The organism is Allobosea massiliensis, assembly GCF_042655245.1.
Taxonomy (GTDB): Bacteria; Pseudomonadota; Alphaproteobacteria; order Rhizobiales; family Beijerinckiaceae; genus Allobosea; species Allobosea massiliensis.
This window is the reverse complement of the sequence record NZ_JBHSLU010000051.1, coordinates 56,502-111,342: the sequence shown is the minus strand read 5'-3', so window position 1 is coordinate 111,342 and position 54,841 is coordinate 56,502. Positions and strand designations below refer to the sequence as shown.

54 protein-coding genes (2 of these 54 only partly in view) are annotated in these 54,841 nt (G+C 68.4%); 21 read left to right on the top strand and 33 right to left on the bottom strand.

Going from position 1 to position 54,841, the window contains the following annotated elements:
• A protein-coding gene (locus tag ACFPN9_RS16810) for a hypothetical protein (protein ID WP_197426548.1) crosses the window boundary here: on the bottom strand, positions 1–423 show its 5' portion. It extends 153 nt beyond the left edge of the window; the window shows 423 of its 576 coding nt (coding positions 1–423); the start codon lies at positions 421–423; its stop codon lies off the left edge, out of view.
• Between the two features lie 29 nt (positions 424–452).
• Complete coding sequence (locus ACFPN9_RS16805; RefSeq protein ID WP_377817263.1) at positions 453–2,207, bottom strand: ABC transporter ATP-binding protein/permease; 1,755 nt, start codon at positions 2,205–2,207, stop codon at positions 453–455.
• Between the two features lie 183 nt (positions 2,208–2,390).
• Between ACFPN9_RS16805 and ACFPN9_RS16800 the strand changes: the two genes are divergently transcribed.
• A complete protein-coding gene (locus ACFPN9_RS16800) occupies positions 2,391–2,699 on the top strand; it encodes a plasmid stabilization protein (RefSeq protein WP_377817262.1) in 309 nt (102 codons plus the stop codon).
• Positions 2,700–2,708: 9 nt separating this feature from the next.
• On the opposite strand, the gene ACFPN9_RS16795 is transcribed toward ACFPN9_RS16800, so the two are convergent.
• The 3 genes from ACFPN9_RS16795 to ACFPN9_RS16785 all read right to left on the bottom strand — a co-directional run bounded on the left by ACFPN9_RS16795 (position 2,709) and on the right by ACFPN9_RS16785 (position 8,877).
• On the bottom strand, positions 2,709–4,994 hold the full coding sequence (locus ACFPN9_RS16795; RefSeq protein ID WP_067993050.1) for an NADP-dependent malic enzyme: 2,286 nt from the start codon (positions 4,992–4,994) through the stop codon (positions 2,709–2,711).
• Positions 4,995–5,133: 139 nt separating this feature from the next.
• Positions 5,134–6,966, bottom strand: a complete 1,833-nt coding sequence (locus ACFPN9_RS16790) for a methyl-accepting chemotaxis protein (protein ID WP_377817261.1) — start codon at positions 6,964–6,966, stop codon at positions 5,134–5,136.
• A gap of 75 nt (positions 6,967–7,041) precedes the next feature.
• Entirely contained in the window at positions 7,042–8,877 is a 1,836-nt protein-coding gene (locus ACFPN9_RS16785; RefSeq protein WP_066718179.1) for a methyl-accepting chemotaxis protein, read from the bottom strand.
• 184 nt (positions 8,878–9,061) lie between these two features.
• Between ACFPN9_RS16785 and mutS the strand changes: the two genes are divergently transcribed.
• A complete protein-coding gene (mutS, locus tag ACFPN9_RS16780) occupies positions 9,062–11,815 on the top strand; it encodes a DNA mismatch repair protein MutS (protein WP_066718176.1) in 2,754 nt (917 codons plus the stop codon).
• Here mutS and ACFPN9_RS16775 read toward each other — a convergent pair.
• From ACFPN9_RS16775 to ACFPN9_RS16765, 3 genes are all read right to left on the bottom strand, one after another.
• Complete coding sequence (locus ACFPN9_RS16775; RefSeq protein ID WP_066718173.1) at positions 11,812–12,684, bottom strand: C40 family peptidase; 873 nt, start codon at positions 12,682–12,684, stop codon at positions 11,812–11,814. The genes mutS and ACFPN9_RS16775 overlap by 4 nt on opposite strands.
• Before the next feature lie 38 nt (positions 12,685–12,722).
• A complete protein-coding gene (locus ACFPN9_RS16770; protein ID WP_066734874.1) occupies positions 12,723–13,076 on the bottom strand; it encodes a MarR family transcriptional regulator in 354 nt (117 codons plus the stop codon).
• Between the two features lie 81 nt (positions 13,077–13,157).
• Positions 13,158–14,543, bottom strand: a complete 1,386-nt coding sequence (locus ACFPN9_RS16765) for a leucyl aminopeptidase family protein (RefSeq protein WP_066719361.1) — start codon at positions 14,541–14,543, stop codon at positions 13,158–13,160.
• 107 nt (positions 14,544–14,650) lie between these two features.
• Between ACFPN9_RS16765 and ACFPN9_RS16760 the strand changes: the two genes are divergently transcribed.
• Positions 14,651–15,553 carry a tetratricopeptide repeat protein gene (locus ACFPN9_RS16760; RefSeq protein WP_156446493.1) on the top strand — a complete coding sequence of 301 codons (903 nt, stop codon included), beginning with the start codon at positions 14,651–14,653 and terminating at the stop codon, positions 15,551–15,553.
• A gap of 146 nt (positions 15,554–15,699) precedes the next feature.
• Here the strand turns inward: ACFPN9_RS16760 and ACFPN9_RS16755 are convergent, their stop codons facing one another.
• From ACFPN9_RS16755 to ACFPN9_RS16710, 10 genes are all read right to left on the bottom strand, one after another.
• Positions 15,700–16,677 (bottom strand): type II secretion system F family protein, encoded by a 978-nt coding sequence (locus tag ACFPN9_RS16755; protein ID WP_066734872.1) that lies wholly within the window; start codon positions 16,675–16,677, stop codon positions 15,700–15,702.
• Between the two features lie 10 nt (positions 16,678–16,687).
• The gene (locus ACFPN9_RS16750) at positions 16,688–17,665 is read right to left on the bottom strand and encodes a type II secretion system F family protein (RefSeq protein ID WP_066719358.1); all 978 of its coding nucleotides are present in this window, start codon (positions 17,663–17,665) and stop codon (positions 16,688–16,690) included.
• A gap of 27 nt (positions 17,666–17,692) precedes the next feature.
• On the bottom strand, positions 17,693–19,141 hold the full coding sequence (locus ACFPN9_RS16745) for a CpaF family protein (RefSeq protein WP_066719357.1): 1,449 nt from the start codon (positions 19,139–19,141) through the stop codon (positions 17,693–17,695).
• Positions 19,142–19,193: 52 nt separating this feature from the next.
• The gene (locus tag ACFPN9_RS16740) at positions 19,194–20,453 is read right to left on the bottom strand and encodes a CpaE/TadZ family protein (RefSeq protein WP_066719355.1); all 1,260 of its coding nucleotides are present in this window, start codon (positions 20,451–20,453) and stop codon (positions 19,194–19,196) included.
• Positions 20,453–21,229: a CpaD family pilus assembly protein gene (locus tag ACFPN9_RS16735; RefSeq protein ID WP_082733070.1), complete on the bottom strand. Its 777-nt coding sequence runs from the start codon at positions 21,227–21,229 to the stop codon at positions 20,453–20,455. The genes ACFPN9_RS16740 and ACFPN9_RS16735 overlap by 1 nt, the downstream gene beginning before the upstream one ends.
• 12 nt (positions 21,230–21,241) lie before the next feature.
• Positions 21,242–22,684, bottom strand: a complete 1,443-nt coding sequence (locus ACFPN9_RS16730) for a type II and III secretion system protein family protein (protein ID WP_066719350.1) — start codon at positions 22,682–22,684, stop codon at positions 21,242–21,244.
• The gene (cpaB, locus tag ACFPN9_RS16725; protein WP_066719347.1) at positions 22,681–23,460 is read right to left on the bottom strand and encodes a Flp pilus assembly protein CpaB; all 780 of its coding nucleotides are present in this window, start codon (positions 23,458–23,460) and stop codon (positions 22,681–22,683) included. Before cpaB ends, ACFPN9_RS16730 begins: the two co-directional genes overlap by 4 nt.
• Positions 23,461–23,588: 128 nt before the next feature.
• Positions 23,589–24,101 (bottom strand): A24 family peptidase, encoded by a 513-nt coding sequence (locus ACFPN9_RS16720; protein WP_066719344.1) that lies wholly within the window; start codon positions 24,099–24,101, stop codon positions 23,589–23,591.
• Between the two features lie 148 nt (positions 24,102–24,249).
• Positions 24,250–24,423 (bottom strand): Flp family type IVb pilin, encoded by a 174-nt coding sequence (locus tag ACFPN9_RS16715; RefSeq protein ID WP_082753366.1) that lies wholly within the window; start codon positions 24,421–24,423, stop codon positions 24,250–24,252.
• A gap of 90 nt (positions 24,424–24,513) precedes the next feature.
• Positions 24,514–24,687, bottom strand: a complete 174-nt coding sequence (locus ACFPN9_RS16710) for a Flp family type IVb pilin (RefSeq protein WP_082733071.1) — start codon at positions 24,685–24,687, stop codon at positions 24,514–24,516.
• Between the two features lie 414 nt (positions 24,688–25,101).
• Between ACFPN9_RS16710 and ACFPN9_RS16705 the strand changes: the two genes are divergently transcribed.
• The 3 genes from ACFPN9_RS16705 to ACFPN9_RS16695 all read left to right on the top strand — a co-directional run bounded on the left by ACFPN9_RS16705 (position 25,102) and on the right by ACFPN9_RS16695 (position 27,079).
• Entirely contained in the window at positions 25,102–25,626 is a 525-nt protein-coding gene (locus tag ACFPN9_RS16705; protein ID WP_082734941.1) for a pilus assembly protein N-terminal domain-containing protein, read from the top strand.
• 197 nt (positions 25,627–25,823) lie between these two features.
• Complete coding sequence (locus ACFPN9_RS16700; protein ID WP_066734087.1) at positions 25,824–26,447, top strand: TadE/TadG family type IV pilus assembly protein; 624 nt, start codon at positions 25,824–25,826, stop codon at positions 26,445–26,447.
• Between the two features lie 8 nt (positions 26,448–26,455).
• Positions 26,456–27,079, top strand: coding sequence for a TadE/TadG family type IV pilus assembly protein (locus ACFPN9_RS16695; protein WP_066734091.1), 624 nt, complete (start codon positions 26,456–26,458; stop codon positions 27,077–27,079).
• 90 nt (positions 27,080–27,169) lie between these two features.
• Here ACFPN9_RS16695 and ACFPN9_RS16690 read toward each other — a convergent pair whose 3' ends face one another.
• The 7 genes from ACFPN9_RS16690 to ACFPN9_RS16660 all read right to left on the bottom strand — a co-directional run bounded on the left by ACFPN9_RS16690 (position 27,170) and on the right by ACFPN9_RS16660 (position 32,805).
• The gene (locus ACFPN9_RS16690; protein ID WP_067254526.1) at positions 27,170–27,730 is read right to left on the bottom strand and encodes a retropepsin-like aspartic protease family protein; all 561 of its coding nucleotides are present in this window, start codon (positions 27,728–27,730) and stop codon (positions 27,170–27,172) included.
• Positions 27,731–27,905: 175 nt separating this feature from the next.
• Positions 27,906–28,814, bottom strand: coding sequence for a ribokinase (locus tag ACFPN9_RS16685; protein WP_066734101.1), 909 nt, complete (start codon positions 28,812–28,814; stop codon positions 27,906–27,908).
• On the bottom strand, positions 28,811–29,707 hold the full coding sequence (locus tag ACFPN9_RS16680) for a 2-dehydro-3-deoxygalactonokinase (RefSeq protein WP_066734107.1): 897 nt from the start codon (positions 29,705–29,707) through the stop codon (positions 28,811–28,813). Before ACFPN9_RS16680 ends, ACFPN9_RS16685 begins: the two co-directional genes overlap by 4 nt.
• 183 nt (positions 29,708–29,890) lie before the next feature.
• Positions 29,891–30,481, bottom strand: a complete 591-nt coding sequence (gene pcaG / locus ACFPN9_RS16675) for a protocatechuate 3,4-dioxygenase subunit alpha (protein ID WP_066717786.1) — start codon at positions 30,479–30,481, stop codon at positions 29,891–29,893.
• Positions 30,471–31,181: a protocatechuate 3,4-dioxygenase subunit beta gene (gene pcaH / locus ACFPN9_RS16670; RefSeq protein ID WP_066717784.1), complete on the bottom strand. Its 711-nt coding sequence runs from the start codon at positions 31,179–31,181 to the stop codon at positions 30,471–30,473. The genes pcaG and pcaH overlap by 11 nt, the downstream gene beginning before the upstream one ends.
• Positions 31,178–31,951 carry a CoA-transferase subunit beta gene (locus ACFPN9_RS16665; protein ID WP_197426533.1) on the bottom strand — a complete coding sequence of 258 codons (774 nt, stop codon included), beginning with the start codon at positions 31,949–31,951 and terminating at the stop codon, positions 31,178–31,180. The genes pcaH and ACFPN9_RS16665 overlap by 4 nt, the downstream gene beginning before the upstream one ends.
• Positions 31,948–32,805, bottom strand: coding sequence for a CoA transferase subunit A (locus ACFPN9_RS16660; RefSeq protein WP_377817260.1), 858 nt, complete (start codon positions 32,803–32,805; stop codon positions 31,948–31,950). The genes ACFPN9_RS16665 and ACFPN9_RS16660 overlap by 4 nt, the downstream gene beginning before the upstream one ends.
• 112 nt (positions 32,806–32,917) lie before the next feature.
• On the opposite strand from ACFPN9_RS16660, the gene ACFPN9_RS16655 reads away from it, so the two are divergent.
• Complete coding sequence (locus ACFPN9_RS16655; protein ID WP_197426532.1) at positions 32,918–33,655, top strand: IclR family transcriptional regulator domain-containing protein; 738 nt, start codon at positions 32,918–32,920, stop codon at positions 33,653–33,655.
• Between the two features lie 11 nt (positions 33,656–33,666).
• Positions 33,667–34,560 carry an aldose epimerase family protein gene (locus ACFPN9_RS16650; protein WP_066717772.1) on the top strand — a complete coding sequence of 298 codons (894 nt, stop codon included), beginning with the start codon at positions 33,667–33,669 and terminating at the stop codon, positions 34,558–34,560.
• A gap of 7 nt (positions 34,561–34,567) precedes the next feature.
• On the opposite strand, the gene ACFPN9_RS16645 is transcribed toward ACFPN9_RS16650, so the two are convergent.
• Positions 34,568–35,218 (bottom strand): L,D-transpeptidase, encoded by a 651-nt coding sequence (locus ACFPN9_RS16645; protein WP_082737663.1) that lies wholly within the window; start codon positions 35,216–35,218, stop codon positions 34,568–34,570.
• 235 nt (positions 35,219–35,453) lie between these two features.
• On the opposite strand from ACFPN9_RS16645, the gene ACFPN9_RS16640 reads away from it, so the two are divergent.
• A complete protein-coding gene (locus ACFPN9_RS16640) occupies positions 35,454–36,206 on the top strand; it encodes a sulfite exporter TauE/SafE family protein (RefSeq protein WP_066717769.1) in 753 nt (250 codons plus the stop codon).
• Between the two features lie 23 nt (positions 36,207–36,229).
• Here the strand turns inward: ACFPN9_RS16640 and ACFPN9_RS16635 are convergent, their stop codons facing one another.
• On the bottom strand, positions 36,230–36,952 hold the full coding sequence (locus tag ACFPN9_RS16635) for a carbonic anhydrase (RefSeq protein WP_066717766.1): 723 nt from the start codon (positions 36,950–36,952) through the stop codon (positions 36,230–36,232).
• 278 nt (positions 36,953–37,230) lie between these two features.
• Between ACFPN9_RS16635 and ACFPN9_RS16630 the strand changes: the two genes are divergently transcribed.
• The 7 genes from ACFPN9_RS16630 to ACFPN9_RS16600 all read left to right on the top strand — a co-directional run bounded on the left by ACFPN9_RS16630 (position 37,231) and on the right by ACFPN9_RS16600 (position 42,565).
• Positions 37,231–38,001, top strand: a complete 771-nt coding sequence (locus ACFPN9_RS16630) for a helix-turn-helix domain-containing protein (protein ID WP_066717763.1) — start codon at positions 37,231–37,233, stop codon at positions 37,999–38,001.
• A 58-nt stretch (positions 38,002–38,059) separates the two neighbouring features.
• A complete protein-coding gene (gene hisF, locus ACFPN9_RS16625; RefSeq protein WP_066717760.1) occupies positions 38,060–38,821 on the top strand; it encodes an imidazole glycerol phosphate synthase subunit HisF in 762 nt (253 codons plus the stop codon).
• Between the two features lie 4 nt (positions 38,822–38,825).
• Positions 38,826–39,143, top strand: a complete 318-nt coding sequence (locus ACFPN9_RS16620) for a phosphoribosyl-ATP diphosphatase (protein WP_066717757.1) — start codon at positions 38,826–38,828, stop codon at positions 39,141–39,143.
• A 54-nt stretch (positions 39,144–39,197) separates the two neighbouring features.
• Positions 39,198–40,172 carry a type I pantothenate kinase gene (gene coaA / locus ACFPN9_RS16615; protein ID WP_066717753.1) on the top strand — a complete coding sequence of 325 codons (975 nt, stop codon included), beginning with the start codon at positions 39,198–39,200 and terminating at the stop codon, positions 40,170–40,172.
• Between the two features lie 51 nt (positions 40,173–40,223).
• Positions 40,224–40,670 (top strand): YqaA family protein, encoded by a 447-nt coding sequence (locus ACFPN9_RS16610; protein WP_066717750.1) that lies wholly within the window; start codon positions 40,224–40,226, stop codon positions 40,668–40,670.
• Between the two features lie 81 nt (positions 40,671–40,751).
• Positions 40,752–41,102, top strand: a complete 351-nt coding sequence (locus ACFPN9_RS16605; RefSeq protein ID WP_066717747.1) for a RidA family protein — start codon at positions 40,752–40,754, stop codon at positions 41,100–41,102.
• 71 nt (positions 41,103–41,173) lie between these two features.
• Positions 41,174–42,565: a hypothetical protein gene (locus ACFPN9_RS16600; protein ID WP_156446430.1), complete on the top strand. Its 1,392-nt coding sequence runs from the start codon at positions 41,174–41,176 to the stop codon at positions 42,563–42,565.
• 6 nt (positions 42,566–42,571) lie between these two features.
• Here the strand turns inward: ACFPN9_RS16600 and ACFPN9_RS16595 are convergent, their stop codons facing one another.
• The gene (locus ACFPN9_RS16595; protein WP_066717742.1) at positions 42,572–43,732 is read right to left on the bottom strand and encodes an aminotransferase; all 1,161 of its coding nucleotides are present in this window, start codon (positions 43,730–43,732) and stop codon (positions 42,572–42,574) included.
• Positions 43,733–44,004: 272 nt separating this feature from the next.
• Here ACFPN9_RS16595 and ACFPN9_RS16590 point away from each other — a divergent pair, with 272 nt between their 5' ends.
• The 3 genes from ACFPN9_RS16590 (at position 44,005) to ACFPN9_RS16580 (ending at position 48,359) form a co-directional block, all read left to right on the top strand.
• Positions 44,005–45,489, top strand: a complete 1,485-nt coding sequence (locus ACFPN9_RS16590) for a cobyric acid synthase (protein ID WP_066717740.1) — start codon at positions 44,005–44,007, stop codon at positions 45,487–45,489.
• 236 nt (positions 45,490–45,725) lie between these two features.
• The gene (locus tag ACFPN9_RS16585) at positions 45,726–46,322 is read left to right on the top strand and encodes a TetR/AcrR family transcriptional regulator (protein ID WP_067995330.1); all 597 of its coding nucleotides are present in this window, start codon (positions 45,726–45,728) and stop codon (positions 46,320–46,322) included.
• 72 nt (positions 46,323–46,394) lie between these two features.
• On the top strand, positions 46,395–48,359 hold the full coding sequence (locus ACFPN9_RS16580; protein ID WP_066717734.1) for a nucleoside-diphosphate sugar epimerase/dehydratase: 1,965 nt from the start codon (positions 46,395–46,397) through the stop codon (positions 48,357–48,359).
• On the opposite strand, the gene ACFPN9_RS16575 is transcribed toward ACFPN9_RS16580, so the two are convergent.
• Both ACFPN9_RS16575 and ACFPN9_RS16570 read right to left on the bottom strand, forming a co-directional pair.
• Positions 48,283–49,212, bottom strand: a complete 930-nt coding sequence (locus ACFPN9_RS16575; RefSeq protein ID WP_066717730.1) for an NAD-dependent epimerase/dehydratase family protein — start codon at positions 49,210–49,212, stop codon at positions 48,283–48,285. The two genes, ACFPN9_RS16580 and ACFPN9_RS16575, sit on opposite strands and share 77 nt — an antisense overlap.
• Positions 49,209–50,225: an MraY family glycosyltransferase gene (locus tag ACFPN9_RS16570; protein WP_066717726.1), complete on the bottom strand. Its 1,017-nt coding sequence runs from the start codon at positions 50,223–50,225 to the stop codon at positions 49,209–49,211. Before ACFPN9_RS16570 ends, ACFPN9_RS16575 begins: the two co-directional genes overlap by 4 nt.
• A 135-nt stretch (positions 50,226–50,360) precedes the next feature.
• Here ACFPN9_RS16570 and mmcB point away from each other — a divergent pair, with 135 nt between their 5' ends.
• Entirely contained in the window at positions 50,361–50,825 is a 465-nt protein-coding gene (mmcB, locus tag ACFPN9_RS16565) for a DNA repair putative endonuclease MmcB (RefSeq protein ID WP_066717717.1), read from the top strand.
• A gap of 26 nt (positions 50,826–50,851) precedes the next feature.
• Here the strand turns inward: mmcB and ACFPN9_RS16560 are convergent, their stop codons facing one another.
• Positions 50,852–51,418, bottom strand: a complete 567-nt coding sequence (locus ACFPN9_RS16560; RefSeq protein WP_066717714.1) for an ActR/PrrA/RegA family redox response regulator transcription factor — start codon at positions 51,416–51,418, stop codon at positions 50,852–50,854.
• Positions 51,419–51,494: 76 nt separating this feature from the next.
• Positions 51,495–52,850: an ActS/PrrB/RegB family redox-sensitive histidine kinase gene (locus tag ACFPN9_RS16555; RefSeq protein WP_066717711.1), complete on the bottom strand. Its 1,356-nt coding sequence runs from the start codon at positions 52,848–52,850 to the stop codon at positions 51,495–51,497.
• A gap of 199 nt (positions 52,851–53,049) precedes the next feature.
• Here ACFPN9_RS16555 and ACFPN9_RS16550 point away from each other — a divergent pair, with 199 nt between their 5' ends.
• Positions 53,050–54,351 carry a polyhydroxyalkanoate depolymerase gene (locus ACFPN9_RS16550; protein WP_082737664.1) on the top strand — a complete coding sequence of 434 codons (1,302 nt, stop codon included), beginning with the start codon at positions 53,050–53,052 and terminating at the stop codon, positions 54,349–54,351.
• A gap of 84 nt (positions 54,352–54,435) precedes the next feature.
• Here the strand turns inward: ACFPN9_RS16550 and ACFPN9_RS16545 are convergent, their stop codons facing one another.
• Positions 54,436–54,841, bottom strand: partial view of a sodium:proton antiporter gene (locus tag ACFPN9_RS16545; protein WP_066717708.1) — the final stretch only. 1,019 nt of this gene lie beyond the right edge of the window; the window shows 406 of its 1,425 coding nt (coding positions 1,020–1,425); the start codon falls outside the window, past its right edge — the gene reads right to left on this strand; the stop codon is at positions 54,436–54,438.

The following is a 54,841-nucleotide window of genomic DNA, read 5'->3' as shown; positions in this document are numbered from 1 at the left end:
CGTGAACAGGTCGATCACCTCGCGGTCGGTCAGCGCTCCATAGGCATCGTTCGCTTCCGTCCTGAACTCGCAGGCATGGAAAAGGGTGACGATGTCGAAGCGCGGCAGCAGCTTCGCATTGCTGGTGTAGATGTCGCCGAAATAGGCGCTGTAGGTCTTGGTGATGGTCGGGTTGCCGGTCGCCAGTTTGACGAAGGCGTCGTATTCCTTGGGCGAGGCGGTGATGCCCAGCACCGTGCAGTCAAGCTCCGGCTCGGCACAGCGGATGCCGACATAGTGATGGCCGCCGGTCCCGAAGTGGTAGACGCGTTTGCCGGTGAGGCCGAGCTCCTCGAGCCATTCGACGAAATGCACGTCGCAGGGGCATTGCTCGACACGCAGGCCCCAGTAGACGTCCCAGATGTTCATCGCGGCAGCAGTCATCGTCTCAGGCTCCAGAGGGCGGTGAAGGGTCATTCGGCGGGTTCGGCATGGACCGATGCCGCGCAAGGCGCGACGCTATCGGAGGCCGGCTGGCGCTGTGCCATCCGCACCACCCCGCCGGCGCGCTTGAGGAGCAGGCGGTGGGTCGCGACCTCGGCGAAGCCGGCGCCCTGCCCGAAGGCGATGATGATGGCGTCCGGCCGGGCGGCGCGCAGCTGGCCGAGCAGCTCCAGCGCCGCGTCGGTGTCGAAGGCGCTCGTGGCCTCGTCCAGCAGGATGATGTCGGGCTGCTCGAGTTCGGCCCGCGCCAGGGCCAGGCGCTGCCGGTCGCCGGTGGCGAGTTCCCGATCCCAGTCGCGGGTCTCGTCCAGCGAGGGAGCGAGCGTCGAGAGGCCGTAGCGCCGCAACACCCCGTGGAGCTGCTCCTCCGGCAGGCTGTGGCCGGTTTCGAGCACGGCGCGCAGGCTGCCCTCCGAGAGATGCAGCTTGTGCGGCACGGCGGTGACGAAGGCATTGGACGGCAGGCCTATCTCGCCACGCCCCCAGGGCCAGAGCCCGGCCACGGCCTGGATCAGCGCCGCCTTGCCGAGACCGAGTTCGCCCGAGACGTGCAAGGTGGCACCCGGCGGCAGCGCGCAGGTGATGTCGGCGACCAGCGTCCGTCCGTCGCGGTCGATCAGGGTGATGTCGTCGAGGCGGAAGAACCCGTCCGCGCTCGGGGAGACGGCCAGATGCTCGCCGGGCGGCTCGCCGTCGATCCGCTCCAGCGCATCGGCGAGTTCGTTGACGCGCCGGGCTGCCGCCAGCCATTCGGCGATGCGCATGAAGTTGTCGAGCAGCCAGTTGAAGGCGTTCTGGACGGCGACGAAGGCGGCCGCGACCTGAACGACGCCGCCGAGCGACATCTCGCCGGAGAGATATTTCGGCGCAGCCAGGAGCAATGGCACCACCGGCACGAGCGCGCCGCTGCCATTGGTGATCCAGGTCAGCCGGCCGCGCTGGCGGATCATGGCGAGCCAGCGGCCGACGAGCCCGTCATAGGTCCGTGCCACGGCGAGGCGCTCGCCCGTCTCGGTGCGAGAGAGCGCGATCGTCTCGCCATGGTCGCGGATCCGCATCAGCGAGAAGCGCAGCCGCGCCTCGGCCTCGTTGCGCGCCGCGATCAGGCCGGGCAGGCGCCGGCCGACGATGGTGACGAGCAGAGAGACCAGGACGGCATAGATGATCGCCGCCAGAACGAGATAGGCCGGAACGACAAGGGTGGTGCCCCCGGTCTGGACCGTGAGCGCCCCGCCGATCTTCCAGAGGATTTCGATGAAGGTGATGATGGTGATGACCGCGGAGAGCAGCCCGATGGCGAAATCGACCACCGGCTCCGTTGCCCAGCGGACGTCGTCGGCAATGCGGTATTCGGGATTGGCCGGCTCATAGCCGGACAGGCTCAGGCGGAAGAAGCGGCGCTGGCCGACCCAGCGGTCGGCGAGCTTGGCCGTGACCCAGTGCCGCCAATGCACCTGGAAGGTCTCGCGTGCGACCAGGATCACCACGCCGAGCCCGGCCACGATCAGCACCAGCACGGGGAAGACGGCGACCGCGATCAGGGCGCTCTCGCTGTCGCGCTTCTCCAGCGCGTCGAAGAACCAGCCGTTCCAGCGATTGACGGTCACATTGGCAAAGACGCCGAGGATGATCGCGCAGCCCAGCAGCAGCGACCAGAACCAGGCGCGCCCGGCCTGCGCGCCGCGCCAGAAGCCGCCGGTGAGCCGCGCGAAGCGCAACGCCACCTGCCGGTCCCCCGGCACAGCTCCCCTACCCGGCGTCTCACCTGCCGCCCGCACGAACCCGACGATCCCCAACCGCCGGTTTTCCGGCCTTGGCGACAGGCTGGCCGCGGTCGAATGAACTCAGAATGAACGGGAACCGGAGCTGCAGCCCGGCGTTCCGCGACGACAGCAGGGAGATGGGCCATGCCACGCGGAGACAAATCGGATTACACCGACAAGCAGAAGCGCAAGGCGGAGCATATCGAGGAGAGCTACGAGGAGCGCGGCGTCGACAAGGAGGAGGCCGAGCGGCGCGCCTGGGCCACCGTCAACAAGGAGAGCGGCGGCGGCAACAAAAGCGGCTCGGGGCGCGGCAAGCCGGACAATCACAGCGCGGCGAAACGCGGTGGCGAGCGCGGCGGCAAGGCCTCCGCGTCGCGCAGCGCCGCGGAGCGCTCGGCTTCCGCCAAGAAAGCCGCCGCAACGCGCAAGAGACGCGCGGCGGCCTCCTGATCCGACGCCTCAGCCGCCGATGTTGAAGGCGGCGAGCGCGGCCATGTTGACGATGTCGCTGTCCTTGGCGCCGAGCGGAACGATCTGGACCGGTTTGTCGAGGCCGACGATCAGCGGGCCGATCACGGTCGAGCCGCCGAGTTCCTGCAGCATCTTGGTCGAGATTGAGGCCGAGTGGAACGCCGGCATGATCAGCACGTTCGCCGGCCCGCTCAGTCGGCAGAACGGGTACTGCGCCATCAGATCGCGGTTCAGCGCGACGTCGGCGGCCATTTCGCCGTCATACTCGAAATCGACGCGCTGGGCGTCGAGCAGCTTGACCGCCTCGCGCACCTTCTCCGAGCGCTCGCCGGCCGGATGGCCGAAGGTCGAGAAGGCGAGCATCGCGACCTTGGGCTCATAGCCGAGGCGCCGGGCCACGCCCGCGGCCTCGATCGCGATCTCGGAGAGTTCCTTCGCCGTCGGCATCTCGGTGATGGCCGTGTCGGCGACCAGCACGGTGCGCTCGCGCGAGAGCACGATCGAGACGCCGATCACGCGGTGCCCCGGCTTCTCGTCGATGACGCGGCGGACCTCCTCCAGCGCGATCGAATAGTTGCGGGTGACGCCGGTGACCATCGCATCGGCATCGCCGAGCGCGACCATGGCAGCTGCGAAATGATTGCGGTCCTGGTTGATCAGGCGCTGGCAGTCGCGGAAGAGATAGCCCTGCCGCTGCAACCGCTCATAGAGATACTGCGCATAGGCGGTGTTGCGCTTGGACAGCCGCGCATTCTGGACCGAGATGCCCTTGGTCTCGAGATCGATGCCGAGGAAGGTCGCGGTCTCGAAGACGCGCTCCTCGCGGCCGACCAGAATGGCGTGGCCGAGCCCCTGATTGACGAAGGAGACCGCGGCGCGGATGACCTGCTCTTCCTCGCCCTCCGCGAAGACGACGCGCTTGGGATAGCGCCGGACGCGCTCGAAGATCCGGTTCAGCGTCCCGGCGACGGGATCGCGTCTCGCCGAGAGCTGCGCCTTGTAGGCGTTCATGTCGACGATCGGCTTGCCGGCGACCCCGGTCTCCATCGCAGCCTTCGCCACCGCCATCGGCACGACCTGGATCAGCCGCGGGTCGAAAGGCACCGGAATGATGTAGTCCTTGCCGTAGCGCGGCCGCGACCCCTGATAGGCGGCGGCGACCTCGTCGGGCACGTCCTCGCGGGCGAGCGAAGCCAGCGCCTCGGCGGCGGCGATCTTCATCTCCATGTTGATGGTCTTGGCCCGCACATCGAGCGCGCCACGGAAGATGAAGGGGAAGCCGAGGACGTTGTTGACCTGGTTGGGATAGTCGGAGCGGCCGGTCGCCATGATGGCGTCGTCGCGCACGGCATGGACCTGCTCGGGCGTGATCTCCGGATCGGGATTGGCCATGGCGAAGATGATCGGGTTCTTTGCCATCGAGGCGACCATCTCGGGCGTCACGGCGCCCTTCTGCGAGAGGCCGAAGAAGGCGTCCGCCCCGTCCAGGGCCTGCGCGAGGGTGCGCCGGTCGGTCACGGCCGCATGGGCCGATTTCCACTGGTTCATGCCCTCGGTGCGGCCCTGATAGATCACGCCCTTGGTGTCGCAGAGAATGACGTTGTCGGGCTTGAAGCCCATCGCCTTGAGCAGTTCCGTGCAGGCGATCGAGGCTGCACCGGCACCGTTGATGACGAGGCGCGTCGTCTTGACGTCGCGGCCGGTCAGATCGAGCGCGTTGATCAGGCCGGCGGCAGCGATGATCGCGGTGCCGTGCTGGTCGTCATGGAAAACCGGAATGTCCATGAGCTCGCGCAGGCGCTGCTCGATCATGAAACATTCGGGGGCCTTGATGTCCTCGAGATTGATGCCGCCGAAGGAGGGGCCGAGATAGCGCACCGCCTCGATGAACTTGTCGGCATCCTCGGTGTCGACCTCGAGATCAATCGAGTCGACATCGGCGAAGCGCTTGAACAGGACGGCCTTGCCTTCCATCACCGGCTTCGAGGCGAGCGCGCCGAGATTGCCGAGGCCGAGGATGGCGGTGCCGTTGGAGATGACCGCGACGAGGTTGCCGCGCGCCGTGTAATCATAGGAGCGCGTATGGTCTTCGGCGATGGCCAGAACCGGCACCGCGACTCCGGGCGAATAGGCCAGCGACAGGTCGCGCTGCGTCGCCATCGGCACAGTGGCCACGATCTCGAGCTTGCCGGGCCGGCCCTCCGAATGGAACAGCAGGGCTTCCTGATCGGTGAAGGTCGGGCGAGTGCGTTTGATCGGCGGCTGGTCGGACATCGCAATATTCTTTTTGTGAGCGTTTCCCAGGGGACGCGGACCATAGGCAAGGGGCCGGCCCGCCACAAGCCGCACGCGGCGCGGCCCGTCCATGCCCCGCCGTCCGAAGAGCCGACGACGGAGCTGAAGAAGGGGTCCGTCAGAGCCGGCGGCGGACGCTGGCGACGAAATCGCCGACATAGTGGTCGAGCGCGCCGGTCTGCTCCTCGACGGTCCGGGCCGCCTCCAGGACCAGCTTGGCGGCCTCGCCGGTCACGCGCGCCTCGTCGCCGACCGAGCCGACATTGGAGGTCACCGCGACGGCGCTGCGGGCCACGGCCTGAGCGTCCCCGGCGATGGTGGTGACGATGTCGGCCTGGCGGCTGACGACCCGCGCCAGCACGCCCGAGCTCTGCTGCATCTCGCTCATGGTCCGGTCCATGAAGGCGACCGCCCCGGCAGCGGTCGCGGCGGCCGAGCGCACCTCCTGCAAGGTCGCCGCGATGTCGCGCGTCGCCTGCCGGGTCTGTTCGGCGAGATTCTTGACCTCCCCGGCGACGACGGCGAAGCCGCGGCCGGCGGCCCCCGCGCGGGCGGCCTCGATGGTGGCGTTGAGAGCGAGAAGATTGGTCCGTGCGGCGATGTCCTCGATGAAATCGAGCACCGCGCTGGCCTTGTCGGCAGCGGCATTCAGTCCGGCGACATCGGCCTGTGTCTCGCGCACATAGCTCGCGGCCTGATGGGCAGCCTGGTCGGCCTGGTCCGTCTGGCGTGTCAGCTCCCGGATCGAGGCGTCAATCTCCTCGGCCGCCGCGGCGACACTGCCGATGCGGGCGGAAGCGGAATCGGCCTCACGGGTCACGGCTTCCGCACGCTTCGTCGTGGCATCGGCGCTCAGCGCCATCGCCCCCGCGGCCTCGTGCATACGGCGGGCGGATTGCGAGACTTCGCTCAGCGCCTTGCCGACGGTGACCTCCAGCTGCCCCGCGAGTTCGTCGAGCTGCCGCCGGCGGGCGGCCTCGATCTCGGCTCGGCTTGCCTCGAGGCTGCATTCGTCGGTGGCGTCGAACAGGATGCCGTCCCAGATGCGGGTGCCGTCGGGCAGGCTGCGCATCGTGGCCTCGCTACGCAGCGCCACGATGCGACCGTCCTTCCCGTGGTAGCGCAGATGTAGGCGCCAGTTGTCGCTCGGATCGAAGCCGTTGCGGCAGGCCTCCTCGAAGCGCGCGCGGTCTTCCGGGATCATCCGGTCGATCCAGACGCGCGCGTCGCGCTCGACCTCCTCCTGCTTCAGCCCCAGCAATTCGCCGAGCTGGAAGGAGGCGAAGCGGTAACTGACCCGCCCCTCGGGCGAGAGGATGCGCTGGTAGAGCGTGCCGGGGACCTTCTCCGCGAGATTGCGGAAGCGATAGGCCATTTCGCGGCGCTCGGCGTCGATGAGGATGATGAGCGCGCCGAGCGTCGCGCCAGCCACATTGACCACCATGGTCGGCGGCATGGCCTGCGTCATGACGCGCCAGACCATGTCGGCATCGGGCAGCAGAAGTGGCGTCGGGATCAGGACGGCCGCCGAAGCAAGCGCGATCAGAGGGATGTCGCCTTTGACGACGAGACGCTCGATGCGCGGCCTGCGCCAATAAACGGCCAGGCCGGCAGCGGCAGCGAGCAGCAGGCCGACGAGCCCCATCGTCATGCCGGCTCCGCCCTGAAAGTAGCGGAAAGCCGAGAGCGGCCCGAGTGTCAGAACTGCTCCGACTGGTCCGCCCACTGCGCCGGCAAGAAGGGCCGCGATGTTGCGGGAGCTGACCGCCACGCCAGGCAGGATCATGAAGGGGTGCATCATGCTGGCGAGGCCGGCCACCGCGAAGAGCAGGCCGATCAACACCGGGCGCAGCCGCGGATAGCGCTCCACCCGCGCCATCACGACCGTGACGGCGAGCGCCGCCAGGAGAATGAAGGACAGGCTTTCGACGAGGGCGATGATCAGAGCCATCGCGTCGCTTTCCGCGGGGCCGCTTCCTGAGCGGCTGAAGCGCGAGGGCTCGATCCTGACATCGGCCGCAATCCGCTAGAGGCGGCGGCGCAGGCTGCCGACGAACTCGCCGACATAGCGGTCGAGCGAGGCCGTCTGGTCGTCCACCCGACGCGCGACGTCGAGCACGCGCTCGGCCGCATCCCCGGTGACGGAGACCTCCGCAGCGACGGATCCGACGCTTGAGGTGACCGCGCTGGTGCTGCCGGCCACGGCCTGTGCATCGATGGTGATCGAGGTCGCGATGTCGGCCTGGCGGCTGACAACCCCCGCGATGGCGCCCGAAGTCTGTTCGATCGCCGTCATCGTGCCTTCGATTTGAGCGACGGCGTCGGAGGCCGTGGCGGCGGCCCCACGGATGTCCTGCAGCGTCGCGGCGATGTCGCGCGTCGCCTTCTGGGTCTGCTCGGCGAGGTTCTTGACCTCGCCCGCGACGACGGCGAAGCCGCGCCCGGCCGCTCCGGCACGGGCCGCCTCGATGGTGGCGTTGAGGGCGAGAAGATTGGTGCGGGCCGCGATGTCCTCGATGAAGTCGAGGACGGAGCTGACCTTGTCGGCCGCCGCGCCCAGGCCGGCCACGTCCTGCCGGGTGGTGCGGACATAGCTGGCGGCGCCGCGCACCATCTCGTCGGCGTGGGCGGTCTGCCGGGTCAGCTCGCGGATCGAGGCCTCGATCTCTTCGGCCGCCACGGCGACGCTGCCGACGCGGCGCGAGGCGAGTTCGGCCTCGCGGGTCACTTCGCCCGCGCGCAGGGCGGTGTTATGGGCGCTGCCGGCCATGGCATTGGCCGCATCGTGCATGCCTCGGACCGAAGAGGCGACCTCCTGGAGGGCTTTTCCGACCTTCGCCTCGAGCTGGGCGGCGAGTTCCTCGACGGCGGCCTTGCGGTCCTCGTCCATCTCGTGGCGCTGCTGCGCCAGGGTGCGCTCGGCGGTGACGTCGGTCATGATCCCGTCCCAGCAGATCGAGCCGTCCGGCAGGCGGCGCGGCGCGGCATCCGTGCGCAGCCAGATCAGCGAGCCGTCATCCCGGATATGGCGTGCCTCGAAACGCCAGGGCTTGAGCGTGCGGTCGGCAGCGGCGGCGGCGTTGGCCTTGGCCAGGAACTCGCGATCCTCCGGCACCATCCAGCGCAGCCAGCTTTCCGGATCGCGCTCGACCTCCTCGCGCGTGACGTCGAGAAACTGCTCGATCTTGGAATTGGCGAGCTTGTGCTGGATCGTGCCGTCCGGCCGCAGGATCTTCTGGTAGAGGACGCCGGGCATGTTGGCGGTGCAGGCCTCCAGCCGCAGCATCGCCTCGATGCGCTGATGGTCGCTCTTGATGATGAAGCCAATCAGCAGCCCGCCCGCGACATTCACCGCCGTCGCCGCCGGACCGGAAATCGCCCTCATGAGGTCCCAGGCGCGCGGGAATTCGGCGAAGACCAGGATCATCGCGATCGGCATCCATGCCGCGACGAGGCTCAGCGCGACGAAGCCCGCCATCGTGAAGCTTCGGCCCGAACGCCTGAGCCAGAGCGAAACACCCAGACCGATCGTCGCGCACAGGACGAGGCCGACGACACCCGCCGCCGTGCCCGCCCCGCCGATATAGACACGGACCGCCGCCAGCACGGCCGCCGTCACGACCGCGCCGATCGGCCCGCCGAGCGGGCCCGCCAGCACCGCGGCGATGTTGCGGAAATCCAGCAGGATGCCGGGCTCGACCACGATGGGATCGAACATGCTGGCACTGCCGCCGGCGGCGATGATCAAGCCGATGATGGCCTGTCTGAGCCGGTGATGGCTGCCGAGCCGCTGCGTCGCAAGCGGCACCAGCACAGCCGCCACGATGAGGTAACCCAGACCCCTGGTCAGTTCCAGTAGCATATCGCCTTGCCTGCTGCGGCTGAGATCGGCACGGCTTCTTCTACTGTGTTTGCTGCTAACGAATCCTGAACCTTGTTGCGGCGCGGTCGCGGAAGCGCCGCATCCACATCAAAAACCGGGCCGCGTCCCTTGCCCGGCCGCGGATGGGTTGCAAGTCGGGGCCGAAACGCTAGCGTTTCGCGCGATGCTCCCATCCAGCGCTTCCCTCGCCGACGAGGCCAAAAGGCCTTCGGCCGCCATGACGCCCGCCGCCGGCGGCCGGGACGAGAGCGCACGCGTCACGCCGATGATGGCGCAGTACATCGAGATCAAGGCCGCCAATCCGGACTGCCTGCTGTTCTACCGGATGGGCGATTTCTACGAGCTGTTCTTTACGGATGCCGAGATCGCGTCGCGGACGCTCGGCATCGTGCTGACCAAGCGCGGCAAGCATCAGGGCGACGACATCCCGATGTGCGGCGTGCCCGTCGAGCGCGCCGACGACTATCTGCAGCGGCTGATCGCGGCCGGGCACCGCGTCGCCGTCTGCGAGCAGATCGAGGATCCGGCGGAAGCCAAGAAGCGCGGGCCGAAATCCGTGGTGCGGCGCGACGTGGTGCGCCTCGTCACGCCCGGCACCATCACCGAGGAACGCCTGCTCGAGCCCGGTCGGGCCAGCCTGCTGGTCGCCGTCGCCCGGCGGAAGCTCGGCGATGCCAGCGCGCTCTACGGAATCGCCGCGATCGACATCTCGACCGGGCGCTTCAGCGTGATGGAGGCGCCGCAGGAACGCCTCGCGATCGAATTCGCGCGGCTCGAGCCGCGCGAGATCGTCTGTCCCGATGCGATCCATGACGATCCCGCCCTGCAGGGCTTCTGGCGCGAACTGGGGCTGCCGGTGACGCCGCTGGCCCGCGAGGGGCTCGACGCCGCCTCGGCGGAGCGGCGGCTCAGGGAGTTCTTCGGGGTCGCGACGCTCGACGCCTTCGGCGCCTTCAGCCGGGCCGAGATCGCGGCGGCCGGCGCGGCGCTGGCCTATGTCGAGCGGACGCAGTTCGGCGCCCGCCCGCCGCTTTCGCCGCCGGTGCGCGATACCGGCTCGGACACGATGCTGATCGATGCGGCGACGCGGGCCAATCTCGAACTGACGCGCACGCTCGCGGGCGAGCGCGGCGGCAGCCTGCTTGCCGCGATCGACCGCACGGTCACGCCCGGCGGGGCACGGCTCCTGGCCGAGCGCCTGGCCGGGCCGCTGACCGACCCGCAGGCGATCGCGGCGCGCCATGATGCGGTGGCGGCGCTCGTGGCCGACGGCGCGCTGCGCGAGGACCTCCAGGCCGCGCTCGCCCGCGTGCCCGACATCGCCCGGGCGCTGGCACGGCTCGCGCTCGACCGCGGCGGCCCGCGCGACCTCGCCGCGCTTGGCGCGGGGCTGACTGCGGCACGGGCGATCGTCGCCATGCTGCTCGACCGGGCGGCCCTGCCGGCCGAATTGTCGAAGGCCTCGCGCGCCCTGTCCGAGATCGACCCCGACCTGCCGGCGCGGCTGGACGCGACGCTGGCCGAGGAACTGCCGCTCAACCGGCGCGACGGGCGCTTCGTCCGGGAGGGCCATGACCCGGCGCTGGACGAGCTGCGCCTCCTGCAGGTCGATTCGCGCAAGGTGATCGCGCAGCTGCAGGCGCGCTATGCGGCCGAGACCGGGTGCCGGACGCTGCGCATCAAGCACAACGCCATGCTCGGCTATTTCGTCGAGGTGCCGCAGGCCGTCGGCGAGGATTTCCTGAAGGAGCCGTGGCGGGCGATCTTCGTGCACCGCCAGACCATGTCGGACGCGATGCGCTTCTCCTCCGTCGAGCTCGGCGGACTGGAGGCCAAGATCGCCTCGGCGGCCGACCGCGCGCTGAAGCTCGAACTCGGCATCTTCGCCGCGCTCAGCGAGGCGGTGCTGGCCCAGGTGGAGCCGATCAAGCGCGCGGCGGCGGCGCTCGCGGAAATCGACGTCGCCGCGGGGCTCGCCGAACTGGCGGCGCGGGAGGGCTGGGTCCGGCCCCTGGTCGATGCCAGCGAGGCCTTCACCATCGCAGGCGGCCGGCATCCGGTGGTCGAGGCGGCGCTGAAGCGCGACGGCAAGCCCTTCGTCGCCAACGAGACGGACCTCTCCCCGCCGGGCGACGGTGCGAAGGGCGGCCGCATCTGCCTGATCACCGGCCCGAACATGGCGGGTAAATCGACCTTCCTGCGGCAGAATGCGCTGATCGCGGTGCTGGCGCAGATGGGAGCATTCGTTCCGGCGACGAGCGCGCGGATCGGCATCGTCGACCGGCTGTTCTCGCGCGTCGGCGCCGCCGACGACCTCGCCCGCGGGCGCTCGACCTTCATGGTCGAGATGGTCGAGACCGCCGCGATCCTCAACCAGGCGGGGCCGCGCGCCCTGGTCATTCTCGACGAGATCGGGCGCGGCACAGCGACCTTTGACGGGCTCTCGATCGCCTGGGCCGCGATCGAGCATCTGCACGAGGTCAATCGCTGCCGGGGCCTGTTCGCGACGCATTACCATGAGCTGACGGCCCTGGCCGACCGGCTGGAGCGGGTCAGCAACGCGACCGTCCGCGTCACCGAGTGGAAGGGCGAGGTCGTCTTCCTGCACGAGGTCGTGCCGGGTGCGGCCGACCGCTCCTACGGCATCCAGGTCGCCAAGCTCGCCGGGCTGCCCCCCGCCGTGGTCGAGCGCGCCCGGACCATCCTCGGCGAACTGGAGAAGAGCGAGCGGGAGAAGCCGGTCGCCTCGCTGGTCGACGATTTGCCGCTCTTCGCGGCGCCCCAGCGCCGCGCGGCCGCGCCGCCCGTCCTGCCGGCGGAGGACCCGCTACGGCTGGCCCTCGACGGACTCGACCTCGACGAGATGACGCCACGCGAGGCGCTGGAGGCGCTGTATCGTCTGAAGGGGCTGGGCTAGCCGATCCGCCGGATGCTCGTGATCGCGCCGAAGCTCTTGGCCTGGATCCGATCGCGGGCCGCGCGCAGCGGCTCGCTCATCACCGTCATCGAATAGGCGGTCGCGTGCAGCAATGTGTCGGGGTCGGTCAGGATGCCGACATGGCCCTTCCAGAAGACGAGGTCGCCGCGCCGCAGGCCCTGCAGGCCCTCGTCAAAGGGCACGGGCTCGCCGATCTCGCGCTCCAGCATGTCCGAATCGCGGGGCGAGGCGATGCCGGCGGCGGCGAGGGCGAGCTGCGTCAGCCCGGAGCAGTCGAGGCCGAGGCTGGTCTTGCCACCCCAGAGATAGGGCGCGTTCAGGCAAAGCTCGGCCACGGAGACGAAGTCGGGCTCCGGCGTCTCCAGCGCCGCCAGATGCGGCGCGAAGACGAAGCCGGTGGCGTAGCGCCCGAATTCCGACAGCGTCAGGAACTCGCCGCTCTCGCCGGACACGGCGACACCGGCGCCCAGCGAAAGCGCCGCCAGCGGCGGCAGCTTCATCGACGGGCCGGGATAGACGAAGGTCCGCAGCGCCCGGACGCGGTGGGTGGGCGCGAGCGCATCCGGCCGCAGCGCATCGTCCGGCAGGTAGCCGACATAGCCGTCCGTACGGAGCTGAACCCAGGCCCAGCCCTCGAAGCGCTCGTAGACGTCGACCGCCTCGCCACAGAGCGCTTCGGTGTCGAGCGGCGCATCCGGCCGCGGCTCGCGCCGCAGCGGCGCCGACGGCGCGACCACGCGCATCGGCTCGGGATCGACGAAGACGCGGGCCTCGACCTGCCCGATCAGGTGGCGGGCGGCGAGATCGGGACGGGCGGGGGTCAGGCGGCGGTCGAGAATCGCGGTCATCGCGACACTCTATCGCCGCAGTGCGGCGCCGGAAACGCTCAGGCCGCGCCGATCTCGCGCGTGCGCTCGACGATGCGGTCGGCGAGGCGCTCGACGGCCAGCGCGCCGGCGACGGTGCGCTGGATCACAACGTTGCGGCGGTCGGCCTCGTCGCGCCGGCGCGTCACCAGCCCGAGCTTTCCCATCGTGTCCAGGGCTCTGGTGATGACCGGCTTGGTCACGCCGAGCTGGGCAGCGAGCCCGCGCACGGTATGCGGCGGCAGTTCCAGATAGATCGTCAGCAGGATCGCCGTCTGGCGCGCCGAGAGATCGGATTCGCCGTCGCGCACCAGGTCGAGATGGACCTGGCGCCACAATCTGAGGGCCTGGGACGGCCTGATCTCCAGCGGCATGTCTCGGAACCGTCGCGATCGTTACGGAGCCGGATCATTACCTCGCCTTCGCTGCGGTGCAACGGGGTTCTGCCGACAGGCTTAACCGGGCGGGTGCAGCTGCTTGACCAGCGCATAGACCAGACGCGCGGCCTGGCACTCCCCGCCCTCCGGCCGGCCGGGCTTCGCGGATGGATTCCAGGCGTAAATGTCGAAATGCGCGTAGGATGGGCATTTCTCCACGAAACGGTTGAGGAAGAGCGCCGCCGTGACCGAACCGGCGAAACTGCCGCCGGAGACGTTGTTGAGATCGGCCACGCGCGAGTCGAGCATGCGCTCATAGGGCGGCCAGAGCGGCATCCGCCAGACGGGGTCGTTCACCGCCTGCCCCAGCCGGGCGATCTCGGAAGCGAGCCCATCGTCATGGGTGTAGAAGGGCGGCAATTCGGGGCCGAGCGCGGTGCGGGCCGCGCCGGTCAGCGTGGCGAAGTCGATCAGGAGTTCGGGAGCCTCCTCATCGGCCAGGGCAAGGGCATCGGCCAGGATCAGGCGGCCTTCGGCGTCGGTGTTGCCGATCTCGACGCTGAGCCCCTTGCGGCTCGTCAGCACATCACCCGGACGGAAGGACGCGCCGGCCACGGCGTTCTCGACCGCGGGGACCAGCAGGCGCAGCCGCACCGGCAGCTTCGCCAGCATGATCATGCGCGCGGCGGCAATGGCCGCGGCGGCGCCGCCCATGTCCTTCTTCATCAGCAACATGCCAGCGGAGGGCTTGAGATCGAGCCCGCCCGTATCGAAGGCGACGCCCTTGCCGACCAGCGTGACAAGGGGGTGGCCGGGATCGCCCCAGACCAGGTCGATCAGACGCGGCAGCCGCGGGGACGCGCGGCCGACGGCGTGGATCATCGGGAAATTGCGGGCGAGAAGATCATCCCCCACGATCGCGGTGACCACCGCGCCGGTTTCCTCCGCCAGGGCGCGGATCGCGGCCTCGATCTCGGCCGGTCCCATGTCGTTGGCCGGGGTGTTGACGAGATCGCGCGCCAGAGCGACCGCTTCGGCGGTACGAACGAGCTCTGCGCCATCAACCCCCTCGGGCAGGACGAGCCGGGCGGCAGGCGGTGGGGACTTGCGGTAGCGATCAAAGCGATAGCCCTGCAGCAGCCAGCCTAGCGCCGCCAGTTCCGGGTCCCCGGTCTCACCCGACAGGACGTAGTCGCCCGCCGGCAGCAGCGCGGCGAGTCGGCCGGGTGCGAAAGGATCACGGCGGCGCGCCTCGGGGCCCTCCACCCCGAGCAGCACGGCCGCAACAGCCCCCGTCGCATCCGGCAGCAGGACATGCTGACCCGGCTGGGCCGCGAAGCCCTGGGTTTCGGCGAAACGGCGGGCCTCCGGGGCGAGATCGGCGAGCAGGGTCCGCAGCCCAGCCTTCGTGACGCAATGCAGGGGAATGGCGCCGGAGGACGCCGTGGAAACGAGGCTGTTCACGCGCAAGATACCTGAGAGAGCGGAAAGGGGCCGGTTAAGGATGCGTTAGGGTTAACGTTTTATCACCGGATCGACCACATCGGCCATGGTGGCGAGCGGTGAGACCCATGTTGTCCAGTCATCTGTCAGCTTATGTCCCCAAGGTCGCGGCGCCGCATCCCGCTCGCGCGCGCACACTCTCTCGCCCCGTTCTGGGCCTCGCCCTGTGCCTCGCCGGGCTGGCTCTGGCCGGCTGCCAGAGCAAGGGCGGCCTCGGCGACATCACGGGTTCGATCGGCAGCAGCCAGACGCAGCCCCGTACCCCCTCGGATTGGCATGCCGAAAGCGAGCGCTGGGGCAAGCGCTACGAAGCCAATCGCAAGGATCGAGACGCCGCCTTCTACTATGCCCGTGCCCTGCGCGCGCTCGACCAAAACGCCCAGGCATTGGCCGTGCTCCAGAGTGCGGTGCTGACCCATACCAATGATCGCGAGCTGCTCGGCGCCTATGGCCGTTCGCTGGCGGATAACGGCCGGCTGAAGGAGGCCGACGAGGTGCTGTCGCGCGCCCATTCGCCGGAGCGGCCGGACTGGCGCATCCTCTCCGCCCAGGGCACCGTCGCCGATCAGCTCGGCGACCACCAGCGCGCGCAGCAGATCTATCAGGCCGCCTTGAAGATTGCCCCCGGCGAACCGACGGTGTTGTCCAATCTCGGCCTGTCGCTGGCGCTTTCGCGGCAGTTGCCGGAGGCCGAACGCGTCCTGCGCGAGGCGGTCTCGAATGGCCGTGGCGACCCGCGGGTGCGCCAGAACCTCGTGCTCGTGCTCGGCCTGCAGGGCCGCTTCGCGGAGGCCGAGACGCTGGCGAAGCAGGACCAGAGCCCCGCGGAAGCGGCAGCGACCATCGCCTATCTCAAACGCAGCGTGAGCCAGCCGAACAGCTGGGAAATGCTCAAGACCGGCGGGGCGAGGCCGAAGGCGAAGCCGGCTCCTGCCCAGGCCGGCGCTCCGACGCCCCCACCGCAAGGCTGACGACACGCCCTTTCAGGCGCCCGGTCGCACCGGCGCCAAGCCCGCTCTTGTTTTTTCCGGTTTTGGGTCGCGATCCGCCAGGACTCGGGTCCGACAGGGTTGAAAAGCCCTGCCGGGGGCAGAACCTCGTGCCTCACTCAAATCCGCTACTGCAGCTTCATCGTCTGGATCGCCGCCGGCATCATGATGACGACGAAGAGCACGGGCAGGAAAAACAGGATCATCGGCACGGTGAGCTTGGGCGGCAGCGCAGCCGCCTTCTTCTCGGCCGCCACCATGCGCTGGTCGCGGCTTTCCTGGGCGATCGTGCGCAGCGCCGTCCCCAGCGGCGTGCCGTAGCGCTCCGCCTGAATCAGCGCGGTACAAACGGACTTGACCCCCTCGAGCCCCGTGCGCGTCGAGAGGTTCTCATAGGCCTGCCGGCGCTCGGAGAGATAGGACAGCTCCGCCGTGCAGAGCGCGAACTCCTCGGCCAGCGGAACCGACTGGCCGCCGATCTCGGTCGAGACCTTGCGGAAGGCGTGCTCGATCGACATGCCCGATTCGACGCAGATCAGCAGCAGGTCAAGCGCATCGGGGAAGGCCGCCTTCATCGAGGCCTGACGCTTGCCGATCTGGTTGGAGAGGAACAGCTCGGGCGCCTTGATGCCGAGATAGGCGCCGCCGACCGCCATGCCGATTCGCAGCATCACCGGCTGGCCGAAGTCGTTGATCACGAACACATAGAGCAGCGTGAACAGGAACAGGCCGATCGGCATCACCAGGCGGAAGAACAGGAAGGCGACTTCGGCCTGCTGGCCGCGATAGCCTGCCATGGCGAGCTGGTTCTTGGCGGTCTCCGTGCCCAGCCAATCGCCCAGCTTGAACTGCTGGACAATGTGCCGCATGAACGCCTTCGGCTCCTGCCGCAGCGAGACCCGGTCGGCTTGGCGGTTGAGGCGCTCGCGCTCGCGGGCCCGGATCTTCTCCCGCTCGGTCGCGACGTTCTTCATCCGTTTCTGGAGGTTCGATCCCTCCGTCAGGGGGATCGCGATCGTCAGCACTGTCGCGGCGGCGGCAATGGCGGCGAACAGCGCCAGCAGGAACTGGCTGTCGACGACCTTGTCCGCGATCAGGGAAATCATCGGTCGTTCCTTAGATATCGAAGTTGATCATCTTGCGCATGACCAAGATGCCGATCAGCATCCAGATCGCGCAGCCGACAAGCGCGAATTTTCCCGCCTGGGTGAGCCATAGCAGCTCGATGTAGCGGGGGGTGGTCAGGTAGACCAGGCCGGCGACGGAAGGCGGCAGACAGGCGATGATCGCCGCGGAGGCCTTGGCCTCCATCGACACCGCCTGGATTTTGTCGCGCATCTTGCGACGCTCGCGGATGACTTTCGATAGGTTGCCGAGGGTCTCGGACAGGTTGCCGCCGGTCTTCTGCTGGATCGCCAGCACAATGCCGAAAAAGTTCGATTCGGCGCAGGGCATGCGCTCGTAGAGCTTGCTGACCGCCTCTGTCAGCGGTAGGCCCAGCGCCTGGCTTTCGATGATCAGGCGGAATTCGGTCCGGACCGGCTCGGCCGCCTCGGTAGCAATGATCCGCAGGCAGTCGTTGAGCGGAAGGCCCGCCTTAATGCCGCGGGTGATGACGTCGATGGCGTTGGGGAACTCGATGCCGAACTTCTTCAGCCGGCGGTCTCGGCAGCGACTCAGGAACCAGGGGGGGATCCCGAACCCGCCGATGAACAGCCCCGCCAGGCCGAGCAGGCTGTTGCCGCTGAGGAGGAAAAGCACGAAGCCCGTGCCGACCGCCATGAAGAGGCTGACGACGTAATACTTCTTTGGGCTCCAGCTCAAACCGGCTTGCTGGATCTTCTGTTCGAGCGTCAGCTTGTTACGGGCGTTCTCCCGGTTCTCGATCTCCTTGAGACTCTGCGCGATCTGGCCGCGCTTCGCCCGCGCCTGCGCTTCGCGATCGAAGGCGCGCGCGGCGACGGGCGCGGCAAATTCCTTGCGGCGCTTTTCAGCCCGTGCCTCGCCGCTGAGCATCGGATAGAACAGCGCATAGGTGACGCCGCCGGCGGCAATCGTCGCGAGCGCCACGACGGCGAGAACGCTCAGATCCATGGCCGTCTCTCCGGGGCGGATGCGGCGTCAGGCGGCATTGGCTTCGCCCTGCTCGAGCGCGTCGATCGCGGCCGCGAGACGCTGCTCCTCGCCGTAATAGCGAGCCCGATCCCAGAAGCGGGGCCGACCGATGCCCGTCGCGCGGTGGCGCCCGATGAGCTTGCCGTTGGCGTCCTCGCCGAGGACGTCGTAGTTCACGAGATCCTGGGTGATGATGACGTCACCCTCCATCCCCATCACCTCGGTGATGTGGGTGATGCGGCGCGAACCGTCGCGCAGGCGCTGGGCCTGGATGATCACGTCGATCGAGGAGCAGATCATCTCGCGCAGCGTCTTCGAGGGCAGCGAAAAGCCGCCCATCGTGATCATCGATTCGATACGGCTGAGGCATTCGCGCGGGGTGTTGGCGTGGAGCGTCCCCATCGAACCGTCATGGCCGGTGTTCATCGCCTGCAGGAGGTCGAAGGCCTCCGGTCCGCGGACCTCGCCCACGATGATCCGCTCGGGACGCATGCGCAGGCAGTTCTTGACGAGGTCGCGCATGGTGACCGCGCCGGTACCCTCGAGATTGGGCGGGCGCGTCTCGAGCCGCACGACATGGGGCTGCTGGAGCTGGAGCTCGGCGGCGTCCTCGCAGGTGATGACGCGCTCGTCCTCGTCGATGTAGTTGGTCAGGCAGTTGAGCAAGGTCGTCTTGCCCGAGCCCGTGCCGCCCGAGATGACGATGTTGCAGCGGACTCGGCCGATGATCTTGAGGATCTCCGCACCCGGCGGCGAGATGGCGCCGAACTTGACGAGCTGATCGAGCGTCAGCTTGTCCTTCTTGAACTTGCGGATGGTCAGCGCCGGGCCGTCGATCGCCAGCGGCGGCGCGATGACGTTGACGCGCGAGCCGTCGGCGAGGCGCGCGTCGCAGATCGGCGAGCTTTCGTCGACGCGGCGACCGACCTGGCTGACGATGCGCTGGCAGATGTTCATCAGCTGCGCGTTGTCGCGGAAGCGGATGTTGGTGAGCGTGATCTTGCCGCCGGTTTCGATGAAGGTCCGGGTCGCGCCATTGACCATGATGTCGGCGATGTCGTCGCGGGCCAGGAGCGGCTCGAGCGGCCCGTAACCGAGAACGTCGTTGCAGATGTCCTCGAGCAGCTCTTCCTGTTCGGCAATGGAGAGCACGACGTTCTTCAGCGAGATGATCTCGTTGATGATGTCGCGAATTTCCTCGCGCGCGGATTCCCCATCCAGCTTGGCGAGCTGTGACAGATCGATGGCCTCGATGAGAGCACCAAAGATCATGCTCTTCATCTGATAGTATTCATCGGAGCGCTGCTGCTCCAGCGCAGGCGGCGGAACCGCCCGGCGTGTATCGACCGGCGGCGCAGCCGGCTCCGCCGGACGCAAGGCAGGGGCGGCCGCCGTTGGCGCCTTCAGCGCCAGGGCCGGCGCGGTCGCTCCCCCCGGGGATCGCTTTCCGAACATCTCAACCCTCTTGTCCGCAGGTCAGCGCCGTCATCCGCCGAAGCCGCATCGCTCAGGCCTTGCGCCGGAGCTTCGCCACGATCGGCTCGAATAGGCTTCGCTTGCTGCGCTTGGCCTCACCGCGGCCGGTCAGACCGCTCGCGATCTGAACGAAAGCCTCGGCGATCTTGCTGCCCGCCTGAACTTCGGCGATCATCTGGCCGTTATTGGCCGCGGTGCCGAAGAGCTGGGCATCGAAGGGGATGGTGGCGAGGATATCGAGGCCGAGCGCCTTGGAGAACTCGGACGCATCGATCTCGGGACGCTTGGGTACGCCGACCTGGTTGAGCACCAGCTTGGGACCGGAATCGTTCGGCCGATTGGCCTTGGCCAAATCGACCAGGTTCTTGGCGTTGCGCAGCGAGGCGAGCTCCGGCGCCGCCACGACCACGATCTCGTCGGAGTGAATCAGCGCCCGTCGCGCCCAGGAGCTCCAGAGATGGGGCACATCGAGCACGACGCAGGGAACCGTCGCCCGCAGCAGATCGAAGAGCTGCTCGAAGGCATCCTCCGGCAGGTCGAGCGTGCGGTCGAGCACCGCCGGCGCGGCCAGCAGAGCGAGATTGTCGCTGCAGCGGGAGAGCAGACGATCGAGCATGTTGGCGTCGAGGCGCTCGGGCGAGAAGACCGCTTCCGCGATGCCCTGCGGCGGGTCCTGGTTGAAGTCCAGCCCAGCGGTCCCGAAGGCGATGTCGAGATCGACGATGACGGTCGAGGCGTCGAGATTGCGGGCGATCGCCCAGGCGACATTGTGCGAGACCGTCGAAGCGCCGACGCCGCCCTTGGCGCCCATCACGGCGATGATGCGGCCGAGATTGCGGGCGCCTGGCGCGACATAGAGCTCCGACAGCGTCTTCAGCACATCGAGCGTGCCCAGGGGCGCAATGAGATATTCGCTGACGCCGCGGCGGATCAGGTCGCGGTAGAGCTGGACGTCGTTGACATGGCCGATGACGACCACCTTCGTCCCGGCGTCGCAGCTCTCCGACAGCGCATCGAGATGCGCGACCAGCGTGGCGGAATCGGAGACCGTCTCCAGCACGATGATGTTGGGCGTCGGGGCGGCGCGGAAGGCTTCGACCGCGGCGGCGGGCCCGCCCATCTGAATGCGCGCATGCGCCTTCTCCATGCGGCGGTCGGCGATGGCGGCCTGCATGGTCGCAGCCACGCCCGGCGTCTCGCAGAAGGCCTGGATGGTGACGCGCGGAAGCGGCGCGATCACCTCGTCGGCCGCACCGGTCACAGGTGGGTCCTGATCCTGCCCGGCGCTCATCAGCGTCCTCCGACGGTGGAGTTGATCTGGGGCGTTTCCTGCCGGTACTGGGTCGACGGGTCCTTGCCTTCGCGGATCTTGGCGATGGCGCCCATTCGCTTGGCGATGTCGGGCCTTCCTTCGCTGCGCGAGCGCACGAGATCGACCGGATCGGCGACCTGAGCCGCGAGCGTCGCCTGGCTGGAACAGCCGAAGTTCCAGTAGGGCCCGTTCGACATGTCGTTCTTGAAGCTGGACACGCCCGTATCGGCCGGCCACTGGCCGCAATCATGCGGGAGCCTGGCCTGGAGCGAAGCGAATGTCAGGCGGATGGGAGAGGCGAGATGGGCGTCCGCCACCGGATAAGTGGTGACCGACAGCGCATTGCCGGGGACGCCACCACGGGCCAGCGCCGAGCGGATGCCGTTGAGCGTGTCATGGGCCGCCAGCTCGCGACGCGTGCCCGTCGGCACCTGAGCGACCAACCCGCCCTTGCCGGAGCGGCGGTATTCGCGGGCGAATTCGGCGACATCCTCCGCCTGTCGATCGTCGAGCCCGCCGCCTGCTCGTCCGACGAAGACATCGAGCGAGCGTGGCGCGTCGCGCAGCACGATCGGGTGACGCTCGCGCACATCCACGGGCACCCCGGTTTCGGCGAGATCGCGCTTGCCGGCACAGGCGCCGGCCAGCAGCGCCGCTGCCAGGGCGACGCCGAGGCCCAGAGGCCGGAGCGAGGTGTTCTGCTGTGATCGAGCCATCATGGTCTCGCCATCCCTTGCATCTGCGGGCTTCGCCATCACGCCTCGGCCTCAGTCGGCGATGAAGCCGACGCGGCCCTTGTAGGCCTGCGGAGCGGGCCCGCCATTCGTGCCGTAGATCTTGTTCAGTCGTCCGAGCAGCACGGCTTGGGCGTCATGCGCATCGACGAAGCCGTCGTCGGGGCGCTGCACCTGGTTCGGCTCCATCGGCTTGGCGATATAGGGTGTCGCCGTGATCATTAGCTCGGTTTCTTCACGCTGGTAGTCGCGCGAGCGGAACAGCACGCCGATCACGGGCAGGTTCATCAGGCCCGGAAAGCCGTTTAGCGAGGATCGGGAGACACGCTGGATCAGGCCGGCCGTCGCCAGCGTACCGCCAGATGGCAGTTCAACTGTCGTGTCGGATTTGCGGACGCGGAACGCCGGCGCGTTGACGACCTGCTGGCTGCTGTTGCGCGTATCGCTCAGGCGGAGCTGGTTCTCGAAGTCGAGCTCCGTCACCTCGGTAGCGATGCGCATGCTGATCTTGTTGTCCGATAGGACGATCGGCGTGAAGTTGAGAGCGACGCCAATCGGTCGGTACTGTATGCCGAGCGTACAGAGGCCGGTGCCGTCGCAGGAGTAACCGCTAGGGACCGGAACCTCGCCGCCGGCGGTGAACTTCGCGCTCTCGCCCGAAATGGCGGTGACGGTCGGCTCGGCGAGGACGCGCGAGAGGCCGGCGCGCTCGAGCGCGCGCAGGGTGAAGTTCGTCGAATTGCCGATGCCTGCGGTGACCGCAGTCGCGGCGAGCGCCTGCGGCTGCAGCGGCAGAGGATTGTCGAGCGTCGGCGTGATCGAGAAGTTGCCGAGCTTCCACTCACCGGTCGAGTTGATGCCGAGCTGCTTGATCGCCTTGCGCGAGACCTCGGAGACGACGACCTTGACCATGACCTGGTCGCGGCCGCGGATCGTCAGGGAGTTGATGACGGCGCCCTTGGACGAGGAGAAGAGGCCTGACGTGGTCCCGACGAAGGCGTTGGCGATGTCGACGGCCTGCGTGGCTTCCGAAGCGTTGGCGACATTGCCGACGAGCAGGATCGAGTTGCCTGCCGGCTTCACCTCGATCTGGGCCCTCGGCATCGCGCTGCGCAGGGTCTGGCGCAGCACGTTGAGATCGCGACCGACCTCGATTTCGAGGGAGGTGATCTGCCGGCCCTCGCCGTCGATGACGAAGATCGAGGTCTGGCCATCGGCGATGCCGATGATGAAGAGCTTGCGGGCCGACCGGACGACCGCGTTGGCGACCTTCGGGTTGGCGACAAAGACCTCCTTGGCATCGCGCGGCAGGTCGAGGATCAGCGAACGACCGATCGAGAGGTCGATCTTGCGCGAGATGGCGTGTTCGCTGGTGCCGACGTTCAGGACGGGCGCCTGGCCGGTGTTCTGAGCCAGGACCGGCCCGGCAAGCACCAGGGTCAGGACGGCGGGGAGGAGGAGACGGTCCCGGATCACTGGTTCGCACTCCTCATGGTAACGCCGTATTTGACGATGGTCATGGCGCCCTCGGCGGTCGGGCCAGCGACCACCTGCCCGGCATCCTTCAGGCTGCGCAGCGAGAGCGACAGCGTACCCATCTTCTGGGCGCGGAACAGCGTCTCGGCCTGGCCCGGCTCGACTTCGAGCGTCGCGGTCTCGCCGACGACGACCTTCTCGCCGTTTCGCTCCTGGACGTTCTGGCCGATGGCGAGAACCCGCAGGTTGCGCAGGATCGTCTCGCTGAGGAAGGCGTCGCCTTCGCCCTCCACCGACGGGCCCTTTACCGTCACGACGACGTCGACCCGATCATTTGGGAGAATGAAGCCGCCGGCCGTGTTGGCGCCGCGGCTGTCGGTGGAGATGGCCACCGCTCGCATGCCGGAGGGCAGGATGGCCGAGAGGAAGCCGGTGCCGTCGGTCTTGATCAACTTCTCGCGGCGGATCGGTTCGGCGGCGAGCATGCCGTAGCGTGCGACCTGGCCCGTCAGCTCCTGTTCGGCCTGCGGGGCTTCGTCTTTCCGGATGACGCCGGCCGGAACGCTCGCGAGCGGCCAGTCGAGCCAGCGCAGATCGGCGGTTGCGACGACGTTGCCGACGGGGATGTCCGCCGCGGCGACGAGCACGGGCACCGTGGGCGCCGGCTCAATCCGGGCGACCGGCGCCGGCGCCGGCGATGGATTGCCGATCAGCATGGCGGCGCCGATGCCGGCGACCAATGCGACCAGAAGAATGACAATACGGGCGGGACTCATAGCGACTGACCCTCGGCCAAACCCAGTTGGCGCTCGGCGAGGATCGTGCGGCTGGAATCGTCAACTTATGGTTAATCGGACGTATCTTTTTTGGGGTGCGGCCAAGGGTAGCCGGGCGGCGCGGCCGCTCAGAGCCCGATCGAGGCCCGCCAGAGCGAGGTCTCGGGCAGCACCAGCAGCGCGGCAAAGGCGAGGGCGATGCCGTAGGGAACCCCCTCCTTGGGCGAATGGAGGCGCCTCACCCAGGACCAGCGAACGACGGGCGCCGGCAGCGGATTGGCGCGCAGCTGCACGAGGGCGAGCGTCAGGACGCCTCCGGCGAGGCCGGCGATGGCGAGGTAGGGCATCAGCTGCTCGAAGCCAAACCAGAGGGCGGTGACGGCCGCCAGCTTGGCGTCGCCGCCGCCGATCCAGCCTGCCGCGAACATGCCGAAGCAGACGAGCAGGACGACCGCGCCCGCCGCCAGATGCCAGCCGATCTGGCTCCAGGCGAGGCCGAGCGTCGCGGTGCAGACGACAAAGGCCGCCACGAGCACGAGGCAGAGGCGGTTCGAGATCGTCATCGAGACCAGATCGCTCGCTGCGGCATAGGCCATCGCGGCCGGGAAGACGACGATCATCATGAAGAGAGCGGGTGTCATGGCCGAGATCCGCGGAATGAGGTTAGATCGCCGGTGGCGCCGGGAGAACAGAGATGGGCCGGGCGCGGGCGGTTGATGCGCGAAGGCGCTCCAGATCCTGTCTGAAGCGCCTTCCGTCTCGCACTGAGCGGATGCGATCCGCTTGGGATCACTTGGCCTTGCCGAGTTCGGCGCCGACGTTCGTGAAGGTCGTCTTCAGGTTGGTGCCGAGCGTCGTCAGGGCGGTGATGCAGACGACGGCGACGAGCGCCGCGATCAGGCCGTACTCGATGGCGGTGGCGCCGGACTCATCCTCGACGAAGCGAACGAAAACGTTGGTCATGATTGAAGAACCTTTCGAAGCGAGCTGATCCCCGCTCTCGCTCGGGTCCCGCTTGTGGACCCGAGGAGAATCGGTGGACGCGATGGGGCCTTACTTGGCCTTGCCGAGTTCGGCGCCGACGTTCGTGAAGGTCGTCTTCAGGTTGGTGCCGAGCGTCGTCAGGGCGGTGATGCAGACGACGGCGACGAGCGCCGCGATCAGGCCGTACTCGATGGCGGTGGCGCCGGACTCATCCTTGACGAAGCGAGCGAAAACGTTGGTCATGTGAAACTCCTCTTGAACCACGGTTTGACGGCTGCCTTCGCTCTGATGTGGCTTCGGTCAGCGACGAGATGGACATTACCCCGCCCCTCTTGCTGACCGGTTAAGGCGAAAGAAGAATTCGCCCGTTCCGGCAGACATTCGAGCGATGGTTAACATCACATTTCAGCAATTCCCGATAGATTATATTTGATATATACATGATTATGACAGTTAACGTCTCGTTTTGAATGCAAGCTTTGCTGTCCGTCGGATCTTTTCTCGGGGAGCTCCGGGCTCGCCCATGCCCTCCCGCAAGAGCTCTGTCCCTGCGGCAGCGCTCCGTCCCCGCCCTTAAACCGGGATGACCGCCTGCGATTAGGGTTTGATTCATCATTTTCCGCTTTGCTGTCAGGACGAAAATCTTGAGGCTGCGCGATGTTCACTCTTCCGGCCGCTCTTCGGCGCCATCGGCCCGGCCTCGCCGGGCGCTTCGCCGCGCTTGCAGCAGCCGTCGCCGGGTTCGCGCTGACGGTCGGGACTGGGCCGGTGTGGGCGGCGCCAGCGGCCGGCAAAGTCGAGAGCGTGATCGTCAAGGTAGACCACGCCAAGGTCGTCCGGCTGCCGGAGAAGGCCCAGACGGTGATCGTCGGCAACCCCGCCATCGCGGATGTCGCCGTCCAGAAGAACGGCGTGATGATCGTCACCGGCAAGAGCTTCGGCGTCACCAACCTGATCGCGTTGGATGCAGCCGGCTCCCTCCTGGCGGAGTCGCTCGTGCGCGTGGGCGCGGATTCCGATTCCGTGCTGACCGTGCAGCGCGGGCTGGAACGGGAGAGCTATTCCTGCACGCCCGTCTGCCAGCCGGCAGCCCAGCTCGGCGACGCGCCGAAATACTTCGGCGAGGTCGGTTCCCAGGCCAGCACGCGGAATAGCGCGGCGCTGGGCGCGAGCAAGCGCTGAGACACGGCCGCACAGGGTTAAGGACCCGCTAACCGCGATTCGACCGCGAATGCCGCCGGTCTAACGGATCGGCAAGTCTTTGCCGTTTACATTGAAGGCGTCATCTGACCGATGCCGCATTCGACGAGACCAGGGGCGAAAGCCGGCCCGGTCCGTCGCGGCATCGACCTGCGACGCCAGAACGGGACCCGGACGGCATGACCGACGCTTCCTCAATCGCCCCCGAAGCGACCGCCGCAAGCAAGCCCCAGGCCCAGCGCCGTGCGCGACTGCGGCTGTTCGCGCGCTTCCGCCGCTCGGAAGACGGTGCGACCGCTGTCGAATTCGCAATGATATCGGCCCCGTTCTTCGCGCTGCTCCTCGCCATAGTCGAAACCGCGCTGATGTTCTGGACGAGCCAGGTGCTTGAGGAAGCGGTCTCGGAGACCTCGCGCCGGCTGCTCACCGGCGAGGCTCTGACCCGGTATACCGGTAACGCGGCGACCAACACGCAAGCGTTCAAGAACGACGTCTGCGCCAGTGCGCCGGGGCTCGTCGACTGTTCGAAGCTGGTGATCGACGTCCGCAGCTACAGTTCCTTCGCCAACGCCAAGAACGGAACCGACGGCACCAATCCCATCTCGGCCGGCGGGCTAAACACCACCGGCTTCGGCTACACCGCGCCACAGCCGCAGCAGATCGTCGTGGTCCGGGCCGTGCTCGAATATCCGCTCTACTTCACCAGCTGGAGCACGAGCCTCGTCAACATCGGCTCAGGACGTCGCGGCATCGTCGCCTCGACGACATTCCGGACCGAGCCCTTCAACGCGCCCGCGACATGAGGTCCCCGATGACGCGCGCTTGCGACAACATTTCGAACCGCAAGGCGGTTCGGCACCTCGCACAACGTTTTCGCCGCGATGCCCGCGGCGTCGCCGCGGTCGAGTTTGCGATGATCCTGCCGGCGATGCTGGCGATCTATTTCGGCATCGTCGAGACGGGCCAGGGCGTGATGATCGACCGCAAGGTGACGCAGCTGACGCGCTCGCTCGCAGACCTTACCGCTCAGTCCACCACAATCTCCGATACCGAGATGAGCAACATCTTCGACGCGGCCCAGACGGTGATGATGCCGTACACCAGCGCCAATCCGAAGATGTCGGTCCATCACATCGTCATCGACAGCGCCGGGGTCGCCAAGGTCTGCTGGAGCGAGCAGCGCAACTCGACGAAATACGCGCGCGGCACCACAGTCGCCATCCCGGCCGATCTGCGCCTGCCCAACACCTCGATCGTCATGGCGCAGGCGAGCTACGACTTCACGCCCGTCGTCGGCTGGATCATCAAGGGCGGCGCCATCACCATCGGCGGCGATCCGATCTATATGCGCCCGCGCTTGGGCAAGGCTGGTGGTACCGCGAGCATCGAGCAGATCGAGCGCTCCGGCGTCTCGATGTGCCCCGGCTTCAGCTGATCCGTCCGGATCGCCGGCATCAGGACACGATCAGCCTGCCAGCGGGTCCGCCGCCGGCAGGCTCGTTCTTTTGAAAAGGCACCCGCCCGCTCAGCCGCGCAGGATCATACGGCCGGTCTGGACCTCGTAGCCCCTGAGCTTCGCGAGAAAGGATGTGCCGAGCAAGCTCATCGAGAGCGCGCCTTCGGGCAACACGACAGCCTCGACATTCCGGACCAGGATCGAGCCGAGGCGGACCTCGCGCAACGTGACGCGCGCCCCTTTCACCGTGCCGTTGGCCGTGTTGAGCGTCATCCTGTAGTCGCCGGGCGAGGGGCGTAGGCCGAGAGCGTTCGCATCCCGCGCCGTCAGAGCGACGAGGCTCGCGCCGGTGTCCACGAGCATCTGGACACGGAAATTGTCGATCGATGGGTGAACGACGAAATGCCCGCGATAATCGGCCGCGACTGTCAGGGTCGGCGGCTCGGCAGAGCGATAGGGCGTGGCGGGCGGCTCGCTGGCCCGGTTCAATGCCGGACTCGCGGTCACGCTTGCAGCGCGGGGCGCTTCTCCCATCCCAACCCCGTTGGCCAATCTGCCACCAAAGGTCACCGCGCCCAGCGATGCGATCGCCGCGATCCCGAGCGCCCAGACGACTGGATTCTGCCCCATCGGCCGTTCTCCCCTCGATCCTTCAGAGGATGCGGCGCAGTTCCTGCCGAAGGGTGAAAGGGGAAGCCGGGGCGCGGCGCAATCCTCATCCCGGCATCGACGGAGAGAGAAGAGCCTTAACCCCGCCTTGCCGCGACCATGCGAAGGCGCGGCAAACGCACTGGAGGAAAACCTCTCAGAGGAAGGACTGGCCGACCAGAGCCTCAATCGCGTCCTTGCGCGGGATGCTCGGCTGGGCCCCGGCCGCCGTGCAGGCGAGCGAACCGGCCGCGAGGCCCCGCTGCAGGGCGCCGGAGAAGCCGTAGCCGGCGGCGAGTGCCGCAGCGAAGGCGCCGGTGAAGCTGTCTCCCGCCGCGACCGTATCGACCACGTTGATGGCGGGGGCTGCGAGCCGGCGGCGGACTCCGCCATGCCAGCCGACGACGCCCTCGGCGCCGAGCGTGACGATGCAGGCGATGCCGAGTTCCCCGTCGCAGCGGCGGGCGATGTCGTCGGGCTCCCGCTCGCCCCAGCCCAGCGACTGCGCCAGCACCAGCGCCTCGTGCTCGTTGGCGACGAGCATGTCGAGGCATTCGAGCAGAGCGGGATCGGGTGGCCCGGCTGGCGCGAGGTTGAGGATGACGCGGCCGCCGGCCTGCTTCATGCGCCGTGCCGCCTTGAGGCATTCCGCCTCCGGCACCTCGCGCTGGAGCAGCAGGATATCGCCCTCGCCGAGCGGCAGCGACGCCAGGGGCGTCGCGCTCGCCTCCACATTGGCGCCCGCAGCGACGACGATCTGATTGGCACCGTCGGCATCGACGGCGATGAAGGCGGCGCCGGTCGGGGCCTCGACCCGCGCGACCTCGGCGAGGTCGACGCCCTCGGCCGCCAGCAAGGAAAGCGCGATGTCGGCGAAAGCGTCGGTCCCGACGGCGCCGACGAGGCGCACCTCGGCACCGGCGCGGCGGGCGGCGAGCGCCTGGTTGGCGCCCTTGCCGCCGGGATGGAGGGCGTAGGAGGGTCCGATGACGGTCTCGCCGGCGCCGGGCAGACGCTCGACCGGCGTGACCAGATCGACATTGAGCGAACCGAAGACGACGATCATGCCGCGATGGCTCCGGCGAGGCGACGGATGCCGGCGACGAAGGCGGCTTCCGGCGTGGTGACGGTCGCCGTCAGTCCCGCCGCGACCAGGCCGGCACCATAGCTCTCCGCCATGGCGCCCTCGGCGACGAGATGGACGGTGTCATGCCGCCCGGACAACGCCAGCGCACCAGCGATCTCGTGGCCGACCAGCAGGGCCGAAAGATAGGGCCCGACGGCCGAACCCGGCAGGCGCCCGGCCAGCACCTCTGAGCGGGCCGCGAAGGCGGTGTTGAGCAGGCCGCCCGGGCGTCGCGCGGCGGCAAAGCCCGCCGCCAGGCCCAGCCGCGCCCCCTCCTCGCTCGGCTCTTCGGCGAGCCTGGAGAGGATCGAGTTCTGCCGCAGCAGGCCCCAGATCTCGCCGGTCATGAAGCTGGCGAAGCGGGTGATCCGTCCGCCCTCGACGAGGGCCCATTTCGAATGCGTGCCGGGCAGGCAGGCGATGCCGTCCCCCAACCCGAGCCCGACGATCAGGGTCTCTTCGCCGCGCATGACGTCGAAGGCACCCTCATCGCAGGAGAGGCCGGGCAGGATGAGCGCAGGCGTGCCGTCGGCCAGCGCGACCGTCAGTCCGGCCGCGGCAATGGCATCCGGCGAGGCGGGGCACGGCACATAAGCCGCCTCGACCCAGCCATTGCGGCTGCCGACCATGCCGGCCAGCACGATTTGCGCCTCGGGCGCCATCCGGCGCAGGTCGCCGGCGATGGCCTCGAAGGCGGCCGGGAAGCCACCTGCGGGAACCGACTGGATGCCCTGGTCGGCACTGCGGCGCTCGAGAACCTCTCCTGTTTCCGAAATGAGAAAGGCGCGGGCGCGGGTTGTGCCCCAGTCGAGCGCGATCACGGGTCTGGGCATGGGGGAAGGCTCCGGGACCCCCTCCCCCTCGTGGGGAGGGGCAGGGGTGGGGGGCGAACGACCGGGTGACAGTTGCACCACCAAAAGCGCTGGATCAACCGTTCACGCCTCGATGAATGCGAGGCGCTCCCCCTTTACGCCCCCCACCCCTAACCCCTCCCCACAAGGGGGAGGGAAATAGCCTCACGCCGCGAAAAAGACCGTCTCGTTCTCGCCCTGCAGATGGATGTCGAAGCGGAAGCTGCCATCGGGCTGGCGCGTCGCGATGAGAGTCTGGCGCCGCTCGGCGGGCACCAGCGCCAGCACCGGATCGGCCGAATTCGCCGCTTCACCTTCGAAATAGATCCGCGTCGTCAGCCGGGTGAGGAGGCCGCGGGCGAAGACGGAGAGCGAAAGATGCGGCGCCTGCATCGTCCCGTCCGGGGAGGCGACAGGGCCGGGTCGAATGGTCTCGATCTGGAAGGCGCCCTCGGCCGTCGTCTCCACGCGGCCAAAACCGGTGAAGCCGGCATTGCCGACGGCGTTGTAGCGGCCCTGCGCGTCGGCCTGCCAGCTCTCGAGCATGGCGTCTCCCACCGGCACGCCGTCGCCGTCATAGACCGTGCCGGCGATGCGGATGCGCTCGCCGGCAACGCCCTCGGCCGCGATGGTCCCGGTCGCGAGTTCGCTGCCGCCATAGGCGCGCGGCGTCAGCGCATAGGCGAAGAAGGGGCCGATGGTCTGCGACGGCGTGATGCCGAGCGGCGCCCCGACTGTCTGGGGATCAGTGCTCATGCGGCTCCTCCACCGGCGTCGCGTTGCGCCCGCGCAGGACGATGTCGAACTGATAGCCGAGCGCCCATTCCGGCTCGGTCGTGGCGAGGTCGAAGCGCGAGACGAGGCGCTCGCGCACCTGCGCGTCGGTGATCGACTGGAAGATCGGATCGTATTTGAACAGCGGATCGCCCGGGAAATACATCTGCGTGATGACCCGCGACAGGAAGCTCGGCCCGAAGAGCGAGAAATGGATATGGGCCGGGCGCCAGGCATTGTGGTGGTTGCGCCAGGGATAGGCGCCGGGCTTCACCGTGACGAAACGGTAGCGCCCTTCCGCATCCGTCAGGGCCCGGCCCGCCCCGGTGAAGTTGGGGTCGAGCGGGGCCGGATGCTGATCGCGGACATGGACATAGCGCCCGGCCGCATTGGCTTGCCAGATCTCGATCAGCGTATGCGGCACCGGCCGGCCGTCCTCGTCGAGCACACGACCCGAGACGATGATGCGTTCGCCCAGCGGCTCGCCTGCATGCTGGCGGGTGAGGTCCGAATCGCCCGCGGCCACGGCCGAATGCCCGAAGACCGGGCCGGTCGTCTCCGAGAGGGTGTGCGGCAGCAGGATCAGCGGCTTCGACGGCGCGCGCTTCACCGTCGAGCCATAGGCGGGCGAGGCGTTCGCCGGATGCGCGGCCAGGCTCTCGCGCGGATAGATCAGGCTCATGCCGCCACCCCATGCGCTTGCTTGGTGCGGGTGTGGAGATCGCGCAGCACCGACAGTTCTTGCTCCGTCGCCGCCGGCGTTTCCGCGACGTCGGCCGCGAAGCGCAGCGCCCAGCCGCAACCGGCCTGGACCTGCTCGCGCGTCACGCCAGGATGCAGCGAGACGACGGTGAGTTCGGCGGTCTCGGGATCTGGCTCGAGCACGCAGAGATCGGTGATGACCTTGGTCGGGCCCTTCGTCTTCAGGCCGAGCGCGGCGCGGTCCCCCTTGCTCTTGCCGTGGCCGAAGGAGGTGATGAAGGGCAGCCTGTCGACGAAGGCGCGGGTGCCCATCGCCATGGTGATGAAGATCTGGCCGCAATTGCTGGCGATCTCGGGCGCGCCGCCGCCGCCGGGCAGACGGACCTTGGGCTGATCATAAGGACCGACGACGGTGGTGTTGAGATTGGCGAAGCGGTCGATCTGCGCGCCGCCGAGGAAGCCGATGGTGATGCGCCCGCCCTGCAGCCAGTAACGGAACATCTCGGGCACCGCGACGGTGGTCAGCGCCGTGTCGCAAAGCTCGCCGTCGCCGATCGAGAGCGGCAGCACGCTGGGTCGCGTCGAGAGCGTTCCGGATTCGTAGATCAGCGTGATCTTGGGCGCATGGGTGAGGCGGGCCAGGTTGCAGGCGGCCGAGGGAGCGCCGATGCCGACGAAGCAGACATCCTGGTTCGTCAGCAGCCGCGCGGCCGCGATCGTCATCATCTCGGTGGGGGTCGCGCTCATCAGGCTGCCTCCTTCCGGGCCTGCGCATGGCGGGCGAAGACATCGGGCCCCTTGTCCAGCACGTTGTCCTTGATCCAGGCCAGGAAGGTCTCACGCTCGCGGGCGATCTTGTCCCAGGCGATGTAGAAATCGTTGGCCCGCTTGTAATAGCCATGGGCGTAGGACGGGTAGGCACCGCCCGGCACATGCGCGATCGCCGTGACGGCCCAGGAGGGCAGGATCACCGCATTGGCGTTGCGCGGGCCGAAATCGTCGACGATCTCCTCGACCGTGACGAGCGAGCGCTTCGCCGCCAGAACCGCCTCCTTCTGCACGCCGACGATGCCCTCGAGCAGGACATTGCCCTCACGGTCGGCCTTCAGCGCGTGGATGATCGCGGCATCGGGGCGGATCGCAGGCACCGTCGCCAGCACCTCGCCGGTATAGGGGCAGGTGACCGAGCGAATCTGCGGGTTGACGCTGGGCAGATCGACGCCCTTGTAGCCGCGGAAGACGGCGAAGGGCAGGTTCGCCGCGCCCGCCTCATAGGCGTTGGCCATGGCGGCGTGGCTGTGCTCCTCGATCTCCAGCTTGTGCGGCCAGCCATTCTCGACCGCGTCCCGGAAGCGATGCAGCGAGCCGACGCCGGGATTGCCGCCCCAGGAGAAGATCAGCTTTTCCGCGCAGCCGGTGCCGATCAGCTGGTCGTAGATCAGGTCCGGCGTCATCCGGATCAGCGTCAGACGGCGCTTGCCCTGACGAATTACCTCGTGTCCCGCCGCATGCGGAATGAGATGGGTGAAGCCCTCCATCGCGACGGAACAGCCATCGCTGAGGACCGCCTCGATTCCCTGGGCGAGGGAGACGAATTCCGCCACCTTGACATCTCCTCATCATGTGCGTTTATCGCACAGCGTTCTCATAATCGAACTTTATGATCTGGCAGGCGGGTGGTCAAGGATGACGGGGGAGGCGCCGGACCGCGACCATATGGCGGCCCTCGAAAAGGGGCTGGCGGTGATCGAATGCTTCGACGCCGCGCATGACAAGCTGACGATCGCCGAGGTCGCGCGCGCGACCGGTTTGACGCGGGCCGCCGCGCGGCGCTGCCTGCTGACGCTGACCAAGATCGGCTATGCCAGCTTCGACGGAAAATTCTTCACGCTGACGCCGCGGGTGCTGCGGCTCGGCCATGCCTGGCTAGCCTCGGCCGCCCTGCCCCAGCTCGTCCAGCCCTTTCTGGAGCGCCTGTCCGAGGAGACCCATGAGTCCTCGTCGGCCTCGCTGCTCGACGGGCACGAGATCGTCTACATCGCGCGCTCGGCCCAGAGGCGGATCATGTCCGTCGGGCTCTCGGTCGGCACGCGGCTGCCGGCCTCCTGCACCTCGATGGGTCGCGTGCTGCTGGCGGCGCGCGATCCCGCCGACGCCCGGGCGCGCATTCTGGCGGGTAAGCCCCGTGCCCTGACACCCCACACCGTGACCGACCCCGACCGCCTGGCGGAGATCCTGGCCGGGGTGCAGGCTCAGGGCTACTGCATCGTCGACCAGGAACTCGAACTGGGCCTGATTTCCATCGCCATGCCCCTCATGAACGCGCGCGGCGAGGTGGTGGCCGCCTTCAACCTCTCCGGCCAGGTCCAGCGCAGCTCGGCTGCGGAGATGGCGGAGCGCTTCCTGCCGGGCATGCGCCAGCTCCAGGCGCTGCTGCGCCCCCTGATCAGCTGAAGGACGACGCCATGCTGGAGCTGAAGGCGGGGCCGCTGAGCGCCCGCATCCACCCGGAGATCGGCGGCATCATCGCCGGGCTGGAGTGGCGGGGGCCGGATGGCCGCCTGCATCCCCTCTTGCGCGCCCCGCCGGGCCTCGCGCCTTCGACCGCAGCCCCCAACAAGATGGGAAGCTGGGCGATGGTGCCCTTCGCCAACTGCGCCTTCGACAGCCTCATTGACGATGGCGAGCAACGCATCGCACTACCGGACAACAGGCTGGGCGGCGGACACTGCATCCATGGCTTTGGCTGGCAGTCCGACTGGGCCCTACTCGATCATACCGCCGGCCATACCATTCTGGAACACCGGCGCGAGGCGGGTCCCGACCCGTATCGCTACCGGGTAACCCAGGACATCGTGCTCGACGAGGCCGGTCTGACCGTCAAACTCGCGGTCACCAACGAGGCGGACCAGGCCCTACCCTACGGCCTGGGTCATCACCCCTGGTTTCCCGCGGCGCCGGATACGCGGCTGCGGATGAAGGCGCGCGGGGCGCTTCTGTTCGGCGGCGAGGGCTATCGTGCCACCGGCTCGCGCGGTCTCGACGCCGGCGGCCCCTATGCGGAGGGCGCGGTCTTTGCGACGGGCGGGGAGGTCGCCTGGAGTTTCCTGGGCTGGGACGGGACGGCGCGGATCGAAACGCCCTCGACCGGGCTCGCCATCACCCTGACGGCCAGCGAGAGCCTGCGCTGCCCGGTGGTCTGGGCGCCGCCGGAGGCGGATTTCCTCTGCGTCGAGCCGCAGAGCCACGCGATCGGCTCCCCCAGCGAGAGGGCGGCGCGCGAGGCGGCTCCGCTCACGCGGCTGTCTCCCGGCGAGACGCTGGAAGGCTGGCTGCGGATCGTGCCCGAGGCGCTGTGAGCGCGGCTCAGCGCCAGCGCGGGCCGGTCTCGTAATAGCGCTGCAGGTTGGTCGGCTGGTAGCCATAGGCGCCGGCCGGAATGGCCGGCCGCAGCAGAATCTGCTCGCGGGCGGCATCCCAGTTCGGCGCCTTGCGCTGCTGGGCGACCGCAGCGGGCTTCTTGCTCTTGGCCGTGGCGATCTTGGCCTTGCCACCGCCCGAGGCCTTGGCGAATTGCGAGAGATTGTCAGGCGCCGCACCATTCAGCGCGATCCGCGTCTGGCTGGCGCCGTGCTTCTTCACGAGGGCGAAGAGCTTGGCGGCGTTGGCCGGGTGCAGGCGGATGCAGCCATGGGAGGCCGGGCGCCCGAGCGCGCCGACAGCGGTCGTGCCATGGATGGCATAGCCGCCGCGGAAGAACACGGCATGGGGCATCGCCCCGCCATATTTGCGCGAGTACCAGTTCTTCTCCAGCCGGGTCGGGCGATAGACGCCGTTGGGTGTGCGGTAGCCCTTGCGGCCCGAGGAGATCGCCCAGTTGTAGCTCTCGCCGTCCGTGGTGGTGACCTGGATGCGCTGGGCGGCGATGTCGACACGGACATCGACACCGGCTTCAGCCGAGGCGATGCCGACGAGCGACAGGAAACAGGCGGCCAACAGGCCGAACAGACGACGCATCACACCCCTCCGAAACCACGCAACCGCTGAACGCCTCGGCCTTGTCCTGCACCGGGATCGGGCCCGGAGCGGCGGCCATTGCCGATCAGCAAACGCCGACAGCCGGCGCTTGTAAAGCGCGCGGCCCAATCGTGGTTTCCGGACCGGGGCAGGCTCTCGTCCTCACAGCTTTGCGGGGAGCGCTGGCAGGTGTAGCAAAAGGCGTCCCATCTTCTCCCGGCGCTCCCGGTCCTCCATGCTCGACATGCTCCTGCCGGCCGGCGTCGCGCCCGCCATCGCGCTGCTGCTGATCGCCGTCAGCTTCCTGACCTCGGCCTTCACCGCCGCCTTCGGCATCGGCGGCGGGGTGGCGATGCTCGGCGCGCTCGCCGGCACCGTGCCGCCCTCGGTGATCATCGCGGTTCACGGGCTGGTCCAGGTCGGCTCCAATGTCGGGCGCACCTATGTGCAGCGGGCGCACGCGCTCTGGCCGCTGGTGGCGCGCTTCACCGCGGGGTCCGTGATCGGGGCCGTGATCGGCGCGCTGCTGGTGGTCGAACTGCCCGAGCGCATCCTGCTCGGCCTGCTCGGCGCCTTTATCCTCGTCATGACCTGGCTGCCCAAGCCGCGGATCCCCGGGCTGGCCTCGAGCGGACTGGTGATCGGCGGAGGGCTCTCGACCATCATCACCATGTTCGTCGGCGCGACCGGGCCCTTCGTCCAGGCGCTGCTGCTGCCGCTCAAGCTGGAGAAGCGCCAGCTGATCGCCACCCATGCCGCCTGCACGACGATCCAGCACCTGCTCAAGGTCTTCGCCTTCGGCGCGCTGGGCTTTGCCTTCTCGGACTGGCTGCCGTTGATCGGCGCCATGATCGTCTCGGGCTTCGCCGGGACGATGCTGGGGACGAGGTTGCTGGAACGGCTGCCGGAGCGCTGGTTCGCGATCGCGATCAAGGCGATCCTGACGGTGGTCGGCATCGACCTGCTGCGCCGCGCCGCCGGCTTCTGACGCGGCGGTCGTCTCACACGACCTCAGATGAGCTTCACCTTGCCTGTCGCGAGATCATAGACGCCCCCGGCGACGGTGAGCTTCTTCTGCGCCACGCGCTCGGCGAGGATCGGAGCGGCGCTCTTCAGCCGCTCGACATTGAGGCGGACATTGGCCTCGATGGCCGACTCCAGCAGATCGGCTGCGCCCGTCTTCTGCGCGTCGAGCACGGCCGGCTTGATCGCATTGATCAGCGAGGGCAGGTGGCCGGGCAATTGCGTGCCGTTCTTCACGACGTCGATCGTGGAGGCGATGGCGCCGCAGCGCGTGTGACCGAGCACCAGAATCAGGGGCGATTGCAGCACAGCGGCGCCGAATTCCAGGCTCGCCAGCCCATCCTCATTGACGAAATTGCCGGCGACCCGGACCACGAAGAGATCGCCGGCGCCCTGGTCGAAGGCAAGTTCGGGCGCGAGACGGGAATCGGCGCAGCTGACGATCGAGGCAAAGGGGTGCTGCGAACGCGTCCGGGCGGCGCGGCCGGCCGAGAAGTCGCGCTGATTGGGCTTGTTGGCCGCATAGCGGGCATTGCCGGCCATCAGCCGGTCGAGCGCCTCCGTGCCGGTGATCGGCGCGGGCGCGGCGGTCGCTTGCGCCCAGCCCGGCCCGGCGAGGCCGGCCGAAAGCGCGAAACCTGCGCCGAGGCCGAGCGCGGCCCGGCGGGACAGGGAGGAAAAGCGGGCGTTCGAGGCACAGCGGTCGCACATGGGAGCCATCCTTCAGGCCAGCCGCAGCGTCCACATCCGGATGAAGCGACACGCCCGGCTTGCCTTGCGACAGTATCGATGCTGCGATAGTGGAACAGTCCAAAGTCTGCATCGTTCTTTCGACAGCGAGGACTTGCTGAACGATCCTTGAAAGAGGCTGTTATCTTCCGTTGAATTACAATTCGCGCCAAATTATTCCGATTTCGCGGGCCGCCACCGGGCCTGCCAGCTACCCGCGCGCGATTCTCCATTGTGCGGACTCCGTGCTGCGGATGCATATGGCCGAAAAGATCGTCAGCAAGATCTTCGGTCGCAACCTTCAGTCCCACGCCGCGGGTCTCGTCGTCGTCATGCATTGCGAGGCCGAGCGCGGCGCCGGTCCGAGGCCGACTCTGGCGCTGGTCCAGCGCGAGATGGGCAGCGCCCGCACGCTCGCCGCCTTCTTCGGGCTGCTGCGGCTCGCCGGCTATGTGACGCGCGAGCCCGTGCCCGGCGATGCCCGTTCGGCCTGGCTGGTGCCCGCCCCGCCGCTCTATGAGGGGCTGCGGCAATGGCTGTCGCACCATGCCCGCTGCGGCGAGCTCCTGGGCCTGGCCGAGCCCGGGCTGGCGGAACGGCTGCGCAGCGACGATGCCTTCCTTCGGCTGTTTCTGGGCCATGCCCGTGATCTCTTCGCGCGGACGCGGGAAGCGACGGCCGGAAACGGCGCATGGGCCTGGCTCGATCGCTTCGATTGCGGGGATCGGATCGGCCTAATTCTGCTCGGCGCCCATCATCGCGCAGCGATGGCCGAGCCCGGCGATCTGGCCTGGTTCGACCTTCACGCCCGCGAGGTCGCCGCGCGCCTTGGCCTCTCCCATTCGCATGTCCGCAATGTGATCAACCGGTCCGAGGCGGAGGGGCTGCTGGTGCAGGACCGCAGCCGGGGCCGGGTCGCGCTGACGCCGCGCCTGCTGACGGAGAGCGAGGCGTGGTTTCGCAGCTTCTGGGGCTGGATCGCCGAAACAGCGCAAAGGGCGCAGGCCGCCGAGGCGCCGCCGCCGGGGTGACGGCGGAGCCGAAATCCGGCATAGGCTCGCGCCAGCCCTCCTGGAAGCCGGCTCTGCCATGCTCAAGACCCGCATCATTCCCTGCCTCGACGTCAAGGACGGCCGCGTCGTCAAAGGCGTGCAATTCCTCGACCTCGTCGATGCGGGCGACCCCGTGGAGGCCGCCAAGGCCTATGATGCGGCCGGGGCCGACGAACTCTGCTTCCTCGACATCACCGCCAGCCACGAGGATCGCGGCATCCTGTTCGACGTGGTGACGCGGACGGCAGAAGCCTGCTTCATGCCGCTTACCGTCGGCGGCGGGGTGCGCAAGGTCGAGGACATCCGCGGGCTCCTGCTGGCGGGCGCCGACAAGGTCTCGATCAACACCGCCGCCGTGACCAACCGGCAGTTCGTCAAGCAGGCGGCCGAGAAGTTCGGCGACCAGTGCATCGTCGTCGCGATCGACGCCAAGCAGGTTTCGCCGGGGCGCTGGGAGATCTTCACCCATGGCGGCCGCAACCCCACGGGTCTGGAGGCGGTGGCCTTCGCGCAGGAGGTCGTCTCGCTGGGTGCCGGCGAATTACTGGTGACCTCGATGGACCGCGACGGCACCAAGGTCGGCTACGATCTCGGCCTGACGCGCGCGATCGCGGATGCGGTCAGCGTCCCGGTGATCGCCTCGGGCGGCGTCGGCGACCTCGACGATCTCGTCAACGGCGTGCGAGAGGGCCATGCCTCGGCCGTGCTCGCGGCCTCGATCTTCCATTTCGGCACCTACACCATCCCCGAGGCCAAGGCGCATATGGCGCGGGCGGGCTTGGCGATGCGGCTGGATTGAAGCGATGACCTTCACCCTCACCGATCTCGAAGCCCGCATCGCCGAGCGCGCTGGCGCGTCCGCAGACGAATCCTGGACGGCCAAGCTCCTCGCGGCCGGGCCGGAGCGCTGCGCCAAGAAATTCGGCGAGGAGGCGGTCGAGGCCGTGATTGCCGCCGTGAAGGGCGACCGGGAGGAACTGATCGCGGAAAGCGCGGATGTGCTCTATCATCTCTTGGTTGTACTCAAGGCCCGCGATGTTGCATTGCAGGACGTGTTGAGCCAGCTTGAGGCCCGCACCGTGCGCTCCGGTCTGGCGGAGAAAGCCGCACGCCCCCGTTGACGAATCGAGGCTAGTCCTGCGTTGAACCTCGAAGCCTGGATTGCGGGCCGCCCCATGGACCAGCGCGCGATGCCCGCCCCGGCCCTTCCCGAACTCGATTCGCCCTATCGCAGCTTCACCCGCGACGAGTGGGCGCATTTGCGCGCCGACACGCCGCTGACGCTGTCGGTCGACGACCTGACCAAGCTGCAGTCGATCAACGACCCGATCTCGCTCGACGAGATCGTGGCGATCTACCTGCCGCTGTCGCGGCTTCTCTCGCTTTATGTCGCGGCGACGCAGGGGCTGTTCAAGGCCACGCAGCGCTTCCTGCTGGCCGAGGCCGAGGTCAAGGTCCCCTACATCATCGGGGTCGCCGGCTCGGTCGCGGTCGGCAAGTCGACCACGGCGCGCGTGCTCAAGGCGCTGCTCTCGCGTTGGCCGAACACGCCCAAGGTCGAGCTCGTCACCACCGACGGCTTCCTGCTGCCGAACGCCGAGCTCGAGCGGCGCGGGCTGATGCAGCGCAAGGGCTTCCCCGAAAGCTATGACGGCTCGGCGATCCTGCGCTTCCTCTCCGACGTCAAGGCCGGCAAGCCGCAGGTCAAGGCGCCGGTCTACTCCCACCTCGTTTACGACGTGGTGCCGGGCGAGACGGTGACGGTCGAGCGGCCGGACATCCTGATCCTCGAGGGGCTGAACGTGCTGCAGCCGAGCCGGATGCCGAAGGACGGCACGGTCATCCCCTTCGTATCCGATTATTTCGATTTCTCCGTATATCTCGACGCCGACGAGAACGACCTTCATCGCTGGTACGTCAACCGTTTCATGACGCTGCGCCAGACCGCCTTCCGCGACCCGCGCTCCTTCTTCCGGAAATATGCCGAGATCCCGGAGGAGGAAGCGCTGACGATCGCGGAGAACCTCTGGACCGGGATCAACCTGCCGAATCTGCAGGAGAACATCCTGCCGACGCGTCAGCGCGCCAGCCTGATCCTGACCAAGGGCGCGAGCCACCGGATCCAGCAGGTCGCGCTGCGGCGGCTCTGAGGCGATGACGCCCCGCGCAGCCCCGATCCGCTTCTCAGACATGGCGCATTGATGGAGACCTTCTGGTCGCTGGCCGGCATGGCGGGCGCGGCCTTCGTCGCCGCGACGCTGCTGCCGGCGCAATCGGAAGCGGTATTCCTCGGCCTGCTGGCCGCGAAGACGGTGGATCCGCTGCTGCTGTTCGGGGTCGCCAGCCTCGCCAACACCGCCGGCTCGGTCCTCAATTGGTGGCTCGGCCGGCTGATCGCGCGTCACGGCGTCGAGAAACTGCCGCGGCGGCTGCGGCCCGATCCGCGGCGGCTGGCCCAGGCGCAGGGCTGGTTCGCCCGCTTCGGCTGGCCGTCCCTGCTCTTCGCCTGGCTGCCGATCGGCGGCGATCCGCTGACCTTCGTGGCCGGCACGTTGAACTACCCGCTCGGGCGTTTCATCCTGCTCGTATTCGCCGGCAAGGCAGGCCGCTACGGCGTCCTGTTAGCCGGCTGGAATTCGTTGACGTAAGGACACTTCCGCAACCTGAGCGGCGTTGCGCCGGGCTTGCGCACAGGCTACCAGCGGACGCCCTTTCCTGGAGATCTGATCATGAGCATTCAGCGCATCGCCGTCGGTCCGCGCATGTCCAAGGCCGTCGTCCATGGCGACACCGTCTATCTGGCGGGTCAGGTCGCGGACAAGGCCGCGGGCAAGAGCGTCGCCGAACAGACCGAGGAAATCCTCGGCATCATCGACGGGCTGCTGGCCGAGGCCGGCACCGACAAGAGCAAGCTGCTGATGGTCAACATCTGGCTGTCCGACATGTCCACCTTCGCCGAGATGAACGGCGTCTGGGACAAATGGGTCGTCGCCGGCCAGACGCCCGGCCGCGCCACGGTGGAGGCGAAGCTGGCGGCGCCGCAATTTTCCGTCGAGATCGCCGTCATCGCGGCGAAGTGAGTCCAGCCTGCGCCCCCCGAGACGGGGCGCAGGTTTCTGGCCGTGATCCGCAGGAGACGGGAGGCGGCATCGTGACCTCTCAGACCGACATGTCCGCGATGATCGCGAGGATCGCCGACCGGCACGACGTGCCCCTGGCGGTTCTGCTCGCGACCATGGCCAGCCTCGTCAAGAGCGGCGTCCGCCCGAATCTGGCGCGTCTCGAGCAGTTGCTCGGGCGCAAGGCCCGGGAGGTCGTCGCGCTGCGGCGCCGACTCTCGCCCCCGAGCCAGGACCCCGTCGTCGACGAGGCGCGACGCAAGGCCTCCCGTGCGCTCGAAGCCGGGCAGTTCGCCGAGATCGAGCGCGCCCTCGCGCAGCTCGAGCTCCACTTCTTCGGCGGCATGACGGATCTTTCCACCATGCCGGCGGACCGGCGCGTCGCCGCCGGCGAAACCCGCAGCGACCGCGCCGCCACGGCGCTGCTCGAACTCAGCCCGACCGCCTGCCGCGAGGCCTCGCAGCGTTATGCGGAGGCTGCCGCCATCATCGGGCTGGCGGATATTCCCCGAAGCCGCGACATGGCCCTGCGCCAGGGCGACGCGCTGGCCCGGATCGGCGAGGATTTCGGCGATGCGGCGGGCTTCGAGGCCGCGATCGAGCATTTCCGCAGGCTCCTGAACGGGCTCGACAATCTCGACGACACCGCCGCCTGGGCCGCCGTGCAGGAACGGCTGGCGCGCACGCTGGCGGGGCTCGCCGGGCTGACCGGCGAGGAGCGGCGACTGACCGAGGCTCTCGCCTGCTGCCGCGCCGCGCTCGACGACCTGCGTCACGAACAGGCCCCGCTGCTCTGGCGGGCCCTGAAGCTACGGTTTGCCCGGATCGCGATCCCGCTCGCCGAAGAGCGTGAGGACGATGCGTTGCTGGAGGAGGCGATCTCGGCTCTCGCCACGGCTCTCGCCCGCTGGAACCGGGACGGCGACGAGGTGCGCTGGCTCGAGGCCGAGCAGCTGATTTCGCGCGGGCGGGCTGCTCTGGGACGACGGACCAGCGATCTCGCCTTGCTGGAGCGCGCCTTCAACGGCTTCAACCGGGTCGCCAAGACGGTGAACCGGCAGCGCGAGCCGCTGCGCTGGGCCGAATTGCAGGACCAGATGGGCGGCGTCCTCGCGGCGATGGGCGAGCGTTATAGCGAATCGGTGGTGCTGGAGGAGGCCGTTGCCGCCTTCGATGCGGCGCTCGAGGAGCGCCGGCGCGAGCGCAGCCCGCAACTCTGGGCGGCGAGCGCCGCCAATCAGGGGCTGGCCTCGATGCAGCTCGCAGCCCGGCGCAAGGACCAGGGGCTGGCGCAGCGAGCCTTGCTTCAGATCGCCGCGGCGGTCGAGGCGATGCGAGAGGCCGGGAACGGCGCCGAGGTGGCCGCCCTGCAGAAGAAGCTCATCCAGGCCGGCAGCCTGGCCGAGGCGATGAGCAGGGGCTGAGCGCGGTCAGGCGAGGGACACTGCGCGCTGACGCTTCGCCAACCGCGTCAGGGCCTCGTCCAGCGTGGCGTCGCGCTTGGCGAAGCAGAAGCGCACTACGGTCTTCACTGCGGCCTGGTCATAGAAGGCACTGACGGGAATCGCGGCGACGCCGTGCTCGGTCACCAGCCGGCGGCAGAAATTGACATCGTCGCTTTCGCCCAGTGGCGCGATGTCGACATTGAGAAAATAGGTCCCGACGCTGGGCAGCACGCTGAAGCCGAGGTCCGTCAGACCCTGCGCGAAGCGGTCGCGCGAGCGCTGGAAATCAGCCCGCATCCCCTCGAAATAGCCGTCCTCCTTGCCGAGCCCGTAGGCGACGGCCGCCTGCAGGTTGGGGGGCGTGGTGAAGGTGATGTACTGGTGCGCCTTGGCCAGCACCTTCATCAAGGGCGGGGCCGCCATCACCAGCCCGACCTTCCAGCCGGTCAGGGAAAAGATCTTGCCCGCCGAGGAGATCTTGACCGTGCGCTCGCGCATGTCGGGGCGGCCGAGCACCGGCACGTGGCGGTGGCCGTCGAAGACGACATGCTCCCAGACCTCGTCGCAGATCGCGATCGCATCGTGGCGGATGCAGAAATCGGCGAGGAGATCGAGATCGGCCCGGGAGAAGATCGTCGCCGTCGGATTCAGCGGGTTGTTGAACAGCACCGCCTTGGTGCGCGGCGAGAAAGCGGCGGCCAGCGCCTCTTCACTCAGGCCAAACTGCGGCGGCTTCAGCGTCACGAATTTCGGGATGCCGCCGGCGCGGCGCACCAGCGGGACATAGGCATCGTACATCGGCTCGAACAGCACGACCTCATCGCCCGGCGACAGGATCGCCATCAGCGCGCCCGCGATCGCCTCGGTCGCGCCAGACGTGACCATGATCTCCGTCTCGGGATCGAGATCCAGCCCCTGCCAGCGCTTGTAATGGGCCGCCGTGGCCCGGCGCAGCTCCGGCAGGCCCATCATCGGCGGATACTGGTTCCAGCCGTCGACCACGGCATCGGCCGCCTTGCGCCGGACATCGAGGGGGCCCGGATCGTCGGGGAAGCCCTGGCCGAGATTGACGGCGCCGGTCTCGCGCGCGAGCTGCGACATCACCTCGAAGACACTGGTCGAAAGGGCGGAGAAGATCGGGTTCATCGCATGGGTCGCCTGAGCGGAAGAACAGGGCCGCGCGTCTAGCATGCCGACGGCTGCGACGCACGCCGGCTCCCGCGCGACAACCCGTTACAAAATGCCGAGTGATGAATGTTGACATTCATCACAACTCATCATTTAGTCCGTGCAGCCGGTTCACGACGCCCCTCGGCGCGACTTCGCCCCTTTGGCGCGACGGGATGCGACGTGAACCGGTGACCCTCCAGACGATCACATCCGGTTGCCGCCGGTCGGGCCGCCTTCTAATCAGGCGCATGGCCTCCACCCGCACGCCCGCCATCATGATCCTCGGTACCGGCTCCAATGTCGGGAAGTCGCTGCTCGTGGCCGGCCTGTGTCGCCTCTTCGCCGACCGCGGGATGCGCGTCAGGCCCTTCAAGCCGCAGAACATGTCGAACAATGCAGCGGCCACCTCCGGGGGCGAGATCGGCCGGGCGCAGGCCTTGCAGGCGCGCGCTGCCCGCATCCCGGCGCATGTCGACATGAATCCGGTGCTGCTCAAACCCGAGAGCGAGGCGGGCAGCCAGATCATTCTCCAGGGCCGCGTGGCCGGCCATCTCTCCTCGGGCGACTTCGTGCGGCGCGGCGATTTCCTACCCCGCGTGCTGGAGAGTTTCGAGCGGCTGGCCGGTCAGGCCGACCTCGTTCTGGTGGAAGGGGCTGGATCGCCGGCCGAAACCAATCTCCGCGCCCGCGACATCGCCAATCTCGGCTTCGCCCGAGCCGCCGGCGTCCCGGCCGTGCTGGTCGGGGACATCGATCGCGGCGGTGTCATCGCCAGCCTCGTCGGCACCCATGCCGTGCTGGACGAGGCGGACCGGGCGATGATCCGCGCCTTCGCGGTCAACCGCTTCCGCGGTACGGTCTCCCTGTTCGCGGAGGGTGTCGAGACGATCCGCAGCGCCACCGGCTGGCCATGCCTGGGGGTCGTGCCCTGGTTTGCCGATGCCTCGCGCCTGCCGGCCGAGGACGGGCTCGACCTCCGCAGCGCACCCGCACGCCCTGGCGCAGGGCTGAAGATCGCCGTGCCCGTGCTGCCCGGCATCGCCAATTTCGACGATCTCGACCCGCTCAAGCTGGAGCCGGCGGTCGAGCTCGTGCTGCTGCGGCCGGGCCAGCCACTGCCGGGCGATACCGGACTCGTCATCCTGCCCGGCTCGAAGACGACGCTGCGCGACCTGGCCGCTCTGCGCGAGCAGGGCTGGGACGTCGACATCCTCGCCCATCGCCGGCGCGGGGGCCATGTGCTCGGCCTCTGCGGCGGGTACCAGATGCTCGGCCGGGTGGTGCGCGATCCCCACGGGCTGGAAGGGCCGCCGGGGGAAGCGCCGGGCCTCGGCCTGCTCGACGTCGAGACGGAGCTCGACCGGGCCAAGACCGTGCGCGAGACGGATTTCGTCCATGCGCCGAGCCGCAGCGCGGGGCGCGCCTATGAGATCCATCTCGGCCGCACGGAAGGCGCCGACCGGAGCCGCGCGCCGTTCGCGGTCGGAGGGCACGGCGAAGGCGCCGCCAGTCCGGATGGCCGGGTCATTGGCAGCTATCTGCACGGCGTCTTCGCCTCCGACGCGGTACGCTCGGCCTTTCTGGCGTCTGTCGCCGGAACCGGAGTTTCGGGCACGCTTACCTATGAGGATTCGGTCGAAGCGACACTGGATGCGCTCGCAGCCCATCTGGAGCGGCATCTCGACGTTGGGGCGCTTCTCGCGCTGGCGCGGGACCGCCCCGCTCCGGGCTGACCGTCGGCGATCAGGAACCGGGAGTCGCGCCGGCGCGTTTCGACCTCACCCACCCCGCGCGGCGCCGGCACGAGCGTGCCGGTCGAAGCCGACGCTTAATCCAGATCAATGCCACGCGGCGTCTTCCATGGTCCTGTCGAAAGATCAGCTTCGCCAGAGCGTTGACGAATGATGAAATTCGTCATAGCCGTCAGGTCCCGCCGACAGACGCCGCCTCCAGAAGGACAGGCCTTTCCGTGAGTCACCCCGAGCGCGATACGAGGCGATGCATCGTCGACGCGGCCGAGCGCTTCTTCCGCGACATCGGCTACCAGAAGACGACTGTCGCCGACATCGCGAAATCGCTGCGTATGAGCCCGGCCAATGTCTACCGCTTCTTCGACTCCAAGAAGTCGATCAACGAGGCGGTTCTGGCCCGCTTCAAGGGCGAGCTCGAGGAATCGCTCTCGCTGATCATCGCGGAGCCGCGCTCCGCCGGCAGCCGGCTGCGCGAGATGCTGATGGCCTCCTACCGGATCAATCAGGCGCGCTTCATCGACCAGCAGCGCATGCAGGAGATGGTCTGCGCCGCGATGGAGGAGAGCTGGGACGCGATCCTCGGCCATATCGAGCGCTACGATGCCCTGATCGGCAAGGTCGTTGCCGAAGGCGTCGCCAGCGGCGAGTTCCGCCCGGTCGACCCGCAGGCAGCGACGCAGTGCATCCGGACTGCCATGATCCGCTTTCAGCACCCGCTGCTGATGGCCCAGTGCGCACGCATCCCCGGCCCCAGCGCCGAGGAGATGATCGAATTCGTCATGGCCGGGCTCGAGCAGCCCAAGACCGGCGCCTGAACGACCTTCCGGCGAGACCGGGCGCGACGGCGCGTTGACAAGCCGCCGAGGGAGCAGGATACCCCGCCCGTCATGGCCAGTCCCTCCAAGCAGAGCTTCAAGAAGCTCGCCGTCATCGCCCACGACCTCGCGGCGACGGCGGCGGCGATCTGGCTCGTCTTCGTCGTGCGCTTCGAGGGGCCGCTGCTCGAGGAGCATCTGCGCTATCTGCCGCGCTTCCTGCCCTTCTTCGTGGTCTATGGCGGGCTGGTCTACTGGGCCTTCTCGCTCTACCGCTCGAAATGGCGCTTCGCCTCGCTGCCGGACCTGTCGAACATCGTCAAGGCGACGACGATCCTGACGCTGACGCTGATCATCGTCGACTATGTCCTCGTCTCGCCGAATTTCTACGGTGCCTTCTATTTCGGGAAGATCAGCATCGCCCTCTACTGGCTCGTGCAGATCGCGCTCTTGGGCGGCCCTCGGCTGGCTTATCGCTATTTTAAATTCTCCCGGTCGCGCCACCAGGCCGCGCGCGGGGCGGCCCACCCCGCGCTGCTGCTGGGGCGCGGCTTCGAGGTCGAGATGGTGATCCGCGCCATGGAAGCCGGCACGATGCGCAAGCTGCGCCCGGCCGGCATCCTCTCGCCCCGGGCGGACGATCTCGGCCAGAGCATCCGCGGCGTGCCGGTGCTCGGGCTGCTTTCTCAGATCGAGGAGATCGCCGGCGACGCGGCGGAGCGGGGCGAGGGGTTCCGCCGCATCGTCGCCACGCCGAGTGCCCTCCTGCCGGAGGCGGAGCCCGATAAATGGCTGGCGCGCACGCGCAAGCTCGCCCTGCCGATCTCGCGCATGGAGACGCTGGGCGAGGGCGCGCGCGATACGGAGTTGGCGCCGCTCGAGATCGAGGATCTCCTGGTGCGCTCGACGGTCCGGATCGACCGCGAGCGGCTGGGCGGCTTCCTGAAGGGCAAGCGCGTCGTCGTCACCGGCGGCGGCGGCTCGATCGGCTCCGAGATCTGCCTGCGCTGCGCCGCCTTCGGCGCCGCCGAACTGCTGATCGTCGAGAGCTCCGAACCGGCCCTCTTCCAGGTCACCGAGCAGCTTGCGGTGCAGGAGCACGAGACGCGGGTCTCGGGCGTGCTGGCGGATGTGCGCGACCGCGACCGGATCACCGCCCTTTTCACCACCTTCGCGCCCGACATCGTCATCCACGCCGCGGCGCTCAAGCACGTGCCCTATCTCGAGGCGGATTGGAGCGAAGGCGTCAAGACCAACATCTTCGGCTCGGTCAACGTCACCGACGCCGCGATCGCAGCGCGCGCCAAGATCTTCGTGCTGATCTCGACCGACAAGGCGATCGAGCCCGTCTCCATGCTCGGGGCGACGAAGCGCTTCGCCGAGATGTATGCCCAGTCGCGCGATGCCGAATTCGTCGGGGCGGGTCGCGGCATGCGCCTCGTCGCCGTGCGCTTCGGCAATGTGCTGGGCTCGGTCGGCTCGGTCGTGCCGAAATTCAAGGCGCAGATTGCGCGGGGCGGGCCGATCACCGTCACCAGCCCGGACATGATCCGGTACTTCATGACCATCCGCGAGGCCTGCGATCTCGTGCTGACGGCTGCCTCCCATGCCCGCTCCGACGGGCCGGAGGAGGAGCGCGCCGCGGTCTATGTGCTGAAAATGGGCCAGCCCGTGAAGATCATGGATCTGGCCGAGCGGATGATCCGGCTCGCCGGTTTCGAGCCGGGCGAGGATATCGAGATCGTCGTCACCGGCGTGCGGCCGGGCGAGAGGCTGAACGAGATCCTCTTCGCCCGCGACGAGCCGATGGCCGAGACAGGGCTTGACGGCGTGATGGCGGCGAAGCCCGTCTTTGCCAACCGCGAGCGCCTCCAGAGCTGGCTGTCACGCCTCGAAGACGCGCTGAAAGCGGATGATCGCGCCGCTGCCGACACGGTGCTGGACGAGGCGATCCCCGATTTCAGATTGCGTCACGGCGCTGCCCCAGGCGCTCCAACCCAACCCGCGTCGCAAGAGGCGGTCGCCAGCCCGCCCTGAGCAGGGCTTCGGGCCGCGCCACCAGGCTGCCCGCGAGCTTGTCGAATGCCTCCCGCCGTCCGACCAGCCCTGCCGCCAGCCGCAGCCAGCCCGCCGGCGCGGGAACGAGCCCCGGCGCGCGCCCCATGCCCTTGCGCAGGGCCGCCAGCATCTCCGCCACGCTCAGCGGCTCCGGATCGGCCAGGGCATAGGCCCGACGGGCGGGACAGCGCGGCGTGAGCGCGAAGAGCACGGCGTCCGCTAGGTTCTCCACCGCCAACAGCGAGCGCGGAGCCGTCAGCCCGCCCAGCGGCAGCGGCAGCGGCAGCCGCGCCAGCCGGACCAGCGCCGCCATATTGGCCTTCACGCCCGGCCCGTAGACCAGCACCGGGCGAAGCGCCACCCAGTCGAGATCGATGCCGGCAAGGCCCTGTTCGGCGGCGAGCTTGGAGCGACCGTAGGCGTCGTCGGGGGCGGGGGGAGCATCTTCATCCAGCGGAGGGGCGTCCGAGGCTCCGGACAGCGCCTTGATCGAGGAAACGAAGACGAAGCGACCAACCCCGGCCCGATAGGCAGCCTGCGCCAGATCAAGTGTCGCATGCGTGTTAACTTGCCGGTAGAGCGCCTCGTCCAGCCCCGGACCGGCATGGGCGAGCCCTGCCAGGTGCACGACATGGGCGACACCTGCGAGCGCCGGTGCCCAGTCGATGGGCGCGGCGAAATCTCCGGTGACGACCGCTTCGACGCCGGGAGGAGGCTCCGTCCCGTTGCGCTGCGTGATGCGGACCCGGTAGCCCGCCGCCAGGAGCGCCTGCACGACATGGGGGCCGACGAAGCCGCCGGCGCCCGTGACGAGAACGCGCTCGCCACTCATGAAGGCCGCCGGCGCGCGAAGCGCCGCATCAGCAGACCGGTCAGCAGCATGGCGAGGCCGAGCGCGCCGATCTGCACCGGGGCTGCCGGCATCCAGATGGTGAGGCCGGCGAGCCCCGTCAAAGCGAGATTGAGCAGGCCGATCTCGATCGCGATGCCCATCACCGTACGGCCGTTGGTCGTGGCCTGCTGGTAGAAATGCGAGCGATGCGCCTCCCAGACCCGCTCGCGACGGGCCAGCCGGCGCAGCAGGGTCAGCGTCGAGTCGGCGACATGGTAGAGCGGCAGGATCAGCGCCGCCGTCAGCGCGCCGGTGCCGGCCAGGCGGTACAGCAGATAGGCACCGATAAGCCCGATCGGCAGCGAGCCGACATCACCCAGAAAGAGCCGTGCCACGGGCCTATTGAAGGGCGCGAAGCCGATCAGCCCGCCACAGAGCGCAGCGGCGAGCAGGCCGGTGGCGGGATCCCCGAGGCCCGCCAGCCCCGCCATTGCAAGGGCGACGGTGAACGGAACGAAACCCGCCACGGTGAGCCAGTCGAGGCCGTCCATGAAATTGGTCAGGTTGACGAACCAGATCCCGGCGAGCAGCGCGAGACAGCGTTCCACCGCGAGCGGCATCACGCCTGGAAAGAGCCTCAGGTCCGGCGCGGCATAGACGATCACGATCGCGACGCAGAGCGCCTGCAGGCCGAGCCGCAGCCCCGGCGAGAGCGGCCGGATATCGTCCCAGGCACCGACCACCGCCAGCGCGGCCGCGGCGGCCGCGACGAAGCCGAGCCCACCCAGTCCGCCGGCGGGCGGCAGAAGCGTGGCCACAGCTGCCAAGGCCGCGAACGCCCCGGCGAGGACGGCGATGCCGCCACCCTGCGGCGTCGGCACGCGATGGCTGGAGCGGGCATTGGGACGCGCCAGTGCATAACGCAGCAGCAGCGGCCGGAGCAGGACGCAGAGCAGCGCCGAGACCGCAGCGGCGGTGATCACGGTCAAAAGCGAGGCGAGCGTGCTGGACAAGGCGGCAGGAACCCGGGCGTCGATGCGCCTTCCCTAGAGCATCGGATGCTCCGGCGGGAATCGTTTTCGCGCCGACGGCCACACCAGATGAGCTGAGGCGCTTGCCCGAACCAGCACAAAGAGGGAACATGCAGGATGATCGCCGCCGATTCCCTGCTGAACCCGCCGCCGACGCGGCCCGACGTCACGCGCGCCGTCTGCCGTGGTGCCTCGCGGCATCTGCGCGCGCTGGGCTACGCGGTCGTCAAGGAGATGACCTTCGCCAATGGACGCCGCGGCGACATCGTGGCGCTGTCGCCTTCCGGCGAGTTGCTGGTGATCGAGGTCAAGTCGGGAATCGAAGATTACCGCGTCGACGGCAAATGGCCGGATTACCGCGACTTCTGCGACGGCTTCCTGTTCGCGGTGGCGCCGGAATTCCCCGTCGAAATCCTGCCCGAGGATGTCGGGCTGATCGTTGCGGACGCCTATGGCGGGGCGCTGCTGCGCGAGGCCCCGCGCCATCCGCTGGCGCCGGCGCGTCGCAAGGCGTTGACCATCGCCTTCGGCCGGCTGGCCGCCGCGCGGCTGGCGGGGCTCGAAGACCCGCAGCCGGCCTAAGGCATTGCTCCGCCGCGGCGGTCTGATCAGCGCGGGGCGCGCTTGGCGAGGATGCGCTGCAGCGTGCGCCGATGCATCCCGAGCCGGCGTGCCGTCTCCGAGACGTTGCGGTTGCAGAGCTCGTAGACACGCTGGATATGCTCCCAGCGCACCCGGTCCGCCGACATGGGGTTCTCCGGCGGCTGCGGCCGCGCGTCGCGCGCCGCGGCGAGCGCCGCATGGATCTCATCCGCGTCCGCCGGCTTCGCCAGGAAGTCGAAGGCCCCGAGCTTCACCGCGCTGACGGCGGTGGCGATGTTGCCATAGCCGGTCAGCACCACGCCGCGCGCTTCGGGCCGGCGCTCCTTCAGCCGGGCAATGACATCGAGGCCGTTGCCATCGGCGAGTCGCAGGTCGATGACCGCGAAGGCGGGCGCCGCATCATCGACGGCCGCAATGCCGGCGCTGACGCTGTCGGCAATCCGCACCGCATAACCGCGGCTTTCCATGGCGCGAGCGAGACGGGTCAGAAAGGGCTTGTCGTCATCGACCAGCAGCAGCGACCTGTCCGTCGCCGCAGCGGCCGGCAAGGGTTCGGCCAGCATCTCCTGCATCACAACCTCCTCCGGCCGGGCTCCATCCGAGCTCCGGCAGCGCGGCCCTCGCCGCAACGCGTGGTGGGGTCGGCCTTCATGAGCCAACTCCATGTGGTATCGCCGGTTCCGCCTGTGAAGCCCCCGCCCGAGGCAGATCCGCCTCGAAGGCGGCCCGCATCCAGGTCATCCGCACGCAGGCCCCGCTTGCGGGCTCGGCCCGGTTCGAAAACTCGATCACCGCGCCGCCGCGCTCGAGCAGCGTCTTGGCGATGAAGAGGCCGAGCCCGAGGCCTCCGCCAGCCCGGTTCTCGCCGGCGCCATGGGTCAGATACGGGTCTCCCGCCCGCATCAGCACATCGGGCGGGAAGCCGGGGCCGTCATCCGCGATCGTCAGCATCACATGATCCTCGTTCCACTCGGCCGTAATCGTCACGGCCGTGCGGGCGAAATCGACTGCATTGTCTACGATGTTGCCGAGCCCATAGATCATGCCGGGATTGCGGCGGCAGACGGGCTCGGGGGCTTCGCCGATCATGGCGATCTCGAAGGGCACGCCGAATGGCCGCTGCGGCCCTGCCGCCTCTTCGATCAGAAGCCGCAGGCTGAGCTGATGCAGCGGTCCGGCTTCGTCATCCTGCAGCGAGGTCAGTTTGCCGAGGATACCGCGGCAACGCTCGACCTGCTCGCGCAGCAACGCGATGTCCTCCGCCATCTCGCCGTCCGGTGGGGCGAGCCGGGAGAGTTCCTTGGAGACGAGGGCGATGGTGGCGAGCGGCGTGCCCAGCTCATGGGCAGCGGCTGCAGCCAAGCCGTCGAGCTGGGAGAGGTGCTGCTCGCGGGCCAGGACCAGCTCCGTCGCCGCGAGTGCGTCCGAGAGGTCGCGGGCCTCCTTGGCGACGCGCCAGGCGTAGATGCCGGTAAATCCCAGCCCCAGCACCAGCGCGACCCAGCTGCCGAGCTGATAGTGAAGCGGCAGCACCGGCCGGTCCGGGCCAGCCCAGGGCAGCGGCCAATGCGTGACGCTGACCAGCGTCGCCAGGGCGATGGCGAGGCCGCCCAGCACCAGCGTCCGCTGCGGCGGCAGCGCCGTCGCGGAGATCATGACCGGGGCCAGGAGGAGGATCGAGAACGGGTTCTGCAGCCCTCCGGTGAGATAGAGCAGCACCGAAAGCTGGACGATGTCGAAGGCGAGCAGCGCCGTCGCAGCGCCCGGTTGCAGCCGGTGGTTCAGCGGAAACCGGATGCGCAGCGCGATGTTCAGCCAGGAGGACACGGCGATCGCAGTGAAGCACCAGCCGAAGGGCAGCGGGTAGCCGAGCCCGAAATGGACGCCGGCGACCGCGAGACTCTGGCCGGCAATGGCGAGCCAGCGCAGCCGCACGAGCGTGTCGAGGCGAAGCTGACGGTTGACCCGGCCGAAGGCGGGGTGTGTGGCGTCTGCGGGGATCATGCGCGGAGACGATCCTGCGGCGCGTCGGGGGTCAAGCGGCTCTCCGGGTTGCTGTGGACTGTGAACGATGGGGACAGGAGTGAAATCTTAGCCTTTTGCAGGGTTGAATGAGAACAAATTGGGCATAGGGTGCGTTGTTGCTGCGGTGCATCGTCTCTGCTGCGCCGCCGGAAGGACCAGTTGTATGTATGGGGCCGCCATGTCGTTCGCCTACCATGCCTATGAAGCGGCTCACATGATGCTCGCACCGGCGCGAGGCTTCTCGGATGCGATGCATCTGGCCTTCCGCAATCCGGCCAACCCGCTGACCTACACGCCGATGGGGCGCACCATCGCCGCCTCCTGCGAATTGTTCGAACGAACGACCCGCCGCTACGGCAAGCCTGCCTTCGGCTTGCCGGAGACCACGATCAACGGCGTCAAGGTCGCCGTCGAGGAGCGGGTGGTTTGGGAGCGGCCCTTCTGCCGCATGGTCTATTTCGACCGCCGCATCGAAGGCCGGCGGAAGCCGCAGCCGAAGGTCCTGATCGTCGCCCCGATGTCGGGCCACTACGCCACGCTGCTGCGCGGCACGGTCGAGGCCTTCCTGCCCGGGCACGAGGTCTACATTACCGATTGGGTCGATGCCCGGCTGGTGCCGCTGATGGCGGGCCGCTTCGATCTCGACGACTATATCGACTACGTCATCGCCATGCTGCAGATGCTCGGGCCGGAGACGCATGTCATGGCCGTCTGCCAGCCTTCGGTGCCGGTGCTGGCCGCCGCCGCGCGGATGGAGGCCGAGGGCGACGCCTGCGCGCCGCGCTCGATGACGCTGATGGGTGGGCCGATCGACACCCGCCGCTCGCCGACCGCGGTGAACTGCCTGGCGATGGAGCGCGGCACCGACTGGTTCCGCCGCAACTGCATCACCAAGGTGCCCTTCCCGCACCCCGGGACCTTCCGCGACGTCTATCCTGGCTTCATGCAGCTTTCGGGCTTCATGGCGATGAACATCGACCGGCATGTCAGCGCCCATTACGAGATGTACAAGCACCTGATCGCCGGGGACGGTGATTCCGCGGAGAAGCATCGCGACTTCTACGACGAGTACATGGCCGTGATGGATCTGACGGCGGAGTTCTATCTCCAGACCGTCGAGACCGTCTTCGTCGAGCATGCCCTGCCCAAGGGCACGATGAAGCACCGCGACAAGCCGGTGGATTGCACAGCGATCCGCCGCGTCGCGCTGATGACGGTCGAAGGCGAGAAGGACGACATCTCCGGCGTCGGACAGACGCAGGCCGCGCATGATCTCTGCCCCAACATTCCCGACGACAAGCGCGTGCATTATCTCCAGATGGGCGTCGGCCATTATGGCGTCTTCAATGGCTCGCGCTTCCGCTCGGAGATCGCCCCGCGCATCGCCGATTTCATGCTGACGCTCGACATGGAGGCCGCGAAGAGCCGCCGCGACGCCAGCGCCAGCGTGGCGCGCAAGGGGCTCAAGGTCGCGAGCTGAGGCGTTGCGGCGCTGCAGAGCGCGGTCACCCCAGACGTAAAACGCCCGCCGGTCCGGACCGGCGGGCGTTTTCGTTCCAACCGCTCAGCGGAAGAAGATGACCGTCTGGAGGATGAAGATCGGGATCAGGATCGCGCCCGACCAGGCCATGTAGCCGAAGAAGCTCGGCATCTTCACCTTCCGGTCCTTGGCGATAGCGTAGACCATGAAGTTGGGCGCGTTGCCGATATAGGTGTTGGCGCCCATGAAGACCGCCCCCGCCGAAACCGCCGCCAGCGTCAGCGCCCCCGTGGTCATCAGGACCTGCGGATTGCCGCCCGCGAGCTCGAAGAAGACGAGATAGGTCGGAGCGTTGTCGAGGAAGGAGGACAGGATGCCCGTCAGCCAGAAATAGGCGACCGTGTTGTGACTGCCGTCGGGATTGGTGACGAGTGAGACCAGGCCCGAAAAGGCGCCGTCCCGGCCCGCCTGGAGCATGGCCAGCACCGGA

What these genes read in the sequence shown, in the direction of transcription:
- ACFPN9_RS16800 (WP_377817262.1), top strand. Translation starts at nt 2,391, where the DNA reads ATGCCACGCGGAGACAAATCGGATTACACCGACAAGCAGAAGCGCAAG.
- ACFPN9_RS16795 (WP_067993050.1), bottom strand. Translation starts at nt 4,994, where the DNA reads ATGTCCGACCAGCCGCCGATCAAACGCACTCGCCCGACCTTCACCGAT.
- ACFPN9_RS16790 (WP_377817261.1), bottom strand. Translation starts at nt 6,966, where the DNA reads ATGGCTCTGATCATCGCCCTCGTCGAAAGCCTGTCCTTCATTCTCCTG.
- ACFPN9_RS16785 (WP_066718179.1), bottom strand. Translation starts at nt 8,877, where the DNA reads ATGCTACTGGAACTGACCAGGGGTCTGGGTTACCTCATCGTGGCGGCT.
- mutS (WP_066718176.1), top strand. Translation starts at nt 9,062, where the DNA reads ATGCTCCCATCCAGCGCTTCCCTCGCCGACGAGGCCAAAAGGCCTTCG.
- ACFPN9_RS16775 (WP_066718173.1), bottom strand. Translation starts at nt 12,684, where the DNA reads ATGACCGCGATTCTCGACCGCCGCCTGACCCCCGCCCGTCCCGATCTC.
- ACFPN9_RS16770 (WP_066734874.1), bottom strand. Translation starts at nt 13,076, where the DNA reads ATGCCGCTGGAGATCAGGCCGTCCCAGGCCCTCAGATTGTGGCGCCAG.
- ACFPN9_RS16760 (WP_156446493.1), top strand. Translation starts at nt 14,651, where the DNA reads ATGTTGTCCAGTCATCTGTCAGCTTATGTCCCCAAGGTCGCGGCGCCG.
- ACFPN9_RS16755 (WP_066734872.1), bottom strand. Translation starts at nt 16,677, where the DNA reads ATGATTTCCCTGATCGCGGACAAGGTCGTCGACAGCCAGTTCCTGCTG.
- ACFPN9_RS16750 (WP_066719358.1), bottom strand. Translation starts at nt 17,665, where the DNA reads ATGGATCTGAGCGTTCTCGCCGTCGTGGCGCTCGCGACGATTGCCGCC.
- ACFPN9_RS16745 (WP_066719357.1), bottom strand. Translation starts at nt 19,141, where the DNA reads ATGTTCGGAAAGCGATCCCCGGGGGGAGCGACCGCGCCGGCCCTGGCG.
- ACFPN9_RS16740 (WP_066719355.1), bottom strand. Translation starts at nt 20,453, where the DNA reads ATGAGCGCCGGGCAGGATCAGGACCCACCTGTGACCGGTGCGGCCGAC.
- ACFPN9_RS16735 (WP_082733070.1), bottom strand. Translation starts at nt 21,229, where the DNA reads ATGGCGAAGCCCGCAGATGCAAGGGATGGCGAGACCATGATGGCTCGA.
- cpaB (WP_066719347.1), bottom strand. Translation starts at nt 23,460, where the DNA reads ATGAGTCCCGCCCGTATTGTCATTCTTCTGGTCGCATTGGTCGCCGGC.
- ACFPN9_RS16720 (WP_066719344.1), bottom strand. Translation starts at nt 24,101, where the DNA reads ATGACACCCGCTCTCTTCATGATGATCGTCGTCTTCCCGGCCGCGATG.
- ACFPN9_RS16715 (WP_082753366.1), bottom strand. Translation starts at nt 24,423, where the DNA reads ATGACCAACGTTTTCGTTCGCTTCGTCGAGGATGAGTCCGGCGCCACC.
- ACFPN9_RS16710 (WP_082733071.1), bottom strand. Translation starts at nt 24,687, where the DNA reads ATGACCAACGTTTTCGCTCGCTTCGTCAAGGATGAGTCCGGCGCCACC.
- ACFPN9_RS16705 (WP_082734941.1), top strand. Translation starts at nt 25,102, where the DNA reads ATGTTCACTCTTCCGGCCGCTCTTCGGCGCCATCGGCCCGGCCTCGCC.
- ACFPN9_RS16700 (WP_066734087.1), top strand. Translation starts at nt 25,824, where the DNA reads ATGACCGACGCTTCCTCAATCGCCCCCGAAGCGACCGCCGCAAGCAAG.
- ACFPN9_RS16695 (WP_066734091.1), top strand. Translation starts at nt 26,456, where the DNA reads ATGACGCGCGCTTGCGACAACATTTCGAACCGCAAGGCGGTTCGGCAC.
- ACFPN9_RS16690 (WP_067254526.1), bottom strand. Translation starts at nt 27,730, where the DNA reads ATGGGGCAGAATCCAGTCGTCTGGGCGCTCGGGATCGCGGCGATCGCA.
- ACFPN9_RS16685 (WP_066734101.1), bottom strand. Translation starts at nt 28,814, where the DNA reads ATGATCGTCGTCTTCGGTTCGCTCAATGTCGATCTGGTCACGCCGGTC.
- ACFPN9_RS16680 (WP_066734107.1), bottom strand. Translation starts at nt 29,707, where the DNA reads ATGCCCAGACCCGTGATCGCGCTCGACTGGGGCACAACCCGCGCCCGC.
- pcaG (WP_066717786.1), bottom strand. Translation starts at nt 30,481, where the DNA reads ATGAGCACTGATCCCCAGACAGTCGGGGCGCCGCTCGGCATCACGCCG.
- pcaH (WP_066717784.1), bottom strand. Translation starts at nt 31,181, where the DNA reads ATGAGCCTGATCTATCCGCGCGAGAGCCTGGCCGCGCATCCGGCGAAC.
- ACFPN9_RS16655 (WP_197426532.1), top strand. Translation starts at nt 32,918, where the DNA reads ATGGCGGCCCTCGAAAAGGGGCTGGCGGTGATCGAATGCTTCGACGCC.
- ACFPN9_RS16650 (WP_066717772.1), top strand. Translation starts at nt 33,667, where the DNA reads ATGCTGGAGCTGAAGGCGGGGCCGCTGAGCGCCCGCATCCACCCGGAG.
- ACFPN9_RS16645 (WP_082737663.1), bottom strand. Translation starts at nt 35,218, where the DNA reads ATGCGTCGTCTGTTCGGCCTGTTGGCCGCCTGTTTCCTGTCGCTCGTC.
- ACFPN9_RS16640 (WP_066717769.1), top strand. Translation starts at nt 35,454, where the DNA reads ATGCTCGACATGCTCCTGCCGGCCGGCGTCGCGCCCGCCATCGCGCTG.
- ACFPN9_RS16635 (WP_066717766.1), bottom strand. Translation starts at nt 36,952, where the DNA reads ATGTGCGACCGCTGTGCCTCGAACGCCCGCTTTTCCTCCCTGTCCCGC.
- ACFPN9_RS16630 (WP_066717763.1), top strand. Translation starts at nt 37,231, where the DNA reads ATGGCCGAAAAGATCGTCAGCAAGATCTTCGGTCGCAACCTTCAGTCC.
- hisF (WP_066717760.1), top strand. Translation starts at nt 38,060, where the DNA reads ATGCTCAAGACCCGCATCATTCCCTGCCTCGACGTCAAGGACGGCCGC.
- ACFPN9_RS16620 (WP_066717757.1), top strand. Translation starts at nt 38,826, where the DNA reads ATGACCTTCACCCTCACCGATCTCGAAGCCCGCATCGCCGAGCGCGCT.
- coaA (WP_066717753.1), top strand. Translation starts at nt 39,198, where the DNA reads ATGGACCAGCGCGCGATGCCCGCCCCGGCCCTTCCCGAACTCGATTCG.
- ACFPN9_RS16610 (WP_066717750.1), top strand. Translation starts at nt 40,224, where the DNA reads ATGGAGACCTTCTGGTCGCTGGCCGGCATGGCGGGCGCGGCCTTCGTC.
- ACFPN9_RS16605 (WP_066717747.1), top strand. Translation starts at nt 40,752, where the DNA reads ATGAGCATTCAGCGCATCGCCGTCGGTCCGCGCATGTCCAAGGCCGTC.
- ACFPN9_RS16595 (WP_066717742.1), bottom strand. Translation starts at nt 43,732, where the DNA reads ATGAACCCGATCTTCTCCGCCCTTTCGACCAGTGTCTTCGAGGTGATG.
- ACFPN9_RS16590 (WP_066717740.1), top strand. Translation starts at nt 44,005, where the DNA reads ATGGCCTCCACCCGCACGCCCGCCATCATGATCCTCGGTACCGGCTCC.
- ACFPN9_RS16580 (WP_066717734.1), top strand. Translation starts at nt 46,395, where the DNA reads ATGGCCAGTCCCTCCAAGCAGAGCTTCAAGAAGCTCGCCGTCATCGCC.
- ACFPN9_RS16575 (WP_066717730.1), bottom strand. Translation starts at nt 49,212, where the DNA reads ATGAGTGGCGAGCGCGTTCTCGTCACGGGCGCCGGCGGCTTCGTCGGC.
- mmcB (WP_066717717.1), top strand. Translation starts at nt 50,361, where the DNA reads ATGATCGCCGCCGATTCCCTGCTGAACCCGCCGCCGACGCGGCCCGAC.
- ACFPN9_RS16560 (WP_066717714.1), bottom strand. Translation starts at nt 51,418, where the DNA reads ATGCAGGAGATGCTGGCCGAACCCTTGCCGGCCGCTGCGGCGACGGAC.
- ACFPN9_RS16555 (WP_066717711.1), bottom strand. Translation starts at nt 52,850, where the DNA reads ATGATCCCCGCAGACGCCACACACCCCGCCTTCGGCCGGGTCAACCGT.
- ACFPN9_RS16550 (WP_082737664.1), top strand. Translation starts at nt 53,050, where the DNA reads ATGTCGTTCGCCTACCATGCCTATGAAGCGGCTCACATGATGCTCGCA.